Source organism: Azospirillum sp. INR13, assembly GCF_015390205.1.
Taxonomy (GTDB): Bacteria; Pseudomonadota; Alphaproteobacteria; order Azospirillales; family Azospirillaceae; genus Azospirillum.
Genome location: NZ_VUOI01000015.1, coordinates 1 through 56,368, shown reverse-complemented (window position 1 = coordinate 56,368; position 56,368 = coordinate 1). Strand labels below are relative to the sequence as shown.

Annotated in this window: 49 protein-coding genes, 8 pseudogenes and 1 riboswitch (1 of these 58 cut by a window edge); of the genes and pseudogenes, 37 read left to right on the top strand and 20 right to left on the bottom strand. The window is 68.9% G+C overall.

What is annotated here, in order from left to right; all coding sequences use genetic code 11:
- On the bottom strand, positions 1–113 hold the 5' end (the start) of the coding sequence (locus tag F1643_RS12935; RefSeq protein ID WP_149227146.1) for a MarR family winged helix-turn-helix transcriptional regulator. It extends 340 nt beyond the left edge of the window; 113 of the gene's 453 nt are visible here — the first part of the coding sequence; the start codon lies at positions 111–113; its stop codon lies beyond the left edge, outside the window.
- Positions 114–605: 492 nt separating this feature from the next.
- Here F1643_RS12935 and rimO point away from each other — a divergent pair, with 492 nt between their 5' ends.
- From rimO to F1643_RS12900, 7 genes are all read left to right on the top strand, one after another.
- Positions 606–1,925 carry a 30S ribosomal protein S12 methylthiotransferase RimO gene (gene rimO / locus F1643_RS12930; RefSeq protein WP_194913614.1) on the top strand — a complete coding sequence of 440 codons (1,320 nt, stop codon included), beginning with the start codon at positions 606–608 and terminating at the stop codon, positions 1,923–1,925.
- Positions 1,926–1,949: 24 nt separating this feature from the next.
- Complete coding sequence (locus tag F1643_RS12925; protein WP_194913574.1) at positions 1,950–2,315, top strand: HNH endonuclease; 366 nt, start codon at positions 1,950–1,952, stop codon at positions 2,313–2,315.
- A gap of 36 nt (positions 2,316–2,351) precedes the next feature.
- Positions 2,352–2,519, top strand: coding sequence for a hypothetical protein (locus tag F1643_RS12920; RefSeq protein ID WP_188092527.1), 168 nt, complete (start codon positions 2,352–2,354; stop codon positions 2,517–2,519).
- A gap of 144 nt (positions 2,520–2,663) precedes the next feature.
- Complete coding sequence (locus tag F1643_RS12915; RefSeq protein WP_014189516.1) at positions 2,664–2,915, top strand: hypothetical protein; 252 nt, start codon at positions 2,664–2,666, stop codon at positions 2,913–2,915.
- 162 nt (positions 2,916–3,077) lie between these two features.
- Positions 3,078–3,503 carry an OsmC family protein gene (locus tag F1643_RS12910; protein ID WP_149227140.1) on the top strand — a complete coding sequence of 142 codons (426 nt, stop codon included), beginning with the start codon at positions 3,078–3,080 and terminating at the stop codon, positions 3,501–3,503.
- Between the two features lie 350 nt (positions 3,504–3,853).
- Entirely contained in the window at positions 3,854–4,951 is a 1,098-nt protein-coding gene (locus F1643_RS12905; RefSeq protein ID WP_194913573.1) for an ABC transporter substrate-binding protein, read from the top strand.
- A gap of 8 nt (positions 4,952–4,959) precedes the next feature.
- Positions 4,960–7,353, top strand: coding sequence for a hybrid sensor histidine kinase/response regulator (locus tag F1643_RS12900; RefSeq protein WP_255542727.1), 2,394 nt, complete (start codon positions 4,960–4,962; stop codon positions 7,351–7,353).
- Between the two features lie 34 nt (positions 7,354–7,387).
- Here F1643_RS12900 and F1643_RS12895 read toward each other — a convergent pair whose 3' ends face one another.
- The gene (locus tag F1643_RS12895) at positions 7,388–7,633 is read right to left on the bottom strand and encodes a hypothetical protein (RefSeq protein WP_194913571.1); all 246 of its coding nucleotides are present in this window, start codon (positions 7,631–7,633) and stop codon (positions 7,388–7,390) included.
- 372 nt (positions 7,634–8,005) lie between these two features.
- Between F1643_RS12895 and F1643_RS12890 the strand changes: the two genes are divergently transcribed.
- The 14 genes and pseudogenes from F1643_RS12890 (at position 8,006) to paaK (ending at position 20,379) form a co-directional block, all read left to right on the top strand.
- Positions 8,006–8,710: a Crp/Fnr family transcriptional regulator gene (locus F1643_RS12890; RefSeq protein WP_194913570.1), complete on the top strand. Its 705-nt coding sequence runs from the start codon at positions 8,006–8,008 to the stop codon at positions 8,708–8,710.
- Positions 8,711–9,180: 470 nt separating this feature from the next.
- On the top strand, positions 9,181–10,194 hold the full coding sequence (paaA, locus tag F1643_RS12885; protein WP_194913569.1) for a 1,2-phenylacetyl-CoA epoxidase subunit PaaA: 1,014 nt from the start codon (positions 9,181–9,183) through the stop codon (positions 10,192–10,194).
- A 25-nt stretch (positions 10,195–10,219) separates the two neighbouring features.
- Positions 10,220–10,507 carry a 1,2-phenylacetyl-CoA epoxidase subunit PaaB gene (paaB, locus tag F1643_RS12880; RefSeq protein ID WP_194913568.1) on the top strand — a complete coding sequence of 96 codons (288 nt, stop codon included), beginning with the start codon at positions 10,220–10,222 and terminating at the stop codon, positions 10,505–10,507.
- Positions 10,507–11,271, top strand: coding sequence for a 1,2-phenylacetyl-CoA epoxidase subunit PaaC (gene paaC, locus F1643_RS12875; protein ID WP_194913566.1), 765 nt, complete (start codon positions 10,507–10,509; stop codon positions 11,269–11,271). The genes paaB and paaC overlap by 1 nt, the downstream gene beginning before the upstream one ends.
- A gap of 7 nt (positions 11,272–11,278) precedes the next feature.
- Positions 11,279–11,800 carry a 1,2-phenylacetyl-CoA epoxidase subunit PaaD gene (gene paaD, locus F1643_RS12870; protein WP_255542725.1) on the top strand — a complete coding sequence of 174 codons (522 nt, stop codon included), beginning with the start codon at positions 11,279–11,281 and terminating at the stop codon, positions 11,798–11,800.
- 193 nt (positions 11,801–11,993) lie between these two features.
- On the top strand, positions 11,994–13,073 hold the full coding sequence (gene paaE / locus F1643_RS12865) for a 1,2-phenylacetyl-CoA epoxidase subunit PaaE (protein WP_194913565.1): 1,080 nt from the start codon (positions 11,994–11,996) through the stop codon (positions 13,071–13,073).
- A 41-nt stretch (positions 13,074–13,114) separates the two neighbouring features.
- On the top strand, positions 13,115–14,794 hold the full coding sequence (gene paaN / locus F1643_RS12860) for a phenylacetic acid degradation protein PaaN (protein ID WP_194913564.1): 1,680 nt from the start codon (positions 13,115–13,117) through the stop codon (positions 14,792–14,794).
- Positions 14,791–15,597, top strand: coding sequence for a 2-(1,2-epoxy-1,2-dihydrophenyl)acetyl-CoA isomerase PaaG (gene paaG / locus F1643_RS12855; protein WP_194913563.1), 807 nt, complete (start codon positions 14,791–14,793; stop codon positions 15,595–15,597). The genes paaN and paaG overlap by 4 nt, the downstream gene beginning before the upstream one ends.
- Positions 15,597–15,890, top strand: a pseudogene (locus tag F1643_RS23125) (3-hydroxyacyl-CoA dehydrogenase NAD-binding domain-containing protein); the annotation flags it as partial. The gene paaG and the pseudogene F1643_RS23125, both read left to right, overlap by 1 nt.
- Positions 15,891–15,996: 106 nt before the next feature.
- Positions 15,997–16,785: pseudogene (locus F1643_RS23120) on the top strand (3-hydroxyacyl-CoA dehydrogenase family protein); the annotation flags it as partial.
- A gap of 157 nt (positions 16,786–16,942) precedes the next feature.
- Positions 16,943–17,158: a 3-hydroxyacyl-CoA dehydrogenase family protein gene (locus tag F1643_RS23115; protein ID WP_255542733.1), complete on the top strand. Its 216-nt coding sequence runs from the start codon at positions 16,943–16,945 to the stop codon at positions 17,156–17,158.
- Positions 17,159–17,271: 113 nt separating this feature from the next.
- Positions 17,272–17,724 carry a hydroxyphenylacetyl-CoA thioesterase PaaI gene (gene paaI, locus F1643_RS12845; protein ID WP_194913562.1) on the top strand — a complete coding sequence of 151 codons (453 nt, stop codon included), beginning with the start codon at positions 17,272–17,274 and terminating at the stop codon, positions 17,722–17,724.
- A 44-nt stretch (positions 17,725–17,768) separates the two neighbouring features.
- Positions 17,769–18,980: pseudogene (pcaF, locus tag F1643_RS12840) on the top strand (3-oxoadipyl-CoA thiolase).
- 74 nt (positions 18,981–19,054) lie between these two features.
- A pseudogene (paaK, locus tag F1643_RS12835) lies at positions 19,055–20,379 on the top strand (phenylacetate--CoA ligase PaaK).
- Positions 20,380–20,539: 160 nt separating this feature from the next.
- On the opposite strand, the gene F1643_RS12830 reads toward paaK, so the two are convergent.
- The 8 genes and pseudogenes from F1643_RS12830 to F1643_RS12795 form a co-directional block, all read right to left on the bottom strand.
- Positions 20,540–21,202 (bottom strand): MarC family protein, encoded by a 663-nt coding sequence (locus F1643_RS12830; RefSeq protein WP_194913561.1) that lies wholly within the window; start codon positions 21,200–21,202, stop codon positions 20,540–20,542.
- 92 nt (positions 21,203–21,294) lie between these two features.
- Positions 21,295–22,107 carry an IclR family transcriptional regulator gene (locus F1643_RS12825; protein WP_194913560.1) on the bottom strand — a complete coding sequence of 271 codons (813 nt, stop codon included), beginning with the start codon at positions 22,105–22,107 and terminating at the stop codon, positions 21,295–21,297.
- Positions 22,108–22,220: 113 nt separating this feature from the next.
- On the bottom strand, positions 22,221–23,687 hold the full coding sequence (locus F1643_RS12820; protein ID WP_194913558.1) for a sigma-54-dependent Fis family transcriptional regulator: 1,467 nt from the start codon (positions 23,685–23,687) through the stop codon (positions 22,221–22,223).
- Between the two features lie 328 nt (positions 23,688–24,015).
- The gene (locus tag F1643_RS12815; RefSeq protein ID WP_255542732.1) at positions 24,016–24,957 is read right to left on the bottom strand and encodes a branched-chain amino acid ABC transporter permease; all 942 of its coding nucleotides are present in this window, start codon (positions 24,955–24,957) and stop codon (positions 24,016–24,018) included.
- A gap of 36 nt (positions 24,958–24,993) precedes the next feature.
- A complete protein-coding gene (locus F1643_RS12810) occupies positions 24,994–25,881 on the bottom strand; it encodes a branched-chain amino acid ABC transporter permease (protein ID WP_194913554.1) in 888 nt (295 codons plus the stop codon).
- A gap of 244 nt (positions 25,882–26,125) precedes the next feature.
- Positions 26,126–27,334, bottom strand: coding sequence for an ABC transporter substrate-binding protein (locus F1643_RS12805; protein WP_194913553.1), 1,209 nt, complete (start codon positions 27,332–27,334; stop codon positions 26,126–26,128).
- Between the two features lie 151 nt (positions 27,335–27,485).
- Complete coding sequence (locus tag F1643_RS12800) at positions 27,486–28,223, bottom strand: ABC transporter ATP-binding protein (RefSeq protein WP_194913552.1); 738 nt, start codon at positions 28,221–28,223, stop codon at positions 27,486–27,488.
- Positions 28,216–28,982 (bottom strand): annotated as a pseudogene (locus tag F1643_RS12795) (ABC transporter ATP-binding protein). Before F1643_RS12795 ends, F1643_RS12800 begins: the two are co-directional and overlap by 8 nt.
- Before the next feature lie 343 nt (positions 28,983–29,325).
- Positions 29,326–29,549, top strand: a riboswitch (cobalamin riboswitch).
- A 44-nt stretch (positions 29,550–29,593) separates the two neighbouring features.
- Here F1643_RS12795 and F1643_RS12790 point away from each other — a divergent pair.
- From F1643_RS12790 to cobJ, 8 genes and pseudogenes are all read left to right on the top strand, one after another.
- Complete coding sequence (locus F1643_RS12790; protein WP_194913551.1) at positions 29,594–29,782, top strand: CbtB domain-containing protein; 189 nt, start codon at positions 29,594–29,596, stop codon at positions 29,780–29,782.
- A 9-nt stretch (positions 29,783–29,791) separates the two neighbouring features.
- Complete coding sequence (locus F1643_RS12785; RefSeq protein WP_194913549.1) at positions 29,792–30,547, top strand: CbtA family protein; 756 nt, start codon at positions 29,792–29,794, stop codon at positions 30,545–30,547.
- Positions 30,548–30,560: 13 nt separating this feature from the next.
- Complete coding sequence (gene cobW / locus F1643_RS12780; protein ID WP_194913548.1) at positions 30,561–31,622, top strand: cobalamin biosynthesis protein CobW; 1,062 nt, start codon at positions 30,561–30,563, stop codon at positions 31,620–31,622.
- A gap of 251 nt (positions 31,623–31,873) precedes the next feature.
- Positions 31,874–35,265: pseudogene (cobN, locus tag F1643_RS12775) on the top strand (cobaltochelatase subunit CobN).
- Entirely contained in the window at positions 35,262–36,620 is a 1,359-nt protein-coding gene (gene cobG, locus F1643_RS12770) for a precorrin-3B synthase (RefSeq protein ID WP_194913547.1), read from the top strand. Before cobN ends, cobG begins: the two are co-directional and overlap by 4 nt.
- The gene (locus F1643_RS12765; protein ID WP_194913546.1) at positions 36,613–37,251 is read left to right on the top strand and encodes a precorrin-8X methylmutase; all 639 of its coding nucleotides are present in this window, start codon (positions 36,613–36,615) and stop codon (positions 37,249–37,251) included. The genes cobG and F1643_RS12765 overlap by 8 nt, the downstream gene beginning before the upstream one ends.
- The gene (locus F1643_RS12760) at positions 37,248–38,003 is read left to right on the top strand and encodes a precorrin-2 C(20)-methyltransferase (protein WP_194913545.1); all 756 of its coding nucleotides are present in this window, start codon (positions 37,248–37,250) and stop codon (positions 38,001–38,003) included. Before F1643_RS12765 ends, F1643_RS12760 begins: the two co-directional genes overlap by 4 nt.
- On the top strand, positions 38,000–38,758 hold the full coding sequence (cobJ, locus tag F1643_RS12755) for a precorrin-3B C(17)-methyltransferase (RefSeq protein WP_194913544.1): 759 nt from the start codon (positions 38,000–38,002) through the stop codon (positions 38,756–38,758). The genes F1643_RS12760 and cobJ overlap by 4 nt, the downstream gene beginning before the upstream one ends.
- Before the next feature lie 164 nt (positions 38,759–38,922).
- Here the strand turns inward: cobJ and F1643_RS12750 are convergent, their stop codons facing one another.
- The gene (locus F1643_RS12750; RefSeq protein ID WP_194913611.1) at positions 38,923–39,663 is read right to left on the bottom strand and encodes a cobalt-precorrin-6A reductase; all 741 of its coding nucleotides are present in this window, start codon (positions 39,661–39,663) and stop codon (positions 38,923–38,925) included.
- A gap of 55 nt (positions 39,664–39,718) precedes the next feature.
- On the opposite strand from F1643_RS12750, the gene cbiE reads away from it, so the two are divergent.
- Genes cbiE through cobM form a run of 3 tightly spaced genes read left to right on the top strand, consistent with a single transcriptional unit; the run spans position 39,719 to position 42,146 of the window.
- The gene (gene cbiE, locus F1643_RS12745; RefSeq protein ID WP_194913609.1) at positions 39,719–40,957 is read left to right on the top strand and encodes a precorrin-6y C5,15-methyltransferase (decarboxylating) subunit CbiE; all 1,239 of its coding nucleotides are present in this window, start codon (positions 39,719–39,721) and stop codon (positions 40,955–40,957) included.
- Positions 40,945–41,388 (top strand): cobalamin biosynthesis protein, encoded by a 444-nt coding sequence (locus F1643_RS12740; protein ID WP_194913543.1) that lies wholly within the window; start codon positions 40,945–40,947, stop codon positions 41,386–41,388. Before cbiE ends, F1643_RS12740 begins: the two co-directional genes overlap by 13 nt.
- On the top strand, positions 41,385–42,146 hold the full coding sequence (gene cobM / locus F1643_RS12735; protein ID WP_194913542.1) for a precorrin-4 C(11)-methyltransferase: 762 nt from the start codon (positions 41,385–41,387) through the stop codon (positions 42,144–42,146). The genes F1643_RS12740 and cobM overlap by 4 nt, the downstream gene beginning before the upstream one ends.
- Here cobM and F1643_RS12730 read toward each other — a convergent pair.
- On the bottom strand, positions 42,125–43,234 hold the full coding sequence (locus tag F1643_RS12730) for a cobalt-precorrin-5B (C(1))-methyltransferase (protein WP_194913607.1): 1,110 nt from the start codon (positions 43,232–43,234) through the stop codon (positions 42,125–42,127). The genes cobM and F1643_RS12730 overlap by 22 nt on opposite strands.
- Before the next feature lie 71 nt (positions 43,235–43,305).
- Between F1643_RS12730 and cobA the strand changes: the two genes are divergently transcribed.
- From cobA to bluB, 3 genes and pseudogenes are all read left to right on the top strand, one after another.
- A complete protein-coding gene (cobA, locus tag F1643_RS12725; protein ID WP_255542723.1) occupies positions 43,306–44,100 on the top strand; it encodes a uroporphyrinogen-III C-methyltransferase in 795 nt (264 codons plus the stop codon).
- Positions 44,093–45,406 carry a cobyrinate a,c-diamide synthase gene (locus F1643_RS12720; protein ID WP_194913541.1) on the top strand — a complete coding sequence of 438 codons (1,314 nt, stop codon included), beginning with the start codon at positions 44,093–44,095 and terminating at the stop codon, positions 45,404–45,406. Before cobA ends, F1643_RS12720 begins: the two co-directional genes overlap by 8 nt.
- A gap of 4 nt (positions 45,407–45,410) precedes the next feature.
- Positions 45,411–45,938: pseudogene (bluB, locus tag F1643_RS12715) on the top strand (5,6-dimethylbenzimidazole synthase); the annotation flags it as partial.
- 353 nt (positions 45,939–46,291) lie between these two features.
- Here the strand turns inward: bluB and F1643_RS21715 are convergent.
- The gene (locus F1643_RS21715) at positions 46,292–48,010 is read right to left on the bottom strand and encodes a calcium-binding protein (RefSeq protein WP_206692477.1); all 1,719 of its coding nucleotides are present in this window, start codon (positions 48,008–48,010) and stop codon (positions 46,292–46,294) included.
- Positions 47,895–48,878: a DUF4347 domain-containing protein gene (locus tag F1643_RS24240; RefSeq protein WP_304488774.1), complete on the bottom strand. Its 984-nt coding sequence runs from the start codon at positions 48,876–48,878 to the stop codon at positions 47,895–47,897. The genes F1643_RS21715 and F1643_RS24240 overlap by 116 nt, the downstream gene beginning before the upstream one ends.
- Before the next feature lie 363 nt (positions 48,879–49,241).
- Here F1643_RS24240 and F1643_RS12705 point away from each other — a divergent pair.
- Positions 49,242–50,242: pseudogene (locus tag F1643_RS12705) on the top strand (MDR family oxidoreductase).
- Positions 50,243–50,389: 147 nt separating this feature from the next.
- On the opposite strand, the gene F1643_RS12700 reads toward F1643_RS12705, so the two are convergent.
- The 4 genes from F1643_RS12700 to F1643_RS12685 all read right to left on the bottom strand — a co-directional run bounded on the left by F1643_RS12700 (position 50,390) and on the right by F1643_RS12685 (position 54,288).
- Entirely contained in the window at positions 50,390–51,673 is a 1,284-nt protein-coding gene (locus tag F1643_RS12700; protein ID WP_194913539.1) for a TRAP transporter large permease, read from the bottom strand.
- A 12-nt stretch (positions 51,674–51,685) separates the two neighbouring features.
- Positions 51,686–52,243, bottom strand: coding sequence for a TRAP transporter small permease (locus tag F1643_RS12695; RefSeq protein WP_194913538.1), 558 nt, complete (start codon positions 52,241–52,243; stop codon positions 51,686–51,688).
- Between the two features lie 58 nt (positions 52,244–52,301).
- The gene (locus F1643_RS12690; protein ID WP_194913537.1) at positions 52,302–53,282 is read right to left on the bottom strand and encodes a TRAP transporter substrate-binding protein; all 981 of its coding nucleotides are present in this window, start codon (positions 53,280–53,282) and stop codon (positions 52,302–52,304) included.
- An 829-nt stretch (positions 53,283–54,111) separates the two neighbouring features.
- On the bottom strand, positions 54,112–54,288 hold the full coding sequence (locus F1643_RS12685; protein WP_194913536.1) for a hypothetical protein: 177 nt from the start codon (positions 54,286–54,288) through the stop codon (positions 54,112–54,114).
- A gap of 126 nt (positions 54,289–54,414) precedes the next feature.
- On the opposite strand from F1643_RS12685, the gene F1643_RS12680 reads away from it, so the two are divergent.
- The gene (locus F1643_RS12680; protein WP_194913535.1) at positions 54,415–54,552 is read left to right on the top strand and encodes a hypothetical protein; all 138 of its coding nucleotides are present in this window, start codon (positions 54,415–54,417) and stop codon (positions 54,550–54,552) included.
- Positions 54,553–54,680: 128 nt separating this feature from the next.
- Here the strand turns inward: F1643_RS12680 and F1643_RS12675 are convergent, their stop codons facing one another.
- Positions 54,681–55,319: a TerC family protein gene (locus F1643_RS12675; RefSeq protein ID WP_194913534.1), complete on the bottom strand. Its 639-nt coding sequence runs from the start codon at positions 55,317–55,319 to the stop codon at positions 54,681–54,683.
- A gap of 264 nt (positions 55,320–55,583) precedes the next feature.
- Positions 55,584–56,368 (bottom strand): Gfo/Idh/MocA family protein (locus tag F1643_RS12670; RefSeq protein WP_194913533.1); only part of this gene is annotated, 785 nt, incomplete at its 5' end.

Here is a 56,368-nt window from a genome sequence, read left to right as displayed (position 1 = left end):
TTCAGCCCGTGGGTATAGCCCAGGCTGTCCGCGATGTGGGCGATCTGCAGCATCACGTCGGCAATGGCCTGCGGCGACGCGCCGCCGGTGTGATCCGAGTGGGCGATGTCCATTCCGGCTCCCATGGATCCGGCTCCGATCGAACCCGCTCCGATGGGAGAACCGATCGAAGTGCGATCCAGCGCACCGTTCTTCCGCACCGACATCCGTCCCGCAGCAACGCCGCGCACTTTTGCGAAGTCCATTTTTTCCACTCTATAAAGTTTAGTGGCTATACGATGGCCATACAAAGAGGCAGGCGGCTATCGCTGAAAGGCGGCAGCCACGTCGATCATGAGATCGTCACATACTGTAGCGCGACTGAACTGAAAACGGAACCGTGAACACTTCGCTCGTTTGTTGCGAATTGTCGCATCGCCGGAGGCGATCCGGTCAAGGCTCGGCTGCAGGAAACCCTTGTGGAACACAGGCGAAATCGACATATCGGCCATGCCGATCCGCTTCGCCGCCATGTTTCACTGGCGTAATCTTCGATTCGGCGGTATACGCGCGCGATGACCACATCCCCCGTTCCGAAGTCCGCATCGCCGGCCGCCGCCCAGACCATGGGCGCCCCGAAGGTCGGCATCGTCAGCCTCGGCTGCCCCAAAGCGCTCGTCGATTCAGAGCGCATCCTCACGCGCCTGCGCGCGGAGGGGTACGAGATCTCCCCCAGCTACGACGGCGCGGACGTCGTGCTGGTCAACACCTGCGGCTTCCTCGACAGCGCCAAGAAGGAATCGCTGGACGCCATCGGCGAGGCGATCAAGGAAAACGGGCGGGTCATCGTCACCGGCTGCATGGGCGTTGAATCGGACCTGATCCGGCAAATCCACCCCGGCGTGCTGGCCGTCACCGGTCCCCACCAGTATGAACAGGTGGTCACCGCGGTGCACGAGGCGGTGCCTCCGACGCACAACCCCTTCACCGACCTGGTGCCGCCGGAAGGGCTGCGGCTGACCCCGCGCCACTACGCCTACCTGAAGATTTCCGAAGGCTGCAACAACCGCTGCAGCTTCTGCATCATCCCGTCCTTGCGCGGCGATCTGGTCAGCCGGCCGATCCATTCGGTCCTGCGCGAGGCGGAAAAGCTGGCGGTCGCCGGCGTCAAGGAACTGCTGGTCATCTCCCAGGACACCAGCGCCTACGGCGTCGACGTGAAGTACAAGTCGGAGAAATGGTACGACCGCGAGGTCCGCACCCGCTTCTTCGACCTATGCAACGAGTTGGCGAACTTCGACCTGTGGGTCCGCCTGCATTACGTCTACCCCTACCCGCATGTGGACGAGGTCATCCCGCTGATGGCGGAAGGCAGAATCCTCCCCTATCTCGACATCCCGTTCCAGCATGCCTCGCCCACCGTGCTGAAGGCGATGCGCCGCCCGGCCGCCCAGGAAAAGCAGCTGGACCGCATCCGCAAGTGGCGGCAGGACTGCCCGCATCTGGTCCTGCGCTCCACCTTCATCACCGGCTTCCCCGGCGAGACGGAGGAGGACTTCCAGTTCATGCTGGACTGGCTGAAGGAGGCCCAGCTCGACCGCGTCGGCTGCTTCAAGTACGAGCCGGTGGAGGGTGCGACCGCCAACGACCTGCCCGGCGCCGTCCCGGAAGAGGTCAAGCAGGAGCGCTGGGAACGCTTCATGGAGACGCAGAAGGCCATCAGCGCCGAACGGCTCCAGCAGAAGGTGGGCTGGACGCTGGGCGTGCTGATCGACGAGGTGGACGAGGACGGGGCCATCGGCCGCTCCTACGCCGACGCGCCGGAGATCGACGGCAACGTCTTCCTGAACGGCGAGACCGGCCTGAAGCCCGGCGACATGGTCGACGTCACCATCGAGCATGCCGACGAATACGACCTGTGGGGCAGCGTCGAGCGCGACCTGTAACCCACAACCGGACCGGAGAGCGCCATGCCCGTCACGCCGGACGATGCCGAACTGATGGACGTCCAGCAGGGCGGGCGCTGCTTCTTCTGCGACGGGCCGGTGGGGGCGAAGGCGACCTTCGACCACCTGATCCCCCAGGCCTATGGCGGGATCGACGATCCGGCCAACGTCGTGCTGGCGCATCGCCGCTGCAACCAGCGCAAGGACGACCGTCTGCCGACCGACGAGGAACTCGACCGCTTCTTCGCACTGCGCCGCTCCAGCCGGCTCGGCGTCTGGTCCCCGTTGCGTGCGCTGCGCGACGGGGATGAGGGGGCCGACGAGGAGGAGCGGTGGATGGCGGTGGCTCTGGCGATCGCGCGGGAACGGCAAGGCGCCCGATCCGGTTGATGGGAGGATACCTTATATAATGGGAGACTCCCCCCGATGACCGGTTCGCAGAACAAGCAGCCCCACACCGAACAGACCATCCGCCACACCGAGGGCGAGCAGAACACCGGCAACCACAAGAAGCCGGACGCCCCCGATGCCAAGGGGGCCGACCGCTTCGGCGGCACCCGCGCCGGCGCGGAGAATGTCGAGCCCAAGAAGTAATCGGCGGGTCCGGGGACTTTTCGGGCTGGCATCCCATGCCCGGCCTGTGCGAGACCTGTGCGAGATCAGGGGGGCGGCGCCCAGGGGCGTGATATCGAGACGTCATGCCCCAGGCGACCGCCCCCACCTCGCACCCGTGACCCGATGGCTCCTTCGATCTTCAAACGCTACAAGCTCCATTTCACCCGGCCGCTGCCCGGCCTGCGCCCCGGCCGGCCGGAACGGGATGCCATGGTGGAGCGCGTCCGCCGGCTGGCCAGCGAGAACGGCATGGCCGGCGACCTGCACGCCATCGCTCCCAACGCCGGCTTCGGCATCCTGGAGGTCCGCTGCACCGAACGGCTGGCCCGCCGCCTGTCCGACCTGTCGGAAATCGAAACCGTCCAGGAAGCCTGACCGCCGGACGTTCCAATGCGCCGTTCCCCCGCGCCGGTTCGGCGCGCCAAATCGCGCGATGGTGTTATACGGCTGGCCGCAACGTCCCACCGCCCTAGGTCAGGCTCGACCGGTCCCGACGCGCGGGCCGGAACCACCATGACCTGAAGGGGAGACACCGACATGGCGATGCGGCAATCGGACGCCGAATGGCGCGGCGACCTGAAATCGGGCAGCGGCAAGATGCGGCTGGGCAGCGGCGCCTTCGAAGGCGCCTATTCCTTCCCGTCCCGCTTTGAAAACGGCCAGGGTACCAATCCGGAGGAGCTGATCGCGGCAGCCCATGCCGGCTGCTTCTCCATGGCGTTGTCGGCCGGGCTCGCCCAAGCCGGCCACACCCCGACCCGCGTCCACACCACCGCCAAGGTCCATCTGGAAAAGGCCGGCGCCGGATTTGCCATCAGCCGGATCGAGCTGGAGTGCGAGGCGGAGATCCCCGGCATCGACGAGGCCACCTTCCAGGAGCAGGCGGCCGGCGCCAAGGCCAACTGCCCGGTGTCGAAGGCGCTCGCCGGCACCGAGATCAGCCTGACCGCCAAGCTGGTCTGACGCCACGGCGATCCGTGCGCCGCCCGGTCGACGGGCGGCGCATTCGCCCCTTGGCGTGCCGACGGAGATAATAAATCGACTTGGCCGGCATGAACCTGCCGGAAGGCAAGGGGTCGTCCGCGCCGCTGCTCGGCCGAAGGGCAGATTGACCCGACAGCTTCCGCCCACCCATAGTGCCGCGTTCCGCGCGCGGAAGCTCCCGTCTTCCGTCCGCCGTATCAATCGAACGACGGACAATGTTTGCCGCAGCCACTCGCCTTCTTAAGCCAGCACTTCTTCTGCTTGCGCTCGCATGGGCTGCACCGGCGGCTGCGACCGAAGCCGGCAGGCCGGCGACCGGGCCCGAACCGGTGATCCTGGCGCTGGACGGCGAATTCGGGCTGACCAACAGTACCTCGGCCGAGGCCATAGAGCGCGGCATCCTGACCGCCATCGACGACGTCAACCGCCAGGGCGGCGTGCTGGGCGGACGGCCGCTGGCCCTGATCACGCGCGAACACCGGTCGATCTCCGCCCGCGGCATCAAGAACATCCGGGAACTCGCCACCATCCCCGACCTGATCGCGGTGTTCGGCGGCCGGTTCAGCCCGGTGGTGATCGAGGAACTGCCGGTCCTGCAGCAGACCCGCACCCTGTTCCTCGCCCCCTGGTCGTCGGCGGACGGCATCGTCGACAATGGGATGAAGCCCAACTACATCTTCCGCCTGTCGCTGCGCGACGGGCTGGCCATGCCCTTCCTGCTGACGCGCGCCGCCGACCGCGGGCTGACCCGCGTCGGGCTGCTGCTGACCAACACCGCCTGGGGGCGCTCCAACCTGGAGGCGGCGAACCGTCATCTCGCCGGACGCGACAGCCCGAGCGTGGTCGGCACCGCCTGGTACAACTGGCGCGACCGCTCTCTGATCAACCAGTACGAAGAGTTGGCGGCCGCCGGCGCCCAGGCCATCCTGCTGGTCGCCAACGACGACGAGGCCGCCGTGCTGGTGCGCGAGGTGGCAGCCCTGCCGCCCGGCCGGCGGCTGCCGATCCTCAGCCACTGGGGCGTTACCGGCGGCGATTTCACCGGCCAGGCCGGACCGGCCCTGCAGGAGGTCGACTTCACCGTGATCCAGACGGTCAGCCCCTTCCGCATCCCGCCCGAACGGCTGGCGCCTGTCCTGGAAACCGCCGGGCGCCTGTTCGGCATCCACCGGCCGGAGGACATCGTGTCGCCGGTCGGCTTCCTGCACGCCTACGACCTGACCCGCATCCTGGCGCTGGCGATCGACCGCGCCGGCACCACCGACCGGGCCGCCGTGCGCGACGCGCTGGAGCAGGTCGGCCCCTATCGTGGGGTGATCCGCGATTTCGACCGCCCCTTCGCCCCCGGCCGGCACGAGGCGCTGGGACCGCAAGACCTGCTGATGGCGCGCTTCCGCGCCGACGGCGTGCTGGTCCCGGTGGAATGAGCGCGCCGATGACCGGACCCGATCCCTACCGCCCCCCGAATGGCGCCATCCCCCCGAGCGCCATCCCCCCGAGCGCCATCCCAAGCGCGGCGCAGCGGATGCTGACCTCCGGCCGGCTGGCCCGCCGCTTCGCGCTGGTGTCGCTGATGCTGGGCGTTCTGATCGCCATCCTGATCGGCGCCAGCCTCTATGTGGTGTCGAGCCGCCATCTGGCACGCCAGCATCTCGCCAATGTGGAAGCGAACGCCAGCCTCGCCGCCCGCCAGACCGAAGGGCTGCTCAACACGCTGGCCACCACCGTGCGCGACTTGGCCGACAACAGCGTGCTCGCCACCGCTCTGGTCGATTCCGCGGGCAAGGAAACCTATCTGGTCCCCTTCCTGGGCAGCTTCAATCACATCGCCAGCGTGCCCGTGGCGATCGTCTTCACCGACTTCGAAGGGGAACCGATCGCCGACAACGGGCGCCAGTCGGGCACGCTGTCCATCGGCCCCGCCGACATGGCCTGGCTGCGTGCCGCCATCCCCGCCGGAAAGCCGGCGGCCACCGTGATCCACCAGGACGGCACCCATTACCTGCTGGCGGCGGAGATGCTGATCTATTCCCGCACCAGTTCGCCGGAAGGGGCACTGCTCTACAAGGTTCCGCTCGACTCCCTGGTGCTGCATCCGGAAGCGGAGTTGCTGCACACCGCGGAGGAACCGCGGCCGCTGGCCCCGGACATGATTGCGGTGACCGTTCCGCTCACCGTGCCGAACCGGCTGTCCACGCTCGGGCTGCAGCTTCGGCTGGAGGCGCCGGGCACGCCGACCACCGCCCTGCTGTCCTGGATGCTGCCGGCCTACGGTCTGGTCGCCGTCGCCGCCCTGCTGGCGATCTACATCGGCAGCCGCGCCGTCGGCAGCCACATGACCCGCTCCCTGCGCGAACTGGAACGGCTGGCCGGCTCCATCGCCACCGACGGCTTCACCGGCCAGCGCGCCAGGGTGCGCGGCAACGACGAGGTGTCGGCGCTGGCCCGCGGCTTCAACGCCATGCTGGACCATATCGCGGCGATCCAGCGCGAGCGCGAGATGCGCGCGGCGGAGGAGATCACCATCCAGCGGACGCTGGCCGAACGCGCCGAACAGGCGCGCGCCGAGGCCGAAGGCGCCCGCAACGAGGCGGAGCGTTCGCGCCAGGAGGCGGTGATGGCGCTGATGGTGGCGGAGCGCGCCAACGCCGCAAAGACCCATTTCCTGGCCGCCGCCAGCCACGATCTGCGCCAGCCGGTACAGTCGCTGGTCCTGCTGACCTCGGCGCTGGCGCTGAGGCTGGGCGACCATCCCGCAGCATCGCTGGTCGGCAGCATCGAGGCGTCGATGGACGCGCTGTGCCGGCTGCTCGACGCCATCCTGGACATCTCGAAGCTGGATGCCGGCACCGTCTCCCCCAACGTGCAGACGGTGTCTCTCGGCGCCATCTTCGCGCGGCTGGAGGGGGAATACCGGCTCCGCGCCGCGGAGAAGGGCATTGCCTTCCGCAGCGTTCCCACCGACGTGACCCTGAACGCCGACCCGGCCCTGCTGGAGCGGATCATCCGCAATCTGGTGGAGAACGCACTGCGCTATACCGACCATGGCCGCATCCTGCTGGGCTGCCGCCATGGCTCCGGGACCTTGCGCATCCAGATCTTCGACACCGGCATCGGCATTCCGCCGGAGCATCTGGAGCGGATCTTCCACGAGTTCTACCAGATCTCCAATCCCACCCGCGACCGCGGCAAGGGGCTGGGGCTGGGGCTCGCCATCGTCGACCGGCTGGCACGGCTGCTGGGATACCGGGTGCATGTCGCCTCCCGGCCCAACCGCGGCTCCTGCTTCACGCTGGAAATCCCGATGCCGGCCCTGTCCGCGCCGGCCATCTCACCTGCGGCCGAGGCGGAGGAGCATGCCCCGCAACCGGGGCGCGGCATCGCACTGGTGATCGACGACGACCCGCTGGTGCGCGAGGGACTGACCCTGCTGATCGAGGATCTCGGCTGGCGGGCGATCGCGGCGGACAGCGCCGGCCATGCGCTCCGCCTGCTGCGGGAGCAGCCGCGCCCGCCCGACTTGGTGATCGCCGACTACCGGTTGGAGGCGGGCGCCACCGGGCTGCAGGCGATCCACGCGGTTGAGACCGCACTGAAGGAGCAGGGGCACGCATCGCCCCTCAGCGTCGTGCTGACCGGCGACACCGCGCCCGAACGCATCGCCGACGCCGAGGCCAGCGGCTATCGCATCCTGCACAAACCCATCGCCGCCAAGGAGGTGGCGCAGTTGCTGAGCGACGCGCTTCTGGCCGGGCCCGACCGCGACGACGCCCGCTGGCCCACACCCGAAGGTGCCGGCCGCCGCGACTCGGCCATCCTGCAGGGCTGAGCGCGCCGGCCGGCTGCTTCCTGCCTTCGGCACGCTATCCGCGCTGGGATTGCCCGGCGGCATCGATCTGGAGGGCGAGCCGCTCTATGGCGCGCACCGCCATCTCCTGGCGGTGCGCCGGGTCTCGTATCTCCTGCCGCAAATGGGCCGCCACCGCGTCTTCCAGCGCGCCCCGCGCCTCCTCGGGCGTCAATAGACCCTTTTCAACCATTGCGATCACCAACGATTCACAAATCGAGAGAGCGGCCATGCCCGCCGCCTCTTCCTCCGCCGTCATCATGCCCCCCGTCTGCTTGTTCCATGCATCGCCCCGGCGTCGGCGCTGCCCATCCGACATCGCAAAAGGCATAGGAACAACAGCGGGGTCTGTGGCGCGTCACACCACGTTCGAAGAAAAAATCGGGCCGATTAACCTATGTTGTAGCCCTATTTGACGAAAGCCTTAAACGTTCGATACGACGCGGAACCGGTTGAACTTCGCATCCGTTCATCAAGGCGCCAATATTAGGACAAAGAAGGCAAAGAGACGATCATGACTCGCGCCCCGGCGAGCCGCGCACAAGAATCCACTCCATTGTGGCTCAAATTGAGCAGCTACCTCGTTCTGTCGGATGAGGAGAAATCGTACCTTTCCGATTTGGAAAGGACGATCGTGCGCGAGCCGCCCCGGACGGATCTTCTCCAGCAGGGCGAAAGATACCGGGATGTCCGCATCATGCGCGACGGCTGGGCAATCCGTCACAAAGCCTTGCCGGACGGACGGCGCCAGGTGGTCAACTTCGTCCTGCCCGGCGATCTCATCGGCATGTATTGCACGCTGTTCGAATCCGCGGACCACAGCGTCACCACCCTGACCGCGGTGGAGGTGGCGAGCTTCCCGCCCGAACGGATCGGCGAGCTTTTCCGCTCCTTCCCGCGTCTTGCCGCCGCCCTCGCCTGGTCGGGCGCACGGGAGGAGGCCATCGTCGCCGAACGCCTGCTCAGCCTGGGCCGGCGCACCGCGCTGGAGCGCACCGCCCACCTGATCGTGGAGCTTCTGCGCCGGCTCAGCATCGTCAACATGGCGGCCGACGGGCATTTCGTGCTGCCGGTGACGCAGGAGATCCTGGCCGACGCGCTGGGGCTGAGCATCGTCCACATCAACCGCACCCTCCGCCGCCTGCGCGACAGCGGCCTGATCGAGTTGAACGGCCAGCGCATCACCGTCAACGACGTGCGCCAACTCGCCTCCGTCGGCCAGTTCGACGAACTGTACCTCCACCTGATCCGCGCGCCCCGCCGCCTGGAACGCGCCTTCTCCGGCGCCCACCACCACAACAGCGCCCGCCCGGACGGCGAAGATCGAGCGAAGGCGTAAGACTGTCTCCCCTTCCAAGACTTTCGCCCCCAACCAACACCAGTCCCCTCCCCCGCTCAGCGGGGGAGGGTTAGGGTGGGGGCATGCGTGGCGAGGATTCTTGGAAATCCACGCAATGCGTCCCCTTCACCCTCTCCCCGAGGGGGAGAGGGGATATTCCAGCGCCATGGTCAGTTATACCTGAGGCAGCACATCTCCCCCTTCAGCCTGCCTTTTCTGCATCGCACAAAGTCCGACAAACCATAACGTCCGTGTATCGGCGTGAGCCTCTGCGCGCCATTTTCCAGCAGTGTGCCGCCTAGGCCGCACCTCCAATCACCAACTTAATTATCTGACAAAAAACGCTTTTAGCCACTCTCACCACTCCACCCCAAAAGCGACACATAATTGAGCTTTACAGTCGTTGATCTGTATCATATTTTTCCTTGAGAAATTGTTCGCTGGACGCGCAATCCATCTCGGGGATGCCGATGTACACGCAGGGTTTGGATGCCAAGACCGAGCAGGGCGCTCAACCGTCTCCCCGGCTGGTGACGGAGCAGGAAGCCGCTCTCCAGGGCCGCTTCCAGGAGCGCGTCGACGCCGAGGAGAAGATCGAGCCGCGCGACTGGATGCCGGAGGGCTACCGCCGCACGCTGGTCCGCCAGATCTCGCAGCACGCCCATTCGGAAATCGTCGGCATGCTGCCGGAAGGGAACTGGATCACCCGCGCGCCGACCCTGCGCCGCAAGGTGGCCCTGCTGGCCAAGGTGCAGGACGAGGGTGGGCACGGCCTCTACCTCTACAGCGCCGCCGAGACGCTGGGCGTGTCGCGCGACGAGCTGGTCGGGCAACTGCTGTCGGGCAAGGCCAAATATTCCAGCATCTTCAACTACCCGACCCCGACCTGGGCCGACATCGGCGCCATCGGCTGGCTGGTCGACGGCGCGGCGATCATGAACCAGGTGCCGCTCTGCCGCTGCTCCTACGGTCCCTATGCCCGCGCCATGGTCCGCATCTGCCGGGAGGAGAGCTTCCACCAGCGCCAAGGCTACGAGCTGATGCTGGCGCTGGCCCAGGGCACGGCCGACCAGAAGCGGATGGCGCAGGACGCGCTGAACCGCTGGTGGTGGCCGTCGCTGATGATGTTCGGCCCGTCGGACGACCAGTCCGCCCACTCCGCCCAGAACATGGCGTGGAAGATCAAGCGCTTCTCCAATGACGAGCTGCGCCAGCGCTTCGTCGACGCCACTGTGCCGCAGGCGGAGTTCCTGGGGCTGACCATCCCGGACCCGGAGCTGCGCTTCAATGCCGAGACCGGCCATTACGAATTCGGCGCCATCGACTGGACCGAGTTCAACGAGATCCTGAAGGGCAACGGCCCCTGCAACCGCGAGCGCATCGAGGCCCGCCGCAAGGCGTGGGACGACGGCGCCTGGGTGCGCGAGGCCGCCACCGCCCACGCCGCCAAACGCAAGCAGCGCGCCCTGAAGAAGGCCGGCTGACCAAAGAATTCCGAGGGAAGAGACGATGGACCGTAAGGACTGGCCGCTGTTCGAGATCTTCATCCGGCCGAAGAACGGGTTGTCGCACAAGCATGTCGGCAGCCTGCACGCCGCCGACGCCCGTATGGCGCTGGACAATGCCCGCGACGTCTACACCCGCCGGGGCGAGGGCGTCAGCATCTGGGCGATTCCGGCCTCCAGCATCGCGGCGTCGGACCCGTCGGAGAAGGCCAGCCTGTTCGATCCGGCCGACGACAAGGTCTACCGCCACCCGACCTTCTACGACATCCCAGCAGACGTGAAGAACATCTGATGAGCACGGATCTCAAAGAGGCCCTGTTCGGCTACACGCTGCGGCTGGGCGACACCTCGCTGGTGCTGGGGCACCGGCTGTCGGAATGGTGCGGCCATGCGCCGGAACTGGAAGAGGACATCGCGCTGACCAACGTCGCGCTCGACCTCGTCGGCCATGCCCGCATGCTGCTGACCTACGCCGGCGAACTGGAGGGCAAGGGCCGCGACGAGGACCGCCTCGCCTACCGGCGCGACGTCTTCGACTACCGCAACCATCTGCTGGTCGAGCAGCCCAACCGCGACTTCGGCCACACCATCGTCCGCCAGTTCCTGCACGACGCCTGGGCGGTGGAGCTGTACGGGCGGCTCTGCGCCTCGACGGACAAGACGCTGGCCGGCATCGCCGCCAAGGCGGTGAAGGAGGTGCGCTATCACGTCCGCCACAGCGGCGACTGGCTGGTCCGGCTGGGCGACGGCACCGACGCCAGCCATGCCAAGGTCGCCGACGCGCTGGGCCGGCTCTGGCCCTACACCGGCGAGATGTTCGAGCGCGACGAGGCCGAACAGGCGCTGGTCGCCGCCGGCATCGTCCCCGACCCGGCCGAGCTGAAGGCCGGTTGGACCGCCCGCGTCGAAGCGGTGCTTGAGGAGGCGACGCTCGACCGCCCGGCCGACGGCTGGATGCAGAAGGGCGGCCGCCGCGGCGAGCACAGCGAGCATCTGGGCTATCTGCTGGCCGAGATGCAGTTCCTGCCGCGCGCCTATCCCGACGCGACCTGGTGAGGGCGAGATGCCGGATGCAGCAGGCTGCTGGGGACCGGAGCCGGGCGCCGATGCGGTCGTGAAGGCTGCCTGGGACGCGCTGGCCGGGGTGATGGATCCGGAGATTCCGGTGCTGAGCATCGTCGATCTCGGCATCGTCCGCGCGGTGACCGCCGACGCGGACGGGCGGCTGGCGGTGGCGTTGACGCCGACCTATTCCGGCTGCCCCGCCACCAACGTGATCGTTCTGGAGGCGGAAACCGCACTGGCCCGTGCCGGGCTCGACGCCCGCGTCTCGGTGGTGATCGCCCCGCCCTGGACGACCGACTGGATCAGCGACACCGGCCGCGAAAAGCTCGCCGAGGTCGGCATCGTCCCGCCGCCGCACTCCGGCAAGCGGTCGCTGACCGCACCGGACGAGGTGATCGCCTGCCCGCGCTGCGGTTCGGAGGACACCCGCCAGATCAGCCGCTTCGGCTCCACCGCCTGCAAGGCGCTGCACGCCTGCAACGCCTGCCTCGAACCGTTCGACGTGTTCAAATGCCATTGATGAGTGGTCGCGACGATTGCCCCCTCCCCAACCCTCCCCCGCTCTCAGCCGGCCGAAGGCCGGTCCGATGCGGGAGAGGGAGCACGCCCCAAAGCGGCGGCAGTCCCCTCTCCCACCGAAGGTGGGGGAGGGTTAGGGAGGGGGCATCCGCCGCGACCACTGCCACTCCACCGGCCCGACCGAGGACCACCCCATGACCACCCCCAGCTTCCACCCGCTGACCATCCGCGAGTGCCGGCGGGAGACCGCGGACACCGTGTCGATCGCTTTCGACGTGCCGGCCGATCTCGCCGACCGCTTCCGCTTCGTCCAGGGCCAATACCTGACCCTCAAGACCCACATTGGGGACGAGGAGGTGCGGCGTTCCTACTCCATCTGTTCCGGCGTGGGCGAGGGCGAGCTGCGCGTGGCGGTGAAGAAGGTCGATGGCGGCCTGTTCTCCACCCACGCCAACCAGTCTCTGGCGCCGGGCGCGGTGCTGGAGGTGATGACGCCGATGGGGCGCTTCCACACCCCCATCGACCCGAACGCCGCCCGCACCTACGTCGCCTTCGCCGCCGGCAGCGGCATCACCCCGGTGATGTCGATCCTGAAGACCGTGCTGGCGCAGGAGCCGAAGAGCCGCTTCGTGCTGGTCTACGGCAACCGCACCGTCTCCTCCATCATCTTCCGCGAAGAGCTGGAGGACCTGAAGAACCGCTATATGGGCCGGCTGGTGATCCACCATGTGCTGAGCCGCGAACCGGAAGAGGCCGGGCTGCTGGGCGGCCGCATCGGCGCCGGTCTTGTGCGCGAACTGTGCGCGGGTCCCTTGAAGGCGGAAGACATCGACGCCGCCTTCCTCTGCGGCCCGCAGCCGATGGTGGAGGAGGTGCGCGACGCGCTGGCCGCCTGCGGCACGCCGCCCGCCAACATCCATGTCGAGCTGTTCGGCACCACGACCCCGGCACGCCCGGCCGCCAGGAAGGTGGCGACCGACACGCCGACCGACGCTGCGACAATCGCCATCCTTCAGGACGGCAAGCGCAAGGAATTCACGCTGCCCTACGATGGCGACAGCATCCTCGACGCCGCCCACCGGCATGGTGCCGACCTGCCCTATTCCTGCAAGTCCGGCGTCTGCTGCACCTGTCGCGCCAAGGTGCGCGAAGGCAAGGTGGAGATGGCCGAGAACTACTCCCTGGAACCGTGGGAGGTCGAGGCCGGCTATGTCCTGACCTGCCAGTCGCGCCCGCTGACCGAACGGGTCGTCATCGACTTCGACGCCGCCTGACCAACGCCGCCTAATCAACGAGAAAAAGGAAACGCCCCGCCATGACCACCACCCCGCAGAGCCTGTTCGAGACGCACGAGGCGACGCTGCAGAAGGCCGTCGAGGCTTGCCGCAGCCGCGCCTACTGGTCGGCCTTCCCCGAAATGCCGAGCCCGCGTGCCTATGGCGAGACAGCGGCGGCGGATGGCGAGGCGGCCTTCGCGGCCTACCGCGACAAGCCCTTCGAACTGGACCAGCCGGGCGTCACCGGCACGGTGGGGGGTGAGCGCTCGCCCTTCGGCTTCGACCTCGGCATCACCTATCCGGTGTCGGACGTCGATGCGCTGGTGAAGGCGGCCAAGGCGGCGATGCCGGGCTGGCGCAAGGCGGGGCCGAACGGCCGGGCCGGCGTCTGCCTGGAAATCCTGAAGCGGCTGAACGCGCGCAGCTTCGAGATCGCCAACGCGGTGATGCACACCACCGGTCAGGCCTTCATGATGGCCTTCCAGGCCGGCGCCCCGCACGCGCAGGACCGCGGGCTTGAGGCGGTGGCCTATGGCTGGAAGGCGATGACCGACCAGACCCCGGCCGCCCGCTGGGAGAAGCCGCAGGGCAAGAACCCGCCGCTGGTGATGGACAAGCGTTTCGAGGTGGTCGGCCGCGGCGTCGGGCTGGTCATCGGCTGCGCCACCTTCCCGACCTGGAACGGCTATCCCGGCCTGTTCGCCAGCCTCGTCACCGGCAATGCGGTGATCGTGAAGCCCGGCCCGACCGCCATCCTGCCGCTCGCCATCACCGTGAAGATCGCGCGCGAGGTGCTGGCGGAGTGCGGGCTCGACCCCAACCTGGTCACGCTCGCCATCGGCGACACCGTCGCCAAGGATCTGGCGCTGCGGCCCGAAGTGGCGGTGATCGACTACACCGGCTCCACCGGCTTCGGCGACTGGCTGGAGCAGAACGCCCGTCAAGCCCAGGTCTACACCGAAAAGGCCGGCGTCAACACGGTGGTGATCGACGGCACCGACGACCCCAAGGGCATGGTGCGCAACCTCGCCTTCACGCTCAGCCTCTATTCCGGGCAGATGTGCACGACGACCCAGGTCATCTTCGTGCCCAAGGACGGCATCCAGGCCGGGCCGGAACGGATGAGCTTCGATCAGGTCGTCTCGGCGCTGGCCGGCGGCGTCGACAAGTTCCTGTCCGACCCGGAACGCGCGGTGGAGGTGCTGGGCGCCATCCAGTCCGACGCCACGCTGGCCCGCATCGACGAAGCCGCCAAGCTCGGCACCGTCGTGCTGCCGTCGCGCGCCATCGCCCATCCGAAATTCCCCGACGCCCGCATCCGCACCCCGCTGATCCTGACCATGGATGCGGCCGACGAGGACAAGTACGGCCATGAGCTGTTCGGCCCGATCTCCATCATCGTGAAGACCGACAGCACCGCCGACAGCCTGGAACGCGCCGCCCGCCTGACCCGCACCAAGGGCGCCCTGACCACCGGCCTCTACAGCACCGACCCGCAGCTGATCGAGCAGGCGACCGACCTGTTCGTCGAGGCCGGCGTCGCCCTGTCGGTCAACCTCACCGGCGGCGTCTTCGTCAACCAGTCGGCGGCCTTCAGCGACTTCCACGGCACCGGCGCCAACCCGGCGGCCAATGCGGCGCTGTGCGACCTCGCCTTCGTCGCCAACCGCTTCCGCGTGGTGCAGAGCCGCGTTCCGGTTCTGGAGGCCGCGCAATGAGCGACCAGAAGACCACTGACAAGACCATCCTCCTCGACATCGCCGACGGCGTCGCCACCATCACGCTGAACCGGCCCGACCGGCTGAACAGCTTCACCGCGGCGATGCATGAGGAACTGCGCGAGGCCGTCGGCGAGGTGCGCGACGACAAGGCCGTGCGCTGCCTGCTGCTGACCGGCGCCGGCCGCGGCTTCTGCGCCGGGCAGGATCTGTCCGACCGCGCCGTCGCGCCCGGTGCCCAGGGTCCGGATCTCGGCGTGTCGATCGAGACCAACTACAACCCGCTGGTCCGGTCCCTGCGCGCCCTGCCGATGCCGGTGGTCTGCGCCGTCAACGGCGTCGCCGCCGGGGCGGGCGCCAACATCGCGCTGGCCTGCGACATCGTCCTGGCGGCGCGCTCGGCCAGCTTCATCCAGGCCTTCTGCAAGATCGGGCTGATCCCCGACAGCGGCGGCACCTGGACCCTGCCGCGTCTGGTCGGCCATGCCCGCGCCATGGGCCTCGCCATGCTGGGCGACAAGGTCTCGGCCGAGCAGGCGGAAGCCTGGGGCATGATCTGGAAGGCGGTGGACGACGACAAGCTGATGGCGGAGGCCGGCGCGCTCGCCCGTCAGCTCGCCACCCAGCCGACGCGCGGCCTCGCCCTCATCAAGCAGGCGCTCAACGCCTCCTCCGCCAACGACCTCGACACCCAACTGGATCTGGAGCGCGATCTCCAGCGCGAGGCCGGACGCACGCACGACTACCGCGAGGGCGTCGCCGCCTTCGTCGAGAAGCGCGCGCCGAAGTTCGAGGGGCGGTGATGGCGGCGCTCGATCCCTCCGTCACCGTCGCGGTGGTCGGGGCCGGCGCCATGGGCCAGGGCATCGCCCAGGTCGCGGCCCAGGCCGGCCACCCGGTTCTGCTGGTCGACACCCGGCCCGGCGCCGCCCAGGCCGCCGTCGCGTCCATAGCCAGGGCGCTGACCGCGCTGGTCGAAAAGGGCAAGCGCACGGCGGCGGAGCGCGACGCCACCGTGGCCCGCTTGCGCGCCGTCGACGGTCTGTCCGACCTCGCCCCCGCCGGGCTGGTGGTGGAGGCCATTGTCGAGGATCTCGACGTCAAGCGCCGCCTGTTCGCCGAGCTGGAGGACATCGTCGGCCCTGACGCCATCCTCCGCCACCAACACCTCGTCGTTGTCCGTCACCGCCATCGGCGCCGGGGTGCAGCGGCCGGAACGTCTGGCGGGCCTGCATTTCTTCAATCCGGCTCCGCTGATGGCGCTGGTGGAGATCGTCAGCGGGCTCGCCACCGACGCCATGGTGCTCGACACGCTGTTCGACACCGCCAAGGCGTGGGGCAAGAGCCCGGTGCGCTGCCGCTCGACCCCCGGCTTCATCGTCAACCGCGTCGCCCGCCCCTTCTACGCCGAAGGGCTGCGGCTGGTGCAGGAGCAGGCGGCCGATCCCGCCACCATCGACGCCGTGATGCGCGAGGCCGGCGGCTTCCGCATGGGGCCGTTCGAGCTGATGGACCTGATCGGCCATGACGTGAACTTCGCCGTCACCCGCTCGGTCCACGCCGCCTATTTCGGCGACCCGCGCTTCCAGCCCTCGCTGATCCAGCAGGAGCTGGTCGAGGCCGGCCGTCTCGGCCGCAAGACCGGCCGCGGCTTCTACGACCACAGCCCCGGCGCCGCCAAGCCGATGCCGCGCAGCGCCGAACCCGCCGCGAAACCGCGGCGCGTGACGGTGCAGGGCGACCTCTGCCCCGCCGCGGCGCTGGTCGGGCTGTTGCAGGAGGCCGGCATCGCCGTTGAGGAAAACCCCGGCCCCGGCATGCTCGTCGTCGATGGCGTCACGCTGGCCCTGACCGACGGCCGCACCGCCACCGCCCGTGCGGCGGAAGACGGCATCGCCCCCTTGGTGCTGTTCGACCTCGCGCTCGATTACGCCAAGGCCACCCGCGTGGCGCTGGCTCCCGCCGACGGCACGCCGTCCGAGGCGGTCGCCGTGGCCGCCGGGCTGTTCCAGGCGCTGGGCAAGGCGGTGTCGGTGATCGACGACACCCCCGGTCTGGTGGTGATGCGCACCGTCGCCATGCTCGCCAACGAGGCGGCGGACGCGGCGATGCAGGGGGTTGCCAGCGCCGCCCGACATCGACATCGCGATGACCAAGGGCGTGAACTACCCGCTGGGTCCGCTGGCTTGGGCCGACCGCATCGGGCTTCCCCATATGCTGTCGGTGCTCGACGCGCTGGCCCGCACCTACGGCGAGGACCGCTACCGCGCCTCGGCACTGCTGCGGCGAAGGATCTCCGCAAGCCTCATACCCTCTCCCGCCCCGGGAGAGGGAAGGGGCCCAAGCGGCGCTTGGGAAGGGTGAGGGGTGATCCAAGACGAACGCAACCTGATCCTTGGATCACCCCTCACCCGGCGCCTGCGGCGCCCCCCTCTCCCGGGACGGGAGAGGGATTCAAGAAGCAAGGAGCCGACCCTATGACCACCGCTCCCCACAATCCCCAGTCCCTCGCCGAAGCGGTCGGCCGCGGCATGTACGAGCGCGACTATTGCGCCCAGGCCCACGGCATCGAACTGCTGGAGATCGCCCCCGGCTATGCCCGCATGTCGATGACCGTGCGCAAGGACATGGTGAACGGCCACGACATCGGCCATGGCGGCATGACCTTCACGCTGGCCGACACCGCTTTCGCCTATGCCTGCAACGCGGCGAACGAGGTGACGGTGGCCGCGGGCTGCTCCATCACCTTTCCGGCTCCGGCGAAGCTGGGCGACGTGCTGACCGCCGAATGCCGCGAGGTGCACAAGCGCGGCCGCTCCGGCGTCTATGACGTCACCGTCACCAAACAGGACGGCACGGTGGTCGGCCTGTTCCGCGGCCAGTCGGCGCGCATCGCGGGGACCGTGATTCCGTGGACTAAACGCCCCTAGCGGCCAGGGTCACGATCCCCATCTGTTAGTTTCTGGAGCGAACCATGCGTGAAGCCTACATCTGCGATGCCGTCCGCACCCCCTTCGGCCGTTACGGCGGCGGGCTGGCCCCGGTGCGCCCGGACGACCTCGCCGCGGTGCCGCTGAAGGCGCTGATGGAGCGCAACCCCGGCGTCGAATGGTCCGCCGTCGACGACGTGATCCTCGGCTGCGCCAACCAGGCCGGCGAGGACAACCGCAACGTCGCCCCGCATGGCCGCGCTGCTGGCCGGATTGCCCGAGACGGTGCCGGGCACCACGGTCAACCGCCTCTGCGGCTCCGGGATGGACAGCATCGGCATGGCCGCCCGCGCCATCAAGGCGGGCGAGGCCGAGTTGATCGTCGCCGGCGGCGTGGAGAGCATGACCCGCGCGCCCTTCGTCATGGGCAAGTCCGACAGCGCCTTCTCCCGGCAGGCGGAGATCTTCGACACCACCATCGGCTGGCGCTTCGTCAATCCGCTGATGAAGTCGAAGTTCGGCATCGACAGCATGCCGGAGACGGCGGAGAACGTCGCCGCCGACTACGCCATCTCCCGCGCCGACCAAGACGCCTTCGCCGTCCGCAGCCAGCAGCGCGCCGGCCGCGCCCAGGAGTCCGGCCGTCTCGCCCGCGAGATCGTCCCCGTCTCCATCCCCCCGCCGGAAGGGCGAGCCGACCATCATCGCCGCCGACGAGCATCTGCGCCCCGACACGACGCTGGAGGCGCTGGCCAAGCTCTCCACCCCCTTCCGCAAGGAGGGCGGCAGCGTCACCGCCGGCAATGCGTCGGGCGTCAATGACGGCGCCGCCGCGGTGATCGTGGCATCGGCCGATGCGGTGAAGCGCTACGGCCTGACCCCGCGCGCCCGTGTCGTCGGCAACCGCGGTGGCCGGCGTGGCGCCGCGCGTGATGGGCATCGGCCCGGCCCCGGCGACGCAGAAGCTGCTGGCCCGCCTCGGCCTGACCATCGGCGACGTCGACGTGATCGAGCTGAACGAGGCCTTCGCCGCCCAGGGCCTCGCCGTGCTGCGCATGCTGGGCCTGCCCGACGACGCCGAGCATGTGAACCCGAATGGCGGCGCCATCGCGCTGGGCCACCCGCTGGGCGCCAGCGGCACCCGTCTGGTCGCCAGCGCGGTGATGGAACTGGAGGACCGCAAGGCGACCCGCGCGCTCTGCACCATGTGCATCGGCGTCGGCCAGGGCATCGCCATGATGGTGGAGCGGGTCTGAACGAAAATCGGCATCGAATAAGGCCAACACCGGCCGTCAAGCGCCGGGCATCAGTACGAAGGGAGAAGCGCACCATGTCCATCATGACCGATACCGGCGTTAACCAGGGCGCGAAAGCCGGCATGGACCGCTACGAGTTCGCCGGCCGCGACGAGATCGTCGCGATGCAGACGGAGCGGCTGGCATGGTCGCTCCGCCATTCCTACGCCAACGTCGAATCCTTCCGCGCCAAGTGCGAGGCGAAGGGCGTCCATCCCGACGATTTCAAGGAGTTGAAGGATTTGGCGCTGTTCCCCTTCACCGTGAAGGACGACCTGCGCCGCGCCTATCCCTACGGCATGTTCGCCGTGCCGATGGAGGACATCGTCCGCGTCCATGCCTCCAGCGGCACCACCGGGCGGCCGACGGTGGTCGGCTACACCAAGGGCGACATCGACGTGTGGGCGGAGGTCGTCGCCCGCTCCATCCGGGCGGCGGGCGGCACGCGCAACGACATCGTGCACATCGCCTACGGCTATGGCCTGTTCACCGGCGGCCTCGGCGCCCATTACGGGCGGAACGGCTTGGCTGCGCCGTGGTGCCGATGTCGGGCGGCCAGACCGAGAAGCAGGTCCAGCTGATCCAGGACTTCAAGCCGACCATCATCATGGTCACGCCGTCCTACATGCTGAACATCGCCGACGAGATGCGCCGCCAGGGCATCGACCCGCGCAGCACCAGCCTGCGCGTCGGCATCTTCGGCGCCGAGCCCTGGACCGGCGCGCTGCGCGAGGAGATCGAGCGCACCTTCAACATCCACGCGGTGGACATCTACGGCCTGTCGGAGGTGATGGGGCCGGGCGTGGCGTCCGAATGCGTGGAGACCAAGGACGGCCCGGTGATCTGGGAGGACCATTTCTATCCCGAGATCATCGACCCAGAGTCAGGCGAGGTTCTGCCCGACGGCTCCTACGGCGAGCTGGTCTTCACCACGCTCACCAAGCAGGGCATGCCGGTCATCCGCTACCGCACCCGCGACCTGACCCGTCTGCTGCCGCCGACCGCCCGCGGCATGCGGCGGATGGACAAGATCACCGGCCGCTCCGACGACATGCTCATCATCCGCGGCGTGAACGTCTTCCCGACCCAGGTCGAGGAGCTGATCTGCAAGATCCCGGCGCTCGCCCCACACTATGAGTTGGTGGTGAGCCGCGACGGCCACATGGACAACCTCGCCGTCCGGGTGGAGATGCATGACGACATCCACCCCTCGGACTGGGACGGCCACGCCAAGCACCTGCAGCATTCGATCAAGTCGCTGATCGGCATCAGCACCCGCGTCGAGGTCGTCGAGCCCGGCGGCATCGCCCGGTCCATCGGCAAGGCCAAGCGGGTGCAGGACCTGCGTCCGAAGGCTTGATGATGCCCTCTCCCGCCCCGGGAGAGGGAGGGGACCCACGGAGTGGGGAGGGTGAGGGGGATTCCAAGAATCCCGAACCGCATGGCTTCGTGCCTAACCCCTCACCCTTCCCAAGCTGCGCTTGGGCCCCTTCCCTCTCCCGGGACGGGAGAGGGAGATCTCAGCCCCTCTGCGACAGCAGCGGGAAGGCGTCCAGAACACCGGTCAGCAGGATCTGGACGCCGACGCAGAACAGCAGGAAGGCGAACAGCCGCGTCAGCACCCGCACCCGCGTCGGACCCAGGAAGGCGACGATGCGGTCGGCGGAGCGGTAGGACAGCCAGATCAGCGCGGCGATCGCCAGCGCCGCGCCCGACATGCCGATGAAGAACTCCATCAGCCCGCCGGCCCCGCCCGTCGGGCGGGTGGAGCCGAGTGCGATGGCGACCGAAATGGTGCCCGGTCCGGTGGTGAAGGGGATCGTCATCGGGAAGAAGGCCGATTCCGCCAGCCGGTCGTTGTCGCCGGTCGGGGCAGCCTGCTCCTGCTTGCGCGCCTCGTGCCGTTCCGGCGCGGTCAGCAGCGCCCAGGCCCGTTCCGCCACCACGAAGCCGCCGGCAATCCGCAGTGCCGCCATCGACACGCCGAAGAAGTTCAGCACATAGGCACCCGCCCACAGCGCGGTGAGCATGACGATGGCCGAATAGAGGCTGACCAGCCCGGCCAGCCGCGCCCGGTCGCGCGGACTGCTGTCCGCCGTCACCTGACTGAAGATCAGCGCCATCGCCAGCGGATTGACGATGGAGAACAGGGCGGTGAAGGCGAGCAGGAAGCTGTCGAGCATGGGATCCGGGCTGTCGGTCGGCTGTCCGAACAGTTAGCTGGGACGTGGCAATGCTGGCAAGAGCGGCGTTGCCGTGTTCGCTCCCATCCACCTCACCCGTTGAACAGCGTCGCGTCGATCCGCCGGACCATCGCCACCAGCCGCGGCGCGAACTCCTCCTCCAGCTTTTGCAGATCGACCATGAAGGCCGGCCCGCCGCAGTTGAAGGCCAGCACCTGCGATCCGTCGCGCGGCACGAAGGGAACGCCGACGGCATGCACCTCCGACTTCCAGGCGCCGATGGAGCGGCAGTAGCCGCGCGCCCGGTAATCCTCGATGGCCTGGAGGATGCCGTCGCGGATCTCGGGCCAGCGCTCCCCCTCATGCTCCTCCAGCTTCGCCATCAAGGGCGCCCGCTCCGCCTCCGGCAGGGCGGCCAGATAGGCGCGGCCCATGCCGGTGGTCGACAGCTTGATGTGGGAGCCGACGTCGAGCGACAGGGTGATCGGACCGGTGGCCTTGCAGCATTCCAGATAGATCATGCTCAGCCGGTCGCGCCCGCCCAGCGCCACGGCAAGCCCGGTCTGGTCGGCCAGCTCCTGCATCAGCGGGCGCGCGACCTGCCGGATGCCCATGCCGGACAGGCTGGCATAGCCCAGCGCCAGCACCGAGGTGCCGAGCCGGTACTTGCCGGTGTTCTGGTCGTAGGCGAGATAGCCCAGCTTGGCCAGCGTGTAGGTCAGCCGCGACACCGTCGGCTTGGGCAGGCCGGTGCGTTGCGCCAGCTCCAGGTTGCCCAGCATCGATTCGTTGCGGCGGAAGGCGCGCAGCAGTTCCAGCCCACGGGCCAGCGCCGTGACGAAGCGCGGGTCCTTCTCGTCCTCCGCCAGATCGTCGGCGACCAGAGCCTCTTCCCGCCTGCGCATGACCCGATCCTCCCGCAAAACATCGCGGGACGATCCTGCCAGCGGCTGGCCGGCACGTCAATGAAACAGCGTTTCACGATGCGAAATTTATACCCGCCGATTCGCACCGGCGCCTACTGCGTCGCCCCCAGCCCCAGCGTCACCATGCGTTCGTACAGCGACGCGCGCGAAATGCCCAGCAGCTTCGCCGCCCGCGCCTTGACGCCGTTGGCCTCCTCCAGCGCGGCGGCGATGGCGTGGCGTTCGGCGGCGTGGAGCACCTCCTGCAACGGCCGCGCCCCCGCCGCCAGCGGCAGCGCCGAGGCGCCGGCCGGATGCTGCATGCCAGGCAGCACGCTGCGGATGTGCGGAGCGGTCAGGATCGGCGCGTCGGTCAGCGCCACCACCCGTTCCAGCGTGTTGTAGAGCTCGCGGACATTGCCGGGCCAGTCATAGTCGCGCAGCACCTGCACCGCCGATTCCAGAAGCTCGCGCGGCGGCGTGCCCTGCTGGATCGCCAACTGCTCCAGAATGCGGTCGGCGATGCTCTCGATATCCTCCGGCCGGTCGCGCAACGGCGGCAGGGTGATCGGCACCACATTCAGCCGGTAATAAAGGTCGGCGCGGAACTGCTTCTCCCGCACCAGGGCGTGCAGGTCGCGGCTGGTGGCGGCGATGATGCGGACATCGACCCGCACCACCTTGTTGGAGCCCAGCGGCTCGATCTCCCGCTCCTGCAGCACGCGCAGCAGCTTGGCCTGCACCGGCAGCGGCATGTCGCCGATCTCGTCCAGGAACAGGGTGCCGCCGTTGGCGAGCTGGAACTTGCCCTCGCGGTGGCGGCGGTCGGCGCCGGTGTAGGCGCCGGGGGCGACGCCGAAGAACTCCGCCTCCAGCAGGGTTTCCGGAATGGCGGCGACATTGACGCCGACGAAGGGCTTGGACGCCCGCGGGCTGGCGGAATGGATGGCCTGTGCCAGAAGCTCCTTGCCCGTCCCCGTCTCACCCAGCAGCAGCACGGTGCTGTCCATCTGCGCGGCGCGGCGGCCCAGACGCTTGATCTCGCGGATCGATTCGCTGGCGCCGAGGAACTGCGAGAAGGAGTATTTGGCCCGGCGCTCATGCGCCAGCTCCTGCTGGGTGCGGGTCAACTCCTCCTGCATCTTCTCGTATTTGCGGACCAGCGGACGCAGATACTCGGCGCGGTCGAACAGCACGAAGCCGATGGCGCCGATGATCGAGCCGTCTGTGCCGAACAGCGGCATCCGCGTCACCACGAAGGACCGGTCGTCGAACTCCATGATGTCCAGCGGCTGGGGCTGGCCGCTCTCGATCACCCGGCGCAACTGGCTGTTGGGGATGACGTCCTCCACCTGCCGGCCGCGCGGGTCGCCGGGAACGCCCAGCAGCGCCTTGTACTTCTCGTCCATCCAGGCGATGCGGCCATTGTGGTCGACCGCGACGGCGCCGACGCACATGGATTCCAGGTGTTCGAACAGGGAGTGCACCGCGCGCTGGCGCAACGCTTCGAAATCGACGGTGTCGCCCACGTCACCCTCCCAGACGGGACCGATCTTCGTCGTCCCGGTGTCGAGGCCCATTGCGGCGCCGGCTTTGGAGCCTGCTGCATTGCAACGCAATTTGCCAACAATATCAGAGGTCAACATAGTAGCCCATCCGTCGGATTAAAGGGAAGGCGCACGGGATCGGGCGGGTGCGCGAGGTCGATCCGCACCCGTTCATCAGACCAGAGCTTGACCGCACCGCAAGCCGGGACGCTTTTTAAAAAGGCAACCCGGACCTATTCTCTACATCCTCCGCCATATCCTCTCTCCTTTTTGTGATTTTCAACCCTTGCGGGTAGGAGAAAGGAAAAAGAGAGGGACCTTTCGGTCCCCCTGGGGGAGTTCGCGGAAATCGACGGCGGTATCACTGCCCGCGCTTGGGCAGGCGGGCCAACAGTTCGCCGACGATGCCGCGGCGGAAGACCAGCACGCAGACGACGAAGATGCAGCCGATCACCACCGGCACCGGCAGGCTGGTGGCGGCAAGGTAGCTCTCCAGCGTCACCACCAGCCCGGCGCCGACCACCGGCCCCAACAGCGTGCCCATGCCGCCCAGCAGCGTCATCAGCACCACCTCGCCCGACATCTGCCACGTCACGTCGGTCAGGCTGGCGAGCTGGAAGACGATGGCCTTGGTCCCGCCGGCAAGGCCCGCCAGCGAGGCGGACAGCACGAAGGCGACCAGCTTGTAGCGGTCGGTGCGGTAGCCGAGCGACACCGCGCGCGGCTCGTTCTCGCGGATCGCCTTCAGCACCTGCCCGAAGGGCGAGTGGACGGTGCGCCAGATCAGCGCGAAGCCGGCGAGGAAGATCGCCAGCACGGTGTAGTACATGGTCAGCGGCTGGTTGAGGTCGAACAGCCCGAACAGGGTGCCGCGCGGCACGCCCTGGATGCCGTCCTCGCCATGGGTGAAGGGCAGCTGCAGCGCCAGGAAGAAGATCATCTGGCTCAGCGCCAGCGTGATCATGGCGAAATAGATGCCCTGCCGGCGGATGGCGATCAGGCCGAAGACCAGACCCATCGCCCCGGCCACCGCGGTGGCGGCGAGCAGACCGAACTCCGGCGCCCAGCCCCAGACCTTCACCGTATGGGCGGCGATGTAGGCCGCGCCGCCGAAGAAGGCGGCATGGCCGAAGCTGAGCAGGCCGGCGAAGCCGATCAGCAGGTTGAAGGCGCAGGCGAACAATGCGAAGCACAGCACCTTCATCAGGAAGACGGGATACAGCACGAAGGGCGCCGCGACGGCGACCGCCAGCAGGACGGCGGCGATCAGGACGGGGCCGGTGCCGCGGGAGGCCCCGCGCATGGCGATGGTGGTGGCGTTGCTGGCGACGGTCATGGATCAGCGCTCCCGTCCGAAGAGGCCCGCGGGCTTGATGAGAAGAACGATCGCCATCACGACGAACACGACGATGTTGGAGGCCTCCGGATAGAAGACCTTGGTCAGCCCCTCCAGCAGCCCCAGCCCCAGGCCGGTGACGATGGCGCCCAGGATGGAGCCCATGCCGCCGATCACCACCACCGCGAAGACGATGATGATCAGGTTGGTCCCCATCAGCGGCGACACCTGATAGATCGGCGCCGCCAGCACGCCGGCCAGCCCGGCCAGCGCCACGCCGAAGCCGTAGGTCAGCGACACCATCACCGGCACGTTGATGCCGAAGGCCTGGACCAGCGTCGGGTTCTCCGTCGCCGCGCGCAGATAGGCGCCCAACTTGGTGCGCTCGATGGCGAACCAGGTGCCGAAGCAGACGGTGAGCGAGGCGACGACCACCCAGGCGCGATAGTTGGGCAGGAACATGAAGCCCAGGTTCTGCCCGCCCTGGAGGGCGGCGGGGATCGGGTAGGGCTGGCCCGACACGCCGTACTGGTGGCGGAACGCCCCTTCCAGGATCAGCGCCAGCCCGAAGGTCAGCAGCAGGCCGTAGAGATGGTCCAGCTTGTAGAGCCGCGACAGCATCGACTTCTCCAGCGCGATGCCCAGCAGCCCGACCGCCACCGGCGCCAGCACCAGCGCCCCCCAATAGCCGATCCCGGCATAGGTCAGCAGCAGCCACGCCACGAAGGCGCCGACCATGTACAGCGCGCCATGGGCGAAGTTGATGACGTTCAACATGCCGAAGATCACCGCCAGCCCGAGGCTGAGCAGCGCATAGAAGGAACCATTGATCAGGCCGAGCAGAAGCTGCCCGAACAGGACTTGGGGCGGAACTCCCAGCAGGCTGAACATATCCGCGTCTCTCCCGGTTCGTGGTTGTTGTTCTTCTGGGTGGGAATTATCGGCTTCGAATGCCCCCACCTATCCTCCCCCGCTGGGCGGGGGAGGGACTGCCGCCACTCTCTTGTATCAGCGCTTGTCCCCTCCCCCGCCCAGCTCTCGCACAAAGCTCTGCTTTGTGCTGACGCGGCAGGCGGACCGAAGGTCCGCTGAGAGCGGGGGAGGGTTAGGGTGGGGGTCTAACTCCGACGCCCCCTCACTTCACCAGCGCGCAGCCGCTCTGCTTCGGGTCCATGAAGGCGGTGTCGGCCGGGATGGTCTTGACGATCTTGTAATAGTCCCAGGCCCCCTTCGACTCGGCCGGGGTCTTCACCTGGGCCAGATACATGTCGTGGATCATGCGGCCGTTGGCGGCGATCCTGCCCTTCTTGGCGAACATGTCCTCGACCGGCGTTTCGCGCATCTTGGCGGTCACCTTGTCGGCATCGTCGGTCTTCGCCGCCTCGACCGACTTCAGGTAGTGCTTCACCGCCGAGTAGACGCCGGCCTGCACCATGGTCGGCTTCTTGCCGGCCTTGGCCTCGAACTTCTTCGACCATTCGCGGGTCTGGTCGTCCATGTCCCAATAGAAGCCGGTGGTCAGCATCAGCCCCTGGGCCGACTGCAGCCCCAGCGCATTCACGTCGGTGATGAACATCAGCAGGCCGGCCAGGCTCTGGCCCGACTGGGTGATGCCGAATTCCGCCGCCTGCTTGACGGCGTTGACGGTGTCGCCGCCGGCATTCGCCAGCCCGATCACGTCGGCTCCCGATCCCTGCGCCTGCAGCAGGAAGGACGAGAAGTCGGAGGTGCCGAGCGGATGGCGCACCGATCCGGAGATGGTGCCGCCCAGCGACTTGACCATCTTGGTGGTCTCCTCCTCCAGCGACTGGCCGAAGGCGTAGTCGGCGGTCACGAAGAACCACTTCTTCTTGCCCTGCTCGTACAGGGCGCGGCCGGTGCCGGCGGCCATGGCATAGTTGTCGTAGGTCCAGTGGAAGCCGTAGGGGCTGCACTGCGCACCGCTCAGCGCCGTGGCGCCCGGGCCGGACATCAGGAAGATGCGCTTCTTGTCCTTGGTGATGCCCTGAACCGCCAGCGCGGCGGCGGAGTTCGGCACGTCGGCGATCACGTCGACGCCGCCGGTGTCCACCCACTCGCGCGCCTTCGACGCGGCGATGTCGGCCTTGTTCTGGTGGTCGGCGACGACGATCTCGACAGCGGCGCCGGCAACCTTGTTGCCGAATTCCTCCGCCGCCATCCGTGCGGCGATGGCGGACCCCTCGCCGGCCAGATCGGCGTAGATGCCGGAGCGGTCGTTCATCACGCCGATGCGGATGACGTTGTCCGACACCTGGGCCGCGGCCGGAATTGCGGTCCCTGCCAGCGTCAGCAGGGCGGTGCCGGCGAGAAGAAGCGTGCGCATCGGAAGGTCTCTCCCTCTTGGATTTATTGTCGGCCGGTCCCCGTTGCGGAAACCTGCGGCCGTAATCGGACAAAGCTCCGGCCGCCCGCCGCCCGCCCTCGACTGGAGCGGGACGGCGTCGGTGCCGGGAATGATCGGAAGGCTGGACGGGCTACACGCCGAGATAGGTGTGGAGCTTGTCCATGTTGGCTTCGAGCTGGTCGTTGGGGATCATGTCGACCACATGGCCCTCCTCCATCACGTAATGGCGGTCGGCGATGGTGGCGGCGAAGCGGAAGTTCTGTTCCACCAGCACGATGGTGAAACCGCGCGCCTTCAGCGCCCGCACCGCCACGCCGATCTGCTCGATGATGACCGGGGCCAGACCCTCGGTCGGCTCGTCCAGCAGGATCATGGTGGCGCCGGTGCGCAGGATGCGGGCGATCGCCAGCATCTGCTGCTCGCCGCCCGACAGCCGCGTGCCCTGGGTCGAGCCGCGGCCCTTCAGGTTGGGGAACAGGTCGTGGATCTGCGGGATCGTCATCCCGCCCTCTTTCACCACCGGCGGCAGCGTCAGGTTCTCGTCGACGCTGAGGCTGGAGAAGATGCCGCGCTCCTCCGGCACATAGCCGATGCCCAGCCGCGGGATCCTGTGCTGCGCCATGCCGATCAGCTCCTGCCCCTGGAAGCGGATGGAGCCGGTGCGCTTGCCCATGATCCCCATGATGGCGCGCATGGTCGAGGTCTTGCCGGCGCCGTTGCGGCCCAGCAGCGTCACCACCTCGCCCTGCCGCACCTCCAGGCTGACGCCGTGCAGCACATGGCTTTCGCCGTAATAGCCGTGCAGGTCGGCGATCTCCAGCATCGCCGTTCCGGTGTGGGCAGTCTTCGTCTGCATCCCGTCAGGCATGTCCGGTCCCCATATAAGCTTCCATCACCTGCGGGTTCTTGGAGACGACCTCGTACGGTCCCTCCGCCAGGATTTCGCCGCGGCGCAGCACGGTGATGGTGTCCGACAGGTGGGCGACGACCGACAGGTTGTGCTCCACCATCAGCACGGTGCGGTCGGCGGCGACGCGCTTGATCAGCGCCGCGGTGCCCTCGATGTCCTCATGGCCCATGCCGGCCAGCGGTTCGTCCAGCAGCATCACCTCCGGGTCGAGCGCCAGGGTGGTGGCGATCTCCAGCGCGCGCTTGCGGCCATAGGGCAGCTCGGCGGCGGTGTGGCCGGCCCAGGGGTGAGGTTCACCGCCTCGATCAGTTCCAATGCCCGGTCGTGCAGGTCGTAGAGCGACGATTCGGACTTCCAGAAATGGAAGCTGGTGCCGAGCGGCCGCTGCAGCGCCACCCGGACATTCTCCAGCACGCTCAGGTGCGGGAAGACGGCCGAGATCTGGAAGGAGCGGACCAGCCCCATCAGCGCGATGTCCGCCGGCTTGGTGCGGGTGATGTCCCGGCCCTTGTAGAGGATCTGGCCGCGCGTGGGCGTCAGGAACTTGGTCAGCAGGTTGAACACCGTGCTCTTGCCGGCGCCGTTCGGGCCGATCAGCGCGTGGATGGTGCCGCGGCGAACCTGCAGGTTCACCTCCTTCACCGCCACGAAGCCCTTGAACTCCTTCGTCAGATTGCGCGCTTCCAGGATGATGTCGTCGTTCGGTGCGGCGTTCATCGGTCGCGAATTCTCCTCCCGTTCGTCCTTATGTCCGGGCTTGTGCCCGGGGCTTATATCCGGGCTCCCGGCCCGGGGGCCGCCATGCGGCGGGACGTTTCACCGATTGTTGTACGCACGAAGCGTGCCACGGCAGGGTTCGCTTCGCTCGGGCACTTGGACCCATTGTTTCTCCGCGGATTTGCCTCCGCCTCCCTCTCCCCGCTCCGGACCCTGGCACCGGAAAGTGTCGGAATCGCGGACACTCTGTCCGCCAAACATGACACCATCCAAAATGTCGGCGCGCAAGATCGTCCGTGTGGCCGACGCCATATTGCGGACTTGCCAAATCGGCACCGCACTGCGATGGTGGCCGTCCGACGGTGCCCTGCCCGTCCTGACGGGCGGCGGGGATAATAGGGAATGCGGTGCGGATCTCCGTTGCACGGGGTCCAATGCCGCGGCTGCCCCCGCAACTGTGTGCGGCGAGCGTCCCGTCCATCATGCCACTGGCCTTCGTGCCGGGAAGGCGGACGGCGATGCGACGACCCGCGAGCCAGGAAACCTGCCGGCGGAGACATCGACCTTTCCCAACCCCGCCGGGTGTGGCGGGACAGCAAGGATTTCGTTCCATGACCACCCATTCGCTCCACACTGCCGCCGGTTCCGCGACCCGCAGCGCCGCCCAGACCGCGGTCGCCGCCTTCGCCGCGATCCTGTTGGGCAGCTTCCTGCTGTACGGCGTCGGCTTCGCCCAGCCGCAGCAGATCCACGACGCGGCCCACGATGCCCGTCACTCCTTCGCATTCCCCTGCCACTAAGCCAGGGTCATGGATCTGATCCGGCGGCTGTTCACAGCCGCCCTGGTCGCGGGCGTGCTCTCCGGCACGGCCGCTTCCGTCGTTCAGCAGGCGACGACCGTCCCGCTGATCCTTGAAGCCGAGAAGTACGAGGTGGTGACCCCGCCGCCCGCGCCCGCCGGCGCACCTGCGGCGTCCCACCAGCACGGCCCCGTGCGCGAGGTCGGCGAAGGCGTGCCCACCACGCTGGACGAGGCGATGCAGCGCATCGGCCTGACCATCGTCTCCAACCTGCTGACCGGCGTGGCCTATGCGCTGCTGCTGTCGGCCGCGATGCTGCTGGCCGGCCGGCCGGTCGATGCGCGGCGCGGGCTGGTGTGGGGGGCCGGCGGTTTCGTCGCCGTTTCGCTGGCGCCGTCCTTCGGCCTGCCGCCGGAGCTGCCGGGCATGGCCGGGGCCGATCTGGAGCTGCGCCAGCTCTGGTGGCTGGCCGCCGCGGCCGGGGCCGGTGTCGGCATGACCGCGCTCGCCTTCGCCCGCAACCGCTTCGTCATCGCCGCCGCCGTCCTGGCCGCCGCCTTGCCCCATCTGGTCGGCGCTCCTCATCCGGAAAGTGCCGAAGGCGCCGTCCCGCCGGAGCTGGCCGCCCATTTCGTCACCGCCTCGCTGGGCAGCGCCGCCCTGTTCTGGGCGATCCTGGGCGCGGTCTGCGGCTGGCTGGTGAGCGGACTGGTCGGCGAGGCCGAACACCGCCCGGCCCTGCGGACCCAGCCCGGCGCGCGTTAAGGAGTTACGTCCCATGTCCGCAGTTTCCAAGACGGCCGCCGGCAAGGTTCCGGCGACCGTCATCACCGGCTTCCTCGGCGCCGGCAAGACCACGCTGATCCGCGGCCTGCTGGAAAAGGCCGACGGCCGCCGGCTGGCCCTGATCATCAACGAGTTCGGCGATGTCGGTATCGACGGCGACATCCTGCGCGCCTGCGGCAACCCGACCTGCACCGAAGACGACGTGATCGAACTGGCGAACGGCTGCCTGTGCTGCACCGTCGCCGACGACTTCGTCCCGGCCATCGAAAAGCTGCTGGCCCGGCCGGAGCCGCCCGAGCATATCGTGATCGAGACCAGCGGCCTGGCCCTGCCCAAGCCTCTGGTCCAGGCCTTCCACTGGCCGGCGATCAAGACGCGGGTCACAGTGGACGGCGTCATCGCCGTGGTGGATGCCGCCGCCGCCGCCGAGGGCCGTTTCGCCCCCGATCCCGCGGCGCTTCAGGCCCAGCGGGACGCCGCCGGCACCGTCGACCACGAAACGCCGATCGAAGAGGTGTTCGAGGACCAGCTGCTCTGCGCCGACCTGATCGTCGTCAACAAGACCGATCTGCTGGCCGCCGACGACCTCGCCCGTGTTGAGGACCTGATCCGCGGCGCCCTGTCCCACGCGGTCGGCCGCGACGCCAAGCTGGTGCGAGCCTCGCAGGGGGCCGTCGATCCGCTGGTTCTGCTCGGCGTCGGTGCGGCGGTGGAGGATGACCTCGCCAACCGTCCCAGCCACCATGACGACGAAGAGGGCCACGACCACGACGACTTCACCAGCTTCGTGGTGGAGCTGCCGCCGCAGCCCGATCCCGCCCGTCTGGCGATGACGCTGGAGCAGGTCGCCGGCCTGCATGGCGTGCTGCGCCTGAAGGGCTTCATCGACGTGCCCGGCAAGCCGATGCGCCTGCTGGTCCAGGGCGTCGGTACCCGCATCCAGACCCACTACGACCGCCTGTGGAAGCCCGGCGAGGAGCGCCGCAGCCGTCTGGTCGTGATCGGCGAGACCGGGCTGGATCGTGACGCGGTGACGCGGGCGGTTGTTGGGTAAGGGGTTAAATTCGGTGCGGCGTCAGACCCCCACCTATCCTCCCCCGCTCTCGGCCGACCGAAGGTCGGTCCGATGGCGGGGGAGGGACTGCCGCCGCTTTTCTGTACAGGCGCTAGTCCCCTCCCCCGCCCAGCTCTCGCACAAAGCTATGCTTTGTGCTGACGCGGCAGGCGGACCGTAGGTCCGCTGAGAGCGGGGGAGGATAGGTGGGGGCAAGTGTCCCCACTCCTTGAACGTATCCGCGGACATCCATGCACCTGCTCGCCACCCGCCAGGACGAACTGGACGCTGGCCCCCAGGCGGAAGACCTGGGACAGACGCCGGCCGACCTCGTCATGCTGTCCTTTTCCGACAGCGACCTGACCGCGCTCGCCGCCGCGTGGCGGGCGGGGCGCGAGCGCTTGCCCAGCCTCCGCCTCGCCAACCTCAACCGGCTCGGCCATCCGCTGTCGGTCGATCTCTACGCCGACACCATCGTCGCCAAGGCGAATCTGGTGGTCCTGCGCCTGCTCGGCGGCAGCGGCTATTGGCGCTACGGCCTCGACCGCCTGTCCGCCCTCTGCCGCGAGCGCGGCATCCCGCTCGCCGTGCTCTCCGGCGAGGCGCAGCCCGACCCGAACCTCACCGCCTACGGCACCGTCGCCCCCGACGCCGCCGACCGCCTGTGGCGCTATTTCACCGAGGGCGGCCCGGCAAACATGTCCCATCTGCTGGCCTGCGCCGCCACGCTGGCCGGCACGCCCCTGCCCCATGACGATCCCGCCCCGGTCCCGCGCTTCGGCGCCTATGACGGCTGGACCGCTCCCGCCCCCGCCGATGCCCCGGTCGCCGCGGTGGTTTTCTACCGCTCCCACCTTTTGGCAGGCGACCTCGCCCCGATCCATGCCCTGTGCGACGCGCTGGCCGAGCGTGGACTCAGCCCCCGCCCGCTGTTCGTCGCCAGCCTGAAGGAGCCGGACTGCGCCGCCTGGATGCGCGCCAGCCTGACCGCGCAGAAGGCCGCCGTGGTCGTCAACACCACCGCCTTCTCGGCCGCGCGCGAGGACGGCTCGCCGCTTGAGGCCAACGGCAGCCCGGTCCTGCAGGCCATCCTCGCCACCACGCCGGAAGCCGGCTGGCAGGCCTCGTCACGCGGCCTCGGGCCGTCCGATCTTGCGATGAACGTCGTGCTGCCGGAGATGGACGGCCGCATCATCGCCCGCGCCATCGCCTTCAAGACGGCGGGCGAGCCCGACCCCGACCTGCAATTCGCCGCCCCGGTCCTGCGCCCGATCCCCGACCGGATGGCCTTCACCGCCGACCTCGCGGCAAGCTGGGTCCGCCTGTCCCAAACCGCTCGGGCGGAGCGGCGGCTGGCGCTGGTGCTGTCCGACTATCCCGGCCCAGGCGGCGGCATCGGCCATGCGGTGGGCCTCGACAGCCCGGCCAGCACGGTCGCAATGCTCCATCGCCTGTCGACCGAGAGCTACGGCCTGTCCGCCGTTCCGGACAGTGGCGCCGATCTGATGGCAGCGCTGACCGCCACTCCCAGCCCGACCCTGTCGCTGGACGAGTACGAGTACCTCGCCCCGCCGGAACTGCGTGCCCGCATCGCCGATACCTGGGGCGAGCCGGCCGCCGATCCCGCCTGCCGCGACGGCGCCTTCGCCTTCCGCGTCCTGCCCTGCGGCAACGCCGTGGTTGCGGTGCAGCCCAGCCGTGGTCACGGTGCCCTGACCACCGCCCAGCACCACGACCCCGACACGCCCCCCAGCCACGGCTATCTCGCTTTTACCTGTGGCTCCGCCACATCGCCGGCATCCACGCCCTGGTGCAGATCGGCGCCCACGGCACGCTGGAATGGCTGCCGGGCAAGGCGGTGGCGCTGTCGGCCGATTGCTGGCCGGAGATCGTCGGCGGCGCCCTGCCGACCCTTTATCCCTTCATCGTCAACAACCCCGGTGAGGGCGTGCAGGCCCGCCGCCGCCTCGGCGCCGTGCTGATCGGCCATTTGACCCCGCCGCCGGTGGAGTCCGGCCTCTACGGCGAGCTTGCGGCGCTGGAAACCGCCATCGACGAGTATTCGCAGGCGACCGGGCTCGATCCGCGGCGGCTGGGCATGCTGCGCGAGACGATCCTCGACCTTGCCTGGAAGTCCGGCGTCGCCGCCGACTGCAACCTGCAGCCCGACGACGATCCCGACGCCATCCTGTCGCGGCTGGACGCCCATCTCTGCGACATCAAGGAACTGCAGATCCGCGACGGGCTGCATGTCTTCGGCCACAGCCCGGCCGGCGAGCGCCGCGACCGCCTGACCGCCGCCGTCGCCCGCTCCGCCGATCCGGCCATGGTCGCCGCCGCGGTGGACGCCTGCGGCGAGGCGGAAATGCGGGCGCTGCTCGACGGGCTGGACGGCCGCTTCGTCCGCCCCGGCCCCGGTGGCTCGCCGGCACGCGGGCGGGCGGACACCCTGCCGACCGGGCGGAACCTCTATGCGCTCGACCCGCGCGGCGTGCCGACGCCGACCGCCTGGACGCTCGGCTGGCAGGCGGCGGACGCGCTGATCACCCGCTATCTCCAGGACCATGGCGACTGGCCGCGGCGGCTGGTGGTGGATTGCTGGGGCACCCCCGCCATGCGCACCGGCGGCGACGAACTGGCGCAGGCGCTGGCTCTGCTCGGCGTCCGTCCGATCTGGGAGAACGGCTCCGGCCGCGTCACCGGGTACGAGATCATGCCGGCCGGCGTGCTGGGCCGACCGCGGGTGGATGTGACGCTGCGCATCTCCGGCCTGTTCCGCGACGTCTTCCCGCAGCAGATCGCCCTGTTCGACCAGGCGGTGCGCGCCGTCGCCGGCCTGGACGAGCCGGACGAAACCAACCCGCTGGCCGCCACCGCGCGGGCCGAGGAACAGCGCCTCACGGCGTCCGGCACCGCTGCGGAGGACGCCCGCCGCTGGGCCACCGCCCGCATCTTCGGCGCCGCCCCCGGCGTCTACGGCACCGCGCTGTCCGGCATGATCGCGCGCGGCGACTGGACCGCGCGGGCCGATTTCGGCGCCGCCTATCTGGAGGGCGGCTGCCACGCCTATGGCGCCGGGCTGGAGGGGGTGCCGCTGCCGGCATTGTTCCGCCGCCGGGTGGGTGGGGCCGATGCCCTGGTCCACCACCAGGACCAGCGCGAGCACGACGTGCTGTCCACCGACGGATTCATGCAGTTCGAGGGCGGTTTCGCCGCGGCGGCGGCGCTGGAGGACTCCGAACCGGCGCTCTACCATCTCGACAGCGCCGATCCGGACAAGCTCGCCGTCCGCACGCTGGCGGAGGAGATCGCCCGCACCCTGCGCGGCCGGGCGGCCAATCCGCGCTGGATCCAGGGCATGATGCGCCACGGCTATCGCGGGGCGGCGGAACTGGCGGCCGGCGTCGACACGCTGTTCGCCTTCGCCGCCACCACCGACGCCGTACGTCCCGCCCATTTCGACCAGCTGTATGACGCGTACGTCGAGGATGCGGAGGTGTGGGACTTCCTGTCGCATGCCAATCCGGCGGCTGCCCGGCACATTCTGGCGCGCATGAGCGAGGCGCTCGACCGCGGCCTGTGGCATCCCCGCCGCAACTCCACCGCGGAGGATCTGCGGCGCCTCCGGGAGACCGCCGCATGACGAACCCTGTGCCGACCCAGCCGAGACGGCGCGGCACCTGCCCCGGCGTGCTGGCGCCGATGCAGGTCGGCGACGGGTTCCTGCTGCGCGTCCGCGTCCCCGCCGGCGTGCTGCCCGCCGAACACGCCCGTCGCATCGCCGAACTGGGCGATCGTTACGGCAACGGCCTGATCGACCTCAGCCACCGTGGCAACCTGCAGCTCCGCGGCATTCCCGCCGAGGCGCTGGAGCCGGTGACCGATGCCCTGAGCGCCATGGGCTATGTCTCCGACGATGCAGCGAGCGAGGCTGTGCGCAACGTGCTGTGCTCCCCCACCGCCGGGCTGGACTCCACCGCGTTGATGGACGTACGGGGTGTGGCACGTACGCTCGACGCGCGTCTGGCGGCGGATACGGCTTTGCACCGCCTGCCACCGAAATTCGGCTGGCTGGTCTGCGGCGGCGGGATCGGCCATCTGGCTGGCAGCAGCACGGACGTACGCTTTGACGCGGTGGATACGGAGCGGTTTCGGGTATCCTTGGGCGGGACGTTGGCGAAGGCCGCACCGCTCGGCCTGTGCCGGGCGGAGGACGTTGCGGATGTGGCGTCGGCGCTGGGCCGTGCCTTTCTGGACCTGCGCGCCGAGTTGCCGGAGCCGCCGCGCCGCATGGCCGGTCTGGTCGCCGCGATTGGAATTGAGCCGTTCGCAACGCGCCTCTCCCCGCTGATATCCCCTCCCCCGCCCAGCGGGGGAGGGTCAGGGTGGGGGCAAGTGCCGCACCTCATGGATGTCTTCGGCTCCGCCGAACCCCCTCATCCTAACCTTCTCCCCAGGGGGGAGAAGGGATTCCGCATTGGAGAGGCACCGGCCTTCCTCACCACCGCCTTCCCCTTCGGCCGCCTGACCAGCGCCACCCTATCCGCCCTCGCCGCCGCCTGCGTCGAGTTCCGCATCACCCCCTGGCGCGCCCTGATCCTCGTCGATCCTTCCACGGACGCAGAGCACATCGCCCATGCCCACGGCGCCATCCTGTCGCACACCGACCGCCGGCTGAAGCTGACGGCCTGCAGTGGAGCCGGCGGCTGCGATGTCGGCACCACCGACACCCATGCGACGGCGCTCGCCATCGCCAACCGCGCAGGCCCCTTGCTGGACCATGTGCGAATGGTGCATGTGTCGGGCTGCGCCAAGGGCTGCGCCCATCCCGCTATCGCCGATGTCACCCTGACCGCCCGCGACGGGGAATATGACGTCGCCCTGAACGCCAAACCCGGTGATGCCGCCAGCCATATGCAGGGGCACACCGGCCTGTCCCCCGCCGACGCCGTGGCCCGCGTCGCGGATCTGTTGACCGAGGAGTCCGCCGGTGCCTGAGCCGCTCTACGACTATATCCGCGACGGAGCGGCCATCTACCGCCAATCCTTCGCCACCATCCGGGCGGAGGCCGACCTGTCCGCCATCCCCGACGACCTGAAGCCGGTGGCGGTGCGTGTCATCCACGCCTGCGGCATGGTCGATGCGGCCCAGGACCTGCTGTTCTCCGCCGATGTCGGCACCGCCGCCCGCGCCGCCCTGCGCTCCGGCGCCCCCATCCTCTGCGACAGCGAGATGGTCGCCCATGGCGTGACCCGCGCCCGCCTGCCGGCCGACAACGCGGTGGTCTGCACCTTGCGCGACGCCGCCGTGCCCGATCTGGCGAAGACCATCGGCAACACCCGCTCGGCCGCCGCGCTGGACCTGTGGGGCGACCGGCTGGGCGGATCGGTGGTCGCCATCGGCAACGCACCGACCGCGCTGTTCTACCTGCTGGAGATGCTGGCGGCCGGTGCGCCCAAACCGGCGGCGATCCTGGGCTTCCCCGTCGGCTTCGTCGGCGCGATGGAAAGCAAGGAGGCACTGGCCGAAAACCCCTTCGGCGTCCCCTATCTGGCGATCCGGGGCCGGCGCGGCGGCAGCGCCATGGCCGCCGCCGCCGTCAACGCGCTGGCGAGCGACGTGGAATGAGCGGCGAGACTCTCACCCCCGATCATCCCACCCTGGGCACCCTGTTCGGCGTCGGCGTCGGCCCCGGCGATCCGGAGCTGATGACGCTGAAGGCGGTGCGCACCATCCGCACCTGCCCGGTCGTCGCCTATTTCTGCAAGCGCGGCACCAGGGGGCAGGCCCGCCGCATCGCCGACCAAGCCATCACGCCCGACCAGATCGAGCTGCCGATGGTCTATCCGGTGACGGTGGAACTGCCGCCGACCCACCCGGACTATGGCCGCCAGATCGAGGCCTTCTTCGACGAGTCCGCCGAGCGCATCGCGGCGCATCTCGCCGCCGGCCGCTCCGTCGCCGCGCTGAACGAGGGGGATCCATTCTTCTACGGCTCCTTCATGCATCTTTTCCTGCGGTTGTCCGGCCGGTTTGCGACGGAGGTCATCCCCGGCGTCACCAGCATGGTGTGCAGCGCCTCGCTTCTGCCGCGTCCGCTGATGCTGCGCGACGACGTGCTGTCGGTGATCCCCGGCACGCTGGACGAGGCAGCGCTGGTCCGCGCGCTGACGGCGGCGGACGCCTGCGTGGTGATGAAGCTGGGCCAGAACCTGCCCAAGGTCCGCCGCGCCATCGCCGCCGCCGGGCTGGCCGAGCGGGCGTGGTATGTGGAGCGCGCCAGCATGGACGCACAGCGCTTCATGCCCTTCCTGGAGGCGCCGGACGTCGCCCCCTACTTCTCGCAGATCGTCATTCCGGGCGAGGGCAAGCGCGGATGAACGGCTGGTTGAAAGTTGTTGGATTGGGGCCGGGCCCCGAGGAGTGGCTGACGCCGGAGGCCCGGCGCGATCTGGCCGAAGCGACCGACCTCGTCGGCTATTTCCCCTATGTCGAGCGGGTGCCGCCGGGAAATCAGGTGCGCCACGCCTCCGACAACCGGGTGGAGTTGGACCGCGCCCGTTTCGCGCTCGATCTGGCGGCACAGGGCCGGCGGGTGGCGGTGGTGTCGGGCGGCGATCCCGGCATCTTCGCCATGGCCGCCGCCATCTTCGAGGCGCTCGACGATCCTGACGCGCCGGAGGCTTGGCGCGCGGTGCATCTGTCGGTCGATCCCGGCGTTTCCGCCATGCAGGCCGCCGCCGCGCGGGCCGGGGCGCCGCTGGGGCATGATTTCTGCGCCATTTCGCTGTCCGACAATCTCAAGCCGTGGGATGTGGTGCTGAAGCGCCTGCGTCTGGCGGCGGAGGCGGATTTCGTCATCGCGCTCTACAACCCGATTTCCAAAGCCCGTCCCTGGCAGCTTGGCGCCGCCTTCGACGCCCTGCGCGACATCCGCGCGCCCGAGACCCCCATCGTGCTGGGCCGCGCAATCGGCCGCCCGGACGAGGAGCTGACCGTCACTACGCTGGGCGAAGTGCGGGCGGAGCAGGCGGACATGCGCACGCTGGTCATCATCGGCGCCTCGCACACCCGCTTCGTGGCGCGGGCCGATGGCGGGCGCTGGGTCTACACGCCCCGGCATTATCGGGGGTGAGGATGTGCGTGACGACCAATCCGCCGCGAGTAACCCTCTCCCCCCCGGGGAGAGGGCTGGGTGAGGGGGACGCGCGGCGAGGATTCTGGGGAAGTCACGTGGTGCATCCCCCTCACCCCGACCCTCTCCCCGGGGGGGAGAGGGGGATTCAGCAGGGGAAAGAGTCAGCCCACCCCCTCCAGCCATCCCACCGCCGCATCGACGTCGTGCAGTTCCGCCACACCATTGCCCGCCGGACGCTCCACCATCACCACCGGCAGGCCCAGCGCGCGCGCGGCTTCCAGCTTCGCGTCGGTGGCGCGTCCGCCGCTGTTCTTGCTCACCACCACCTCCACTCCCTCCCCGCGCATCAGCGCCAGTTCGCCCTCCACGGTGAAGGGTCCGCGGTCGAGGATCAGGCTCACGCGCGGCAGGGCCGGCATCGGCTCCGGCGGATCGACGGCGCGGATCAGGTAGCGCTTGTCCGGCACCGCCTCGAAGGCCGCGACCTCCTGCCGGCCGATGGTCAGGAACACGGTGTCGCCCAGGTCGCGCAGCGCCAGCGCCGCAGCGTCCATGTCCGGCACACCGATCCAGCGGTCGCCCGGCCCGGCCACCCAGGCCGGCCGGGTCAGGACACGCAGCGGCACGCCGACCTGTGCACAGGCCGCGGCGGCATTGGCGGAGATCTGCGCCGCGAAGGGATGCGTCGCGTCGATCACCGCCTCGACCCCCTCGGCGCGCAAATAGTCGGTCAAGCCCTCCACCCCGCCGAAACCGCCGATGCGGGTGGGCAGCGGCGGCAGCACCGGGTTCTTCGTCCGGCCGGCCAGCGACACGCAGGCGTCGATGCACGGATGGCCGGCCAGACGCTTCGCCAGCGCCGTCGCCTCCGTCGTGCCGCCCAGGATCAGCACTTTGACCATCAGCGCCTTGACCAACTCCCCCTCCCCACCCGTCAGGATCGGCGCCATGGATAGCATGGGAACGGCCCGCTGGCTCAGCATCGTCGGCATCGGCGAGGATGGCTGGGACGGTTTGCCGCCCGCCGCCCGCGCGGCGGTGGAAGGCGCCACCATCCTCTATGGCGGCGCCCGCCACCTCGATCTCGTGCCGGTCGTTGCCGGACAGGAACGTCTGTCCTGGCCGTCGCCGATGACCGACGCCTTCCCCGGCCTGATCGCGCGGCGCGGGCAGCGGGTCTGCGTGCTGGCGAGCGGCGATCCATCCTGGTACGGGGTGGGCGCCACGCTGTCGCGGCTCGTTCCGGCTGCGGAAACGATGGTGATTCCGGCGGCATCCGCCTTCAGCCTCGCGGCATCCCGGCTCGGCTGGCCCCTGCAGGACTGCCGCTGCCTGACCGTTCATGGCCGTCCGCTGGAGCTGGTCGTTCCGCATCTGCAACCGAACTCCAAGATTCTGCTTCTTTCCTGGGACGGAACGACCCCGGCGAAGCTGGCCGCCCTGCTGCGCGCCCGCGGCTTCGGCGCCTCGCGCCTGACGGTGCTGGAGGCGATGGGTGGACCGCGCGAAGCCCGGCTGGAGGCGACCGCCGACGCCTGGACCGCCGAACAGGTAGCCGACCTCAACACCATTGCACTGGACTGCGTCGCCGCCCCCGGCGCCCGTGTCCTGCCGCTCGCCCCCGGCCTGCCCGACGACTGGTTCGAGCATGACGGCCAGATCACCAAGCGCGAGGTGCGTGCCGTCACCTTGTCCTTCCTGGCGCCGCGCCGGGGCGAGCTGCTGTGGGACGTCGGCGCCGGGTCGGGCTCCATCGGCGTCGAATGGATGCTACGCGACCCCGCCAACCGCGCCATCGCCGTTGAGCACCACCCGGAGCGCATCGACCGCATCCTCGCCAACGCCGCATCCTTCGGCGTTCCCGGCTTGGCTCTGGCGCGCGGCAAGGCCCCGGCAGCGCTGGCCGGGCTCGAGCAGCCGGACGCCATCTTCATCGGCGGCGGCTTGACGGCCGACGGCGTGCTGGCGGCCTGCTGGGACGCCCTGCCCCCCGGCGGCCGGATCGCCGCCAACGCGGTGACGCTGGAAAGCGAGGCGGTGCTGTTCGACGCGCACAAGCGGCTGGGCGGCGAGTTGACCCAGATCGCCGTTGCCCGCGCATCGGCGGTCGGAGGCTTCCGTGGCTGGCGCGCCGCCATGCCGGTCACGCTGTGGCGAGCGGAAAAGCCGCATGGGGAGGGCACATGGACCGCCTGACGCCCGATGCCCTGCTGTTCGGCCCGGTTTTCGTGGGGCTGGGTTGCCGCCGCGGCTGCGGCTGGGAGGAGATCGCCGGTCTGGTCGCCGCCGCCTTCGACGAGGCGGCCCTGCCCGACGCCGCGCGCCAATTGGCGGCGCTGGCCGCCCCGGCGATGAAGGCCGACGAGGCGGGTTTGGCGGAGGCTGCCCGCGCGCTCGGCCTGCCGCTGCGCTTCATCGAGGAGGACGCGATGCTGGCGGCGCAGGACCGCGTCCACACCCGATCATCCACCGTGCTGGCCGCGGTCGGGCTGGCGTCGGTCGCGGAGGCCGCGGCGCTGGCCGCCGCCGGGCCGGGATCGCGCCTGCTGCTGCCGCGCCGCTCCACCCCCCGCGCCACCGTGGCGCTCGCCTTGCCTGCAGTTGCCTTGTCGGAGACCCGTTCATGACCGTCCATTTCATCGGTGCCGGACCGGGCGCTCCCGACCTGCTGACCCTGCGCGGCCGCGACCTGATCGCGCGCTGCCCGGTCTGCCTCTATGCCGGCTCGCTGGTCCCGAAGGAGATCATCGCCCACGCCCCTGCCGACGCCCGCATCGTCGACACCGCGCCGCTGACGCTGGATGAGATCGTCGCCGAGTTCCAGGCCGCCCATGCCGCCGGCCAGGATGTCGCCCGGCTGCATTCCGGCGACCTGTCGGTCTACAGCGCGCTCGGCGAGCAGACCCGCGCGCTGCGTGAACTCGGCATCCCCTACAGCATCACCCCCGGCGTGCCGGCCTTCGCCGCCGCGTCGGCCGCGCTGGGACGGGAGCTGACCCTGCCGGAGGTCAGCCAGACGCTGATCCTGACCCGCACCGAGGGGCGCGCGTCGGCCATGCCGGCGAACGAGACGCTGGAGGTGCTGGGCGCCTCGGGCGCCACGCTGGCGATCCACCTGTCGATCCACGTCATCGACCGGGTGGTGGAGCGGCTGACCCCGCTCTACGGCGCCGACTGCCCGGCTGCGGTGGTCTATCGAGCGACATGGCCGGACGAGCGGGTGCTGCGCGGCACGCTGTCCGACATCGCGGCGCAGGTCGCGGCCTCACCGATGGAACGCACCGCGCTGATCCTGGTCGGCCCGGCGCTGGGCCATGAGGAGTTCCGCTGCAGCGCGCTCTATGACGGCAGCCATGTGCGGCGTTACCGGGGGCTGGGGGAGTGAGCGCTTCCGACGATGCGCCCCTGCCGGTCGGTGACGAGCACCTCGACGGCGACCGGCGCATCCTCCAGCACCTCCTGCGCGGCGCGGCGGGCCAGCTCGGCCACATGGTCGGCCAGCGGCAGGCCGGCGGCATCCGCCATGCCCAGCACCTGCGCCGCCGTGTTGGCGCCGCGCGCTTGCGTGATCAGCTCCGGCCCGGCGCCCATGTCCGCCAACTGCCCGGCCAGCCAGTCGAAATCGACAGCATGGCGCTTGCTGTGCAGATCCATCAGCCCGCGCGCCAGCTTGCCGAACTTGGCGAAGCCGCCGCACAGGGTCAGGCGCGGAATGGGATGCCGGCGCAGGTATTTCAGCGTGCCGCCGACGAAATCGCCCATGTCGATCAACGCCTGTTCCGGCAGGCCATAGCGCGCCGCCACCGCCTTTTCCGACAGATCGCCGGTGCAGGCCGCGACATGGATCAGTCCGGCGGCGCGCGCCACGTCGATGCCGCGCTGGATCGAGGCGATCCAAGCCGCGCAGGAATAGGGCACGACGATCCCCGTCGTCCCCAGGATCGACAGCCCGCCCAGAATGCCGAGCCGGCCGTTCATGGTGCGCTTGGCGAGCTGCTCGCCATTCTCCACCCCGACCTCGACCACCACGTCGGCCGGCTGGCCGGCCGCGGCGGCCGCCTCCCCTACCGCCTGCGCGATCATGCTGCGCGGCACCGGGTTGATCGCCGGTTCGCCGACGGCCAGCGGCAGGCCGGGCAGGGTCACGGTGCCGACGCCGGGACCGGCGCGGAAACTCACGCCGCTGCCGGGCGCGCCGTGCCAGACCCGCGCCCGCACCAGCGCGCCGTGGGTCACATCGGGATCGTCGCCGGCATCCTTGACCACGCCGGCCGCGGTCCAGGGTCCATCCGGCCCCTCCCCCCGCTCCGTCACCGCCAGGGCAAAGGCCGGGGTCTGGCCGCCGGGCAGGGTCACGGCCACCGGATCGGGAAACTCCCGGCCGAACAGAGCTTCGGCAGCCGCCCGCGCCGCAGCAGTGGCGCAGGTTCCCGTCGTCCAGCCGCGGCGCAAGGGTGTAGCATGCTCCGCCATGCCCTCTCCGGCACCGGCACCCTCCGCACCGCCTTCCGTCTTCTCCGAGCCCGAGTCCGCGTTCATGTCGTTTGAGTCGTCCATTCCCGAAAGCGTCCTGGTCCCCTTCGCCCCCGGCAGCGTCTGGCTGGCCGGGTCCGGCCCCCGGCGACCCCGGCCTGCTGACCCTGCTGGCGCTGCAAGGTCTAAGGCAAGCCGACGTCATCGTCCATGACGCGCTGGTCGGCGAACGGATCATGGCGCTCGCCAGCCCGTCGGCAAGGCTGGAGTTCGCCGGAAAGCGCGGCGGCCGCCCCTCCGCCCACCAGGACGACATCACCAACCGCCTGATCGAACTGGCGAAGGAGGGCCACCGCGTCCTGCGCCTGAAGGGCGGCGACCCCTTCGTCTTCGGCCGCGGCGGCGAGGAGGCGCAGGCGCTGGCGGCGGAGGGCATTCCCTTCCGCATCGTTCCGGGCATCACGTCGGGCATCGCCGGCCCGGCCTATGCCGGCATTCCGGCGACCCACCGCGACACCAACCAGGCGGTGATCCTGGCGACCGGCCATTCGCTGGGCGGCGGGCCGGACTGGCGGGCGCTGGCCGCCACCAAGGCGCCGCTGATCCTCTATATGGGCTGGAAGGCGCTGCCGACCATCGCGGCGGAGCTGATGGCCGGCGGTCTGTCCGCCGACACCCCGGTCGGCGTGGTGACGGAGGCGACGACCGCCAACCAGAAGAGCCTCGTCACCAGCCTCGGCACCTGCGTTGCCGATCTGGCGGCCAGCGACCTGGAGCCGCCCGCCATCATCGTGATCGGCGAGGTGGTGCGGCTGCGCCCGGCGCTGGAGTGGCTGCCGGGCCAGATGGCGCTGCAAAATGGCTGATGGCATCATCATCGCCGCCCCGGCATCGGGCACCGGCAAGACGACGCTGACGCTGGGCCTGCTGGCGGCGCTCCGCGCCCGCGGCGTGGCTGTGGGGGCGGTGAAGTCGGGGCCGGACTACATCGACCCGGCCTTCCACCGCGCCGCCACCGGCCGTCCGAGCGTGAACCTCGACACCTGGGCGATGGGGCCGGACCTGCTGGACGGGCTGGCCGCCCGCGCCGCCGAGGGCGCCGACCTGCTGGTCTGCGAGGCGCTGATGGGCCTGTTCGACGGCGTCGCCGGGATCGGCGCCACCGGCACCGGCTCGACGGCGGAGATCGCGGCGCGCACCGGCTGGCCGGTCCTGCTGGTGGTGAACGCCAAGGGACAGTCGCAATCGGCCGCGGCGTTGGTGAAGGGCTTCGCCACCTACCGCGACGACGTGACCATCGGCGGCGTGGTGCTGAACAATGTCGGCAGCCCGCGCCACACCGCACTCGCCGGCAACGCCATCGAGGCGTTGGGCATCCCCTTGCTGGGCGCCCTGCCGCGCGCGCCGGACCTCAGCCTGCCCGAACGCCATCTCGGCCTCGTCCAGGCCGACGAGACGGAGGGGCTGGCCGACCGGCTGACGGCACTCGGCCGCTTCATCGCGGAGCATGTCGATCTCGACCGCGTCGTCGCGCTGGCGAAACCGTCCAAGGCCGGGCACGGCAGCGACGCCCCCGCCCTGCCGCCGCTGGGCCAGCGCATCGCCATCGCGCGGGATGCCGCCTTTACCTTCGTCTATCCGCACCTGACCGCCGGCTGGCAGGCCGCCGGGGCGGAGTTGTGCTTCTTCTCCCCGCTGGCGGACGAAACGCCGCCGGAGGATGCGGACGCCGTCTATCTGCCCGGCGGCTATCCGGAGCTCCATGCCGGCCGCCTCGCCGCCAACCGCCGATTCCGCGACGGGCTGCGCAAGGCGGCGGAGCGGGTGCCGGTCTATGGCGAGTGCGGCGGCTACATGGTGATGGGCGAGACGCTGGAGGATGCCGATGGCGTCACCCACCCGATGACCGGGCTGCTGGGCGTACGCACCTCCTTCGCCAAGCGGCGGCTGCATCTGGGCTATCGCCGCGCGGCTCTGCCGGCCGATGGGCCGCTGGGGCCGGCCGGCACGAAGCTGATGGGGCACGAGTTCCACTATGCCTCGACCCTTGCCCGCGGCGACGACGCACCGCTCCTGAGCGCGACGGCGGCGGACGGCAGCGACCTGGGCGATCTCGGCAGCCGGCGCGGGCTGGCGCTGGGGTCCTTCGTCCACCTGATCGCGCGGGGGTAAGGGGATGGAGGATGACTTCACCCCGGCGGAGCGCGACGCGCTCTACAAGGCGATCTTCTCCCGCCGCGACGTGCGCGGGCAGTTCCGGCCTGATCCGGTGCCGGACGAGGTGCTGACCCGCATCCTGCTGGCCGCGCACCATGCGCCGTCGGTGGGGTTCATGCAGCCGTGGAACTTCATCGTCGTCACCGATCCGGCCGTGAAGTCCCGCATCCACGCCGACTTCACCCGTGCCACCGAGGAAGCGGCGGCAATGTTCGAGGGGGAGCGGCGCAGCCTCTACAGCCGGCTGAAGCTGGAAGGCATCCGCGAGGCGCCGATCAATCTCTGCATCACCTGCGACCGCGAGCGTTCCGGCCCGGTGGTGCTGGGCCGCACCCACATGCCGGCGATGGACCTCTACAGCTGCGTCTGCGCCGTGCAGAATTTGTGGCTGGCGGCAAGGGCGGAAGGGCTGGGGGTCGGCTGGGTCAGCATCCTGCACGAGGACGCGCTGCGGGATGCGCTGGGCATCCCGGAACGCATCGTGCCGATCGCCTATCTCTGCCTCGGCCACGTCACCCATTTCGAAGCGACGCCGGAACTGGAACCAAGGGCTGGCGCAAGCGCCTGCCGCTGGAGGATCTGGTGTTCCGCGACCGCTGGCAGGGGGAGTGAAGAAGGGCAATTGCATTCGACGATCGTTTTCCTTTCCAAGGAAGCCGGTCATCCCCGCGAAGGCGGGGATCCAGGCTTTTCCATCAGAGTCGCCTTGCGAACTCTGGATCCCCGCCTTCGCGGGGATGACGGAAGTCCCTTACAAGGAAAATGGGTCCCATATGCGATTGCCCTAGGGAATGAAGGGACGGGCGCCACCCCCGCGAAGGGATGGCGCCCGCCGCCTGTTCAGCCGATCGGGTTGGCGAACAGGAAGTTTTCCGCCGTCAGGGTGCCGCGGTCGACGCTCATCAGCTTGAGGGTGCTGGTGCTGGTGCTGCCGATGTCGATCGACAGGTCGGCCCCGTTCTGGACGGAGTGGGTCAGCACGTCGTTCAGGCTGGTGAAGCCGGCGACGCTGCGCAGGTCGATGACATCGCCGCCGGTGCCGGCCTGGAAATCGCCGATGCAGTCCCAGCCGTCGGCCGCACCCTGCACGAAGGTATCCCGCCCGGCGCCGCCGACCATGTAGTCGTTGCCGCCGTTGCCGGTGATGGTGTCGTTGCCGCTGCCGCCGGCCAGATACTCCCCGGCCGAGGTCCCGGTGACGATCCGACCGGTGACGCCGCCCGTGGACCCCCCGCCGGTCGAACCACCACCGGTGGAACCGCCGCCCGTGCTGCCGCCGGGAGAGGCTCCAGGCGAAGCATTGAGGAAGGAGAAGTTGGCGGCGGTCAGGCTGCTGCGGGTGACGTTGGCCAGGGTGACGCTGTTGTTGTCGTCGAAACGGACGATGGTGTTGGCGCCCTCCTGGGTGGTGGCGGCCATCACCGCGGTGTAGTCGGTCAGCCCGGCCCAGCCCGCGACGTTCAGCACGTCGCCGCTGCTGCCCGCCTGGAAGTCGGCGACATAGTCCCAGCCGTCGCCGGGCTTGAAGACGAAGCTGTCGCTGCCGGCGCCGCCGACCATGTAGTCGTTGCCGCCATTGCCGGTGATGACGTCGTTGCCGCTGCCGCCGGCCAGATAGTCGCGGGCATCGGTGCCGGTCAGCGTCAGGCCGCCAGTGGAGCCCCCAGTGGAGCCGCCGGGAGTACCGCCGCCAGGAGTCCCACCGCCGGTATCGCCCCCGCCCGTGTTGCCGCCGGTGCCGGCCTGACCCAGCGTGATGGTGTTGCCGGACAGGCTGATGTTCGACGCGGCGAAGCTGCCGGCGATGCGCAGGGTCACGTCGGCCCCGGCGGTGGCGTTCATCCCGATATGGACCAGGGTGACGCCGTTCACCGTCTCCGCCTGGACCTGACCGGCCTGGAGCGTGCCGCCATTGCCGGCGCCCACGCTGCCCGACAGCGACGCACCGGCGATGGCAAAGGCGTCGCCGGTGACCGCGCCGGTGATGCCGGTGAAGCCGTTGGCCTGGGCCGCCGTCATCGTCACGGTGTGGCGCTGGCTGCCGGTCAGGGCCAGCGTCTCGACACTGGTCAGCGTCATGCCGCTGATGTCGATCTTCGGCGACGCGACGTCGTTGTGGTATTCCAGATTGTAGCCGTTGAAGCTGGTCAGATTGTCCGACCGGACCTCCAGCGTGTCGGTGCCGATGCCGCCGTCGAAGCTGACGGTGCCGGCGTCATACTGGCTGACGACGATGTAGCGGTCGTTCCCGGCCTCGCCGAAGATCGTGTCGGCCTGGGTCTGGGTATAGCTGCCGGCGGTGACGATGCCGGCCAGTATGGTGTCGTCGCCGTCGCCGCCATGGACGGTGTCGCGCTCCCAATCGCCCTTCAGCAGGTCGTTGCCGGCATCGCCGTAGATCAGGTCGGCACCGCCGCCGCCGGCCACCGTGTCGTCGCCGAGTTCACCATGCAGCTCGTCGTTGTCGGCGCGGCCATACATCAGGTCGTTGCCGCCGCCGCCGAAGACGCTGTCGTTGCCGTCGCCGGCCTCCAGCGTGTCGTTGCCGGCCCCCGCCATGCTCGACGTCGTTGCCGCCATGGCCCCAGAACCACACCGCGGTGTCGCCCGCCGTCAGGCTGTCGGCATACTCCGAACCGATCCAGCGCTGGATGTTGACGAAGGTATCGCCGGCCGCCTCGCCGGTGTTGTTGGCGCCGTCGGTCAGGTCCAGCGTCAGGCCGGCGGTGGCGTTCTCGTAGGTGACGATGTTGAAGCCGCTGCCGCCGACATAATGGTCGGCGCCCAGCCCGCCATTCATGGTGTCTCCGGCCGCAACGCCGGTGTTGCCGCCGCCGACCAGCGTGTCGTTGCCGGTGCCGCCGACGATGCTGTCGTTGCCGGCCAGCCCGTTGATCGTGTTGCCCCCATTGTCGCCGACCAGCGTGTCGTTGCCCGACGTCGGGGTGCCGCTGTAGGCCAGCCGGTGCGGCCAGGCATCGGCGCCCGCGAAGGGACGGGCCGCCAGGATCGGGCCGGTCACCACGTCGAGATCCCAGGAGCCACCCCGGTCGGCATGGCCGACCGGGTGGCTGGCGGCGGCGACGCGCGCGCCGGTGACGGCTGCCAGACGCTCCACGAAGCGGCGGCCGTTGCCGCCGGCGCCGACATCGCAGGCATGGATCAGGATCTCGGTGCCGGTCGCATCGGGCCAGCGGCGGTCGAACAGGGCGCTGGTGTCGAGCGGCATCGCCCCCAGCTTCACCACGCCCGGCGCGCCATGGGCGATCAGGTGGACCGCGGCCGGACCCGTCTCCAGGGCGTCGGCGAGCAGGCCGAGAGCGTCCTCGTCGGCGGCCACCCGGATCACCGTCACATTCGGCGCGTGCCGGCCGATCAACGCGTCGATATCGGCCAGCCCGGCGTCGGCAAGAATGATCCCGTGCATGAAAACCCCTTTCTGGGGAGTTGTTGGAAATCGTTTTGCGCGTACCGTGATGTACGGGATCCTGCCCAGGCCACAACGCCCAATAAGCTGATCATTCCTTGGGAAGCATCGTGCCCGGCCGGGCGAGCTGATTTCTCCGGAACGGCGAAAGAGTACGGTCACAATCGATTTCGCCGCCCTCCGGCTACTCCGCTTCATGGCGCCGTCTTGCCATTCATTTGCCAAGGCGAGGTAGATGCCGGGTCGTCTACCTCCAATTCGGAGGCATTCGGAGCACCGACTGGCTGAGACCAATTTGTTTGACCTATATCGGATTGCGGCGCATCGTTTCGGTCAGACCTGCAGCGCAACGGAGTGCGCCCGATGTCCCTTCCCGATTCCTTCGCCGCCTTCGTCATCGCCGACGACAACGGCAAGCCCAAGGGCTCCTTCACCACGCTTTCGCCGTCCGATCTGCCGGACCATGAGGTGCTGGTCGAGGTCTCCCATTCCACGGTCAACTACAAGGACGGGCTCGCCGTCACCGGAAAGGCGAAGATCGCCCGCAAGCTGCCGATGGTGGCGGGGATCGATCTCGCCGGCACGGTGGTCGAGTCGCGCTCGCCCGACTGGAAGGCCGGCGACCGGGTGGTGGTCAACGGCTGGGGCCTGTCGGAGACGCAGTGGGGCGGCTACAGCCGCTATCAGCGGGTGAAGCCGGAGTGGCTGACCCGGCTGCCCGACGCCTTCACGCCGGAACAGGCGATGGGGATCGGCACCGCCGGCTACACGGCGGCGCTGTGCGTCGACGCGCTGGAACGCTGGGGCGCGATCCGGCCCGGTGGCGGGGAGGTGCTGGTCACCGGTGCGGCCGGCGGCGTCGGATCGGTGGCGGTCGCCCTGCTGGCCAAGCGCGGCTATGCCGTCACCGCCTCCACCGGGCGGCCGGAGACGCACGAGTATCTGCGCGGCCTTGGCGCCGGCGGCTTCATCGACCGCGCCACCCTGCTGGAAAAGGGAGCGCCCCTGCAGAAGGAGCGCTGGGCCGGCGGCGTCGATGCGGTGGGCGGCCCGACGCTGGTCAACGCCCTGGCGCAGACGGTGTGGGGCGGGGCCATCGCCGCCTGCGGGCTGGCCGGTTCGTCCGACCTGCACGGCACGGTGCTTCCGCACATCCTGCGCAGCGTGACGCTGATCGCATCGATTCGGTGATGGCCCCGGCCGACCGCCGCGCGTCGGCCTGGGAAAGGCTGGCCCGCGACCTCGACCCCGTCCACCTGGGCGCGATGTACGAGGTCCATCCCTTCGCCGACCTGCCGGCGCTGGGCCAACGCATCCTGGCCGGCCGGATCCGCGGCCGGGTGGTGCTGGACCTGACCGCCTGAGTACGAACCGCCCCGAGCCTGACCCTCCTCAGCCTGACCGAAACGAAACGGGCGGATGAAGCACCCCGCGAGGTGCCGCATCCGCCCGTTTTCGTCACGAGAAGCAATACCGGTGGCGTCGTGTTGCGCCCTTGCCGTTTCCGGCGGTCAGTTCGCGAACATGCGCGGCAGGAACAGCGAGATTTCCGGGACGTAGGTGACGAGGCCGAGGGTGACGATGCAGGCGATGTAGAAGGGCCAGATGGTCCGCACAGCCTGCATGATCGGGATTCTGCCGACGGCACAGCCGACGAAGAGGACCGCACCGACCGGCGGCGTGCACAGCCCGATGCCGAGGTTCAGGACCAGGATCACGCCGAAGTGGACCGGATCCATGCCGAAGGCGGTGATGACCGGCAGGAAGATCGGCGTGGTGATGATGATGAGCGGCGACATGTCCATGAAGCAGCCCAGAACCATCAGCACGAGGTTGATCAGCAGGAAGATGACCAGCGGGTTGTCGCTGATGTTCTGCATCAGGTGGACCATGGCGGTCGGGACCTGCAGCAGGGCCAGCAGCCAGCCGAAGGAGGCGGCGGCGCCGATGACCAGCAGCACCATCGCCGTGGTCCGGGCGGCACCCATGGTGGCCGCGACGAAATCGCCCCAGCTCATGCTGCGGTAGATGACGAGCGTCACCAGCAGGGCATAGGCCACCGCGATCATCGAGCTTTCGGTCGCGGTGAAGATGCCGGAGCGGACACCGCCGACGATGATGGCGATCAGCGCCAGGCCGGGGATCGCATTCACGAAGATGCGGCCGACGGCATCCCAGCCGGGGAACGGGTCGGACGGATAGTTCCGCTTGCGCGCCACATAGTAGGCGGCGGCCATCAGCGAGCAGGCGAGCAGCAGGCCCGGCAGGATGCCGGCGGTGAACAGGTCGGCGATGGAGATCGTGCCGCCGGCCGAGATCGAGTAGATGATCATGTTGTGGCTGGGCGGGATCATCAGCGCGATGATGGAAGCGGTCACCGTGACGTTGACCGCATAGTCGACATCGTAGCCACGCTTCTTCATCTGCGGGATCATCAGGCCGCCGACCGCGGAGGCCTCGGCCACCGCCGACCCCGACACGCCGCCGAAGAAGGTGGAGGCGGTGACGTTCACCAGGCCCATGCCGCCACGGTAGTGGCCGACCATGGCCGCCGCCAACCGCACCAGCTTCTCGGCGATGGCGCCGCGGACCATCAGTTCGCCGGCATAGATGAAGAAGGGGATCGCCATCAGCGCGAAGACGTTCATGCCGGACGCCATGCGCTGGAAGACGATGAGCGGCGGCATGCCCATGTACACGATGGCCGCCAGCGAGGAGATGCCGAGCACGAAGGCGATCGGCACGCCCAGGAACAGCAGCACCACGAAGGTGCCGAAGAGGACGGTGAGTTCCATGACCGGGATTCCTTAGTCGGCTTGCTGCTCGGCGGTGCTGTGCTGCGCATGCGCCTGGGCCAGGGCTTCGGACCCGGACTGGGCGCGGCGCTCGACCAGCAGGAGCAGCGTGCGCTCGATCGAGAAGAGAGCGATCAGCACGCCGGACACGACGAGCGGGAGGTAGGTGAAGGCTTCGGGAATGTTGAGCACCGGAATGATGGCGCTCCAGGTACCCAGGACCAGCTCAAGACCATAGTAGGCCATGGCGACACCGAAGCAGCCGACGACCAGGAAGCTGGCAATGTCCATGCAGACACGTACGATCTCAGGCACGATATCGCGGATCAGATCGAGCCCGAGGTGGAAGCGCTCACGAACCCCCACCGCTGCGACCAGCAGAATGAACCACAGCATCAGCAACAGCGACACCGGTTCGGTCCACGAGGGACTGTCGTTGAGAATGAAGCGGCCCCAGACCTGCCAGCCGACGGCGGCGGTCATGAGGACCAGACCGGTGCCGCCGACCCACAACGCGATGCGGGTGAGGACGTCCAGCAGTCCGGAGAGGGTATAGAGCGCGGCTTTCATGTCAATCTCCGCACGGAGGTGACCGCGCCGGAGCGAGCCCGGCGCGGCGCTGTGGGTGTTACTGAACGGCGCGGATGCGGGCGACCAGGTCCTTCATCTTCGCGTCGGTCACATGCTTGGCGTAGACCGGCTCGACGGCCTTCTCGAACTCGTCCTTGGACAGCTTGGTCACTTCGACGCCGGCCTTGACGACGATCGCCTCGGATTCCTTCTCCTTGGCCGTCCACAGCTCACGCATCTTGAGGACCGATTCCTTGGCGGCCTTGCGGATGATCTGCTGGTCTTCCTTCGACAGCTTGTCGTAGCTGCGCTTGGACATCACCAGCGCCTCCGGCACCATCGCGTGCTCGGTCAGCGAGATGTACTTGGCAACCTCGTAGTGGTGGGAGCTCTGGTAGCTCGGCCAGTTGTTCTCGGCACCGTCGACGACGCCGGTCTGCAGGCCGCTGTAGACCTCGCCGTAGGGCATCGGGGTCGGGTTGCCGCCCATCGCCTTGACCGTGTCGATGAACAGGTCGGACTGCTGCACGCGCAGCTTCATGCCCTTCAGGTCGGCCATCGACTTCACCGGCCGCTTGCTGTTGTAGAAGCTGCGGGCGCCGGAGTCGTAGAAGGCGAGGCCGATCAGGCCATGCTGTTCGAAGGAGGCCAGGATCTCGTCGCCGATCGGGCCGTCCATCACCTTGTGCATGTGGTCGACCGAACGGAACAGGAAGGGCAGCGCCGCGACGCGGGTGGCCGGAATGATGTTGTTCAGCGGAGCCATGCTGATCCGGTTCATGTCGATGACACCGAACTGGGTCTGCTGGATGGTGTCCTTCTCGTCGCCGAGCTGGCCCGACGGGAACACCTTGATGCCCATGCGGCCCTTGGTCTCGCGGTTGACGATCTCACCCATGTACTTGACGGCCTCGACCGTCGGGTAGCCGTCGGGATGGACTTCGGCGGAACGCAGGGTGACCTGCTGGGCCTGCGCGACCGTCATGCCGGCGATCAGGGCGACGGCGGTGGACGCCAGCAGCTTCACGATTGACTTCATGGTCGACTCCTCACTTCAGGTTGTTATGGCCGCCAAGCCGAAGCCGGCGCGCTCGATTGATGTTCCGGGTCAGGTCCCCTGGCATTCACAGCATCGCCAGGATGACAGCGTCCATGCATGTAGCGAAATGACCAAGATCAAATTATTCGGAACCAAGATATACCAAACCAGTGAATTTACGGATTTCGTACATCGCAGCGCTATTATCCCAGCTTCCAAATAAAGGCCCCTGATTTTACATCCAATCCGACGCAGAATCTGTCGGGTTGGCGGTTCAGTGGCCTGGATATTCTTTTACGAGAGTGCCGCCGATATGATTTTGCCACCTCTCCTTGCGATGGCATCAACCCGATTGCAGAACATGCGGCTGCCGATGAGCGGGGTCCTGCCAACAATTATATTAATATATAACCTCGCCGCACAAGCCCGAATCGTGAGCCGGAACCGTCCTGGACGCCATGTCCGAAGATGACCGAAACGCGAGGCGCCGCAAGCTTTGCCGGCTGGCGATTGCTTCATCGGTATGCGGCCTCGATGGTTGGACGTTGCGCTGGAAACCCTTGACACCGCTCGTGCGGCCGGATTGCCGGACGCACCGGGTCAGGCATCCGGGCTTCGTGTATTCTAGTATATCAGAAGTCCGCGGCTTGGCTCCATAAGTCTCTTCGCCGACCGAAGACAAAGTGTCACAGGGGAGGCGATCGAGTCTCCGGGCCTCGCCGCCCTCGGCAGCATTTTGCAGTGCAGCAAGATTTCTGTGGCTGTTTCCGCCGCGCGCTGCGCTGTTGCCCTTTCTTCACGGCAAGACCGTGAAGATACGCACTGACCGTCAGTGTAATCTTTCAAAGTCCTTCAACAGAGAACCGAGCAGATCAAGGATCTCTTCTCTGGCAATGGAAATAACAGCGCTACGATGCGCGGGAACTCTGTGATCATACAAAACGACGGCGCCTTGAAACACAGATAATAGCGCTGCGCTGCGATGCAGCATGATGTCCGCAGCCATGCGATATGCATGCATCGTCTTGAGGCGCCCGCATGACCATAATCACCTACAGAACGTCGGCGCCTATCCGATCCAAGACGGAAAACCGGATAGCGTGCCCATCAAACAAATTCATGGAGCAAGACTATGAACAACTACCAGCCGATCTCCTCCTGGTCTCTTCCCTCCGCGTCGGAGATCAAGTCCATTCAGGACGAAGCGGCCACCATGCGCGCGCAATTCATGCGCGGCCTCGTCCGCCGGCTGCTCTCCAGCCGCTCCTGACGGCGGCGCCCTGCGGCAGGACTGCGGGAAGCGACCTTGCGGGGCCGCGGATCGGGCGCGGCACGCGCACCCGATCCGCCGATATCCGCGCCCCTGCCGGTCGGGCGTGGCCGTTCAAGCGTGGCCGTTCAAGCGTGGCCGTTCACCAGGGGCCACACTTCCATCGTGCCGCGGTAGATCATGTCCAGCGCCACGTAGAGGATGATGATCAGGCCGACATAGGCCAGCCAGCGGTGCTTCTGCAGCACGCGGGCGATCACGCTGGCGGCGAGGCCCATCAGGGCGATGGACAGGGTCAGGCCGATGACGAGCACCCCCAGATGCTCGCGCGCGGCGCCGGCCACCGCCAGCACGTTGTCGAGCGACATCGACACGTCGGCGACCACGATCTGCCACACCGCCTGCCCCAGCGTCTTGCGCGGTCCGGAGTCCACGCCGCCGTCATTCTCCAGCGCGTCGACCGCCTGGTCCTCCTCCTGGGCCATGCGCAGTTCGCGCCACATCTTCCAGCACACCCACAGCAGCAGCACGCCGCCGGCCAGCAGAAGCCCGATGACCTGGAGAAGCTGGGTGGTGACCGCCGCAAATGCGATGCGCAGCACCGTGGCGGCCAGGATGCCGATCAGGATGGCCTTGCCGCGCTGTTCCCGCGGCAATCCGGCAGCGGCCAGACCGATGACGATGGCGTTGTCGCCGGCCAGCACCAGGTCGATCATGATGACCTGAAGCAGCGCCAGAAGCGCCTCGGTGGTGAATAGCTCCATCATTGAGCGGACGTCCTCGCATCACCTTGACTGTGGGTGGAGGGGCCGCGCGAGAGCTGTCGGAACCGGCCGGGTCATGCCGTGGGCGTCGACGGGGCATTGGTCGGAGGCACGGGGCGCGGGCCGCTCCATAACGATCCCAGTCCGACATCACAACCGGAGAGGTTGTCAGAGGGGCCCGGCCTGGTCTTGGCGCTTTACGCCAATGGCGTGGTTTCCGCAAGGCTGCGAGCCATGCGGTCGCGGCGATGCGGCCGGACGCCGGGGTCAGGGCTCTGCCAGTTCCACGACCTTGCCGCCGGCGGCGGCGTCCAGCATGGCCTCGATCAGGCGATGGACCTTCAGCGCCTCGCGCCCGTCCACCCGCGGCCGGCGTCCCTCGTCGAGGGCGTCGAGGAAGTCGGTCAGCACGGCCCGGTGATGCTGGTGCGAGAAGGCCATCGGGTCGGCCCCGCCGCCCAGCGTGGCGCCGTCCTCACCGGCGAGGATGCGCTCGCCGCCGACCAGCTGCACCTCCAGCTGGTCGCCGGACAGCACGGCCGACCCGCCGGTGCCGGCGATCTCGATCCGCTCCGGATAGCCGGGATAGGCGGCGGTGGTGGCGTCGATGCTGGCCAGCATCCCGTCGCCGTAGCGGAGCGCGGCGGCGACCACATCCTCCGTATCCATGCTTTTATCCATGCCCGTGGCCGGGCTGCGCAGCACGCTGGTGGCGGCGAAGCCGGCGACCCGCTCCGGCAGGCCGAGCAACCCGACGAAGGCGTCCAGCGTGTGGATCGCCTGGGTCAGCAGCACCCCGCCGCCGTCGCGCGCCTTCATGCCGCGGCCGGGCTGGGCGTAGTAGGCGGCGTCGCGCCACCAGCGCACCGACACCGCCGCCGACAGCGGCCGGCCCAGCACGCCGTCGCGCATCAGCCCGGCCAGCCGCTCCACCGAGGCGCGGAAGCGGTGCTGCAGCACGACGCCCAGCGTCAGCCCGGCCGCCTCCATCGCCGAGACCACGGCGCGCGCGCCCTCCGGCGTGGCGTCCAGCGGCTTTTCCAGCAGCACAT

Excerpts from the sequence above, each read along its gene's own strand:
- F1643_RS12790 (WP_194913551.1), top strand. The coding sequence starts at position 29,594 with ATGACCACCCATTCGCTCCACACTGCCGCCGGTTCCGCGACCCGCAGC.
- F1643_RS24240 (WP_304488774.1), bottom strand. The coding sequence starts at position 48,878 with ATGCACGGGATCATTCTTGCCGACGCCGGGCTGGCCGATATCGACGCG.
- F1643_RS21715 (WP_206692477.1), bottom strand. The coding sequence starts at position 48,010 with ATGGCGGGGGCCGGCAACGACACGCTGGAGGCCGGCGACGGCAACGAC.
- F1643_RS12760 (WP_194913545.1), top strand. The coding sequence starts at position 37,248 with ATGAGCGGCGAGACTCTCACCCCCGATCATCCCACCCTGGGCACCCTG.
- F1643_RS12685 (WP_194913536.1), bottom strand. The coding sequence starts at position 54,288 with ATGGCTGCGGACATCATGCTGCATCGCAGCGCAGCGCTATTATCTGTG.
- paaB (WP_194913568.1), top strand. The coding sequence starts at position 10,220 with ATGGACCGTAAGGACTGGCCGCTGTTCGAGATCTTCATCCGGCCGAAG.
- paaN (WP_194913564.1), top strand. The coding sequence starts at position 13,115 with ATGACCACCACCCCGCAGAGCCTGTTCGAGACGCACGAGGCGACGCTG.
- F1643_RS12700 (WP_194913539.1), bottom strand. The coding sequence starts at position 51,673 with ATGGAACTCACCGTCCTCTTCGGCACCTTCGTGGTGCTGCTGTTCCTG.
- F1643_RS12675 (WP_194913534.1), bottom strand. The coding sequence starts at position 55,319 with ATGATGGAGCTATTCACCACCGAGGCGCTTCTGGCGCTGCTTCAGGTC.
- F1643_RS12815 (WP_255542732.1), bottom strand. The coding sequence starts at position 24,957 with ATGCGCGGGGCCTCCCGCGGCACCGGCCCCGTCCTGATCGCCGCCGTC.
- cobG (WP_194913547.1), top strand. The coding sequence starts at position 35,262 with ATGACGAACCCTGTGCCGACCCAGCCGAGACGGCGCGGCACCTGCCCC.
- F1643_RS12730 (WP_194913607.1), bottom strand. The coding sequence starts at position 43,234 with ATGGCGGAGCATGCTACACCCTTGCGCCGCGGCTGGACGACGGGAACC.
- F1643_RS12750 (WP_194913611.1), bottom strand. The coding sequence starts at position 39,663 with ATGGTCAAAGTGCTGATCCTGGGCGGCACGACGGAGGCGACGGCGCTG.
- F1643_RS12690 (WP_194913537.1), bottom strand. The coding sequence starts at position 53,282 with ATGAAGTCAATCGTGAAGCTGCTGGCGTCCACCGCCGTCGCCCTGATC.
- F1643_RS12695 (WP_194913538.1), bottom strand. The coding sequence starts at position 52,243 with ATGAAAGCCGCGCTCTATACCCTCTCCGGACTGCTGGACGTCCTCACC.
- F1643_RS12740 (WP_194913543.1), top strand. The coding sequence starts at position 40,945 with ATGGACCGCCTGACGCCCGATGCCCTGCTGTTCGGCCCGGTTTTCGTG.
- F1643_RS12720 (WP_194913541.1), top strand. The coding sequence starts at position 44,093 with ATGGCTGATGGCATCATCATCGCCGCCCCGGCATCGGGCACCGGCAAG.
- F1643_RS12805 (WP_194913553.1), bottom strand. The coding sequence starts at position 27,334 with ATGCGCACGCTTCTTCTCGCCGGCACCGCCCTGCTGACGCTGGCAGGG.
- paaI (WP_194913562.1), top strand. The coding sequence starts at position 17,272 with ATGACCACCGCTCCCCACAATCCCCAGTCCCTCGCCGAAGCGGTCGGC.
- F1643_RS12800 (WP_194913552.1), bottom strand. The coding sequence starts at position 28,223 with ATGCCTGACGGGATGCAGACGAAGACTGCCCACACCGGAACGGCGATG.
- F1643_RS12895 (WP_194913571.1), bottom strand. The coding sequence starts at position 7,633 with ATGATGACGGCGGAGGAAGAGGCGGCGGGCATGGCCGCTCTCTCGATT.
- F1643_RS12785 (WP_194913549.1), top strand. The coding sequence starts at position 29,792 with ATGGATCTGATCCGGCGGCTGTTCACAGCCGCCCTGGTCGCGGGCGTG.
- F1643_RS12820 (WP_194913558.1), bottom strand. The coding sequence starts at position 23,687 with ATGGGCCTCGACACCGGGACGACGAAGATCGGTCCCGTCTGGGAGGGT.
- cbiE (WP_194913609.1), top strand. The coding sequence starts at position 39,719 with ATGGGAACGGCCCGCTGGCTCAGCATCGTCGGCATCGGCGAGGATGGC.
- paaG (WP_194913563.1), top strand. The coding sequence starts at position 14,791 with ATGAGCGACCAGAAGACCACTGACAAGACCATCCTCCTCGACATCGCC.
- paaE (WP_194913565.1), top strand. The coding sequence starts at position 11,994 with ATGACCACCCCCAGCTTCCACCCGCTGACCATCCGCGAGTGCCGGCGG.
- paaA (WP_194913569.1), top strand. The coding sequence starts at position 9,181 with ATGTACACGCAGGGTTTGGATGCCAAGACCGAGCAGGGCGCTCAACCG.
- F1643_RS12920 (WP_188092527.1), top strand. The coding sequence starts at position 2,352 with ATGACCGGTTCGCAGAACAAGCAGCCCCACACCGAACAGACCATCCGC.
- F1643_RS12680 (WP_194913535.1), top strand. The coding sequence starts at position 54,415 with ATGAACAACTACCAGCCGATCTCCTCCTGGTCTCTTCCCTCCGCGTCG.
- cobJ (WP_194913544.1), top strand. The coding sequence starts at position 38,000 with ATGAACGGCTGGTTGAAAGTTGTTGGATTGGGGCCGGGCCCCGAGGAG.
- F1643_RS12825 (WP_194913560.1), bottom strand. The coding sequence starts at position 22,107 with ATGCGCAGGCGGGAAGAGGCTCTGGTCGCCGACGATCTGGCGGAGGAC.
- F1643_RS23115 (WP_255542733.1), top strand. The coding sequence starts at position 16,943 with ATGACCAAGGGCGTGAACTACCCGCTGGGTCCGCTGGCTTGGGCCGAC.
- paaC (WP_194913566.1), top strand. The coding sequence starts at position 10,507 with ATGAGCACGGATCTCAAAGAGGCCCTGTTCGGCTACACGCTGCGGCTG.
- F1643_RS12830 (WP_194913561.1), bottom strand. The coding sequence starts at position 21,202 with ATGCTCGACAGCTTCCTGCTCGCCTTCACCGCCCTGTTCTCCATCGTC.
- F1643_RS12810 (WP_194913554.1), bottom strand. The coding sequence starts at position 25,881 with ATGTTCAGCCTGCTGGGAGTTCCGCCCCAAGTCCTGTTCGGGCAGCTT.
- F1643_RS12925 (WP_194913574.1), top strand. The coding sequence starts at position 1,950 with ATGCCCGTCACGCCGGACGATGCCGAACTGATGGACGTCCAGCAGGGC.
- F1643_RS12915 (WP_014189516.1), top strand. The coding sequence starts at position 2,664 with ATGGCTCCTTCGATCTTCAAACGCTACAAGCTCCATTTCACCCGGCCG.
- cobM (WP_194913542.1), top strand. The coding sequence starts at position 41,385 with ATGACCGTCCATTTCATCGGTGCCGGACCGGGCGCTCCCGACCTGCTG.
- cobW (WP_194913548.1), top strand. The coding sequence starts at position 30,561 with ATGTCCGCAGTTTCCAAGACGGCCGCCGGCAAGGTTCCGGCGACCGTC.
- paaD (WP_255542725.1), top strand. The coding sequence starts at position 11,279 with ATGCCGGATGCAGCAGGCTGCTGGGGACCGGAGCCGGGCGCCGATGCG.
- F1643_RS12900 (WP_255542727.1), top strand. The coding sequence starts at position 4,960 with ATGACCGGACCCGATCCCTACCGCCCCCCGAATGGCGCCATCCCCCCG.
- rimO (WP_194913614.1), top strand. The coding sequence starts at position 606 with ATGGGCGCCCCGAAGGTCGGCATCGTCAGCCTCGGCTGCCCCAAAGCG.
- F1643_RS12910 (WP_149227140.1), top strand. The coding sequence starts at position 3,078 with ATGGCGATGCGGCAATCGGACGCCGAATGGCGCGGCGACCTGAAATCG.